The following is a 55,272-nucleotide window of genomic DNA, read 5'->3' as shown; positions in this document are numbered from 1 at the left end:
ATCACGAAGTCCTTATGAAAGCGCATGCGGTAGGCCACCGCGAGCCGGGCAGCGGCGATGCAGGTCTCCGGGTCGTCCGCGTTCACATGCACCACCGGGATCTCGAATCCCTTGGCGAGGTCGCTCGCGTACGTGGTGCTCCGTCCCTCCCGGGGATCCGTGGTATAGCCCAGCTGGTTGTTCGCGATGAGGTGGATCGTACCGCCCGTGGCGTACCCGGGGACCTGGGCGAGGTTCAGGGTCTCCGCCACAACTCCTTGCCCGCAGAAGGCGGCATCCCCGTGGATGAGGACGGGCAGGACCACGTCCGGATCAAACGCCGGGGCCCCGGCACGGCCCGCACGGGTTCCCGCGGCCCGGGCCATCCCCTCGATCACCGGCGTGATCGCCTCCAGGTGGCTGGGATTGGGCGCCAGGAGGACGGCGGCCCCCGGGGCGATGCGCCGGGCACCCTTGTGGTAGGTCACGTCCCCGGTCCACCCGAGGTCGTCCCGGAAGGCGGAGCCGCGGACCGGATCCTTGAACTCCGCGAGGATCGCGCGGTAGGGCTTCCCCAGGACGTGGGCGAGCACGTTGAGCCGGCCGCGGTGCGCCATCCCCAGGAGAACGGTGCGCACGCCTCCCTGTGCGGCCCGCGCGATCACCTCATCCAGCATGGGCACCAGGATGTCGAGCCCCTCCAGGGAGAAGCGGGTCTTCCCGGGAAAGGCACGGTGCAGGAACCGCTCGAAGGTCTCCACTTCCGTGAGGCGCCGCAGGAGCGCCACCTCATCGAGGGAATCTTGGGGAGGCCGGAACCAGCCGCCCTCCACCGCTTCCCGAAGCCAGACCCGTTCCTCGGCCACCCGCAGGTGTTCGAACTCGTAGCCCGCGGTCCCCGAGTAGATGGCCCGCAGATGCTCAAGGGCCTCCAAGGCATCGCGGGCCCGTCCGGCCACCGGCCCCCCCACGAGGTCGGGGGGGAGGCCCCGGAGGTCCTCTTCCGTGATCCCCCAGAACCCGGGAGTCAGGGAAGGGTCTCCCGGGGGAGGCGTTCCTAGGGGATCCAGACGCGCCGCCAGGTGTCCGTACTCCCGGACGGCCTGCGCGAGGCCGATGGCGCCTACAAGGACCCGGACCTCCAGGGCAGGGAATACCTTGTCCGGGCTGGCCGGAAACCGTTCGAAGAACGCCCGGGTCCGTGCGTCCACGGAGGTCGGATCCCGTCGGTACCGCTCGTAGAGCTCAGCCACATACCCGGCGTTCAACGCCGTGAACTGGTGCCACATCCCCTGCTCCTGTGGCCGGGTCTGTGGGACTTCCGGGGACGTCAGGTCTCCCTCTCCCGGTACGCGGCGTCCGTCTTCGCGGCCATGATGAAGTCGTTGCGGTGTAGCCCCCGGATCTTGTGGGTCCACCAGCTCACGGTGACCCGGCCCCACTCCACCAGGAGGGCAGGGTGGTGTCCCTCCTCCTCCGCGAGCTCCCCCACCCGGTTGGCGAACGCCAGGGCCTCCCGGAAGTCGCGAAACTTAAAGGTGCGCTCCAGCCGCTTCACCCCCTCCCGCTCCACCACGTGCCAATCAGGAACCTGGGGGTGGAGTTCCGCGATCTGCGCGTCCGTGAGAGGGGGCTCATCCCCCCGGCAGGCGGTGCACTTCAGCTCCGCGAGCACGCTCATCCCCATCCCCCCTCCAGAGGTCGGCTCACGTCCCCATTGTACCGTCGCCCGGAGCGGGCGCGGCACACACGGGAGAAGCCACGCCGGATCGGAGGACCATTGGTGCCCGGAGGGGGATTCGAACCCCCACGGGTTTCCCCACACGCCCCTCAAACGTGCGCGTCTGCCAGTTCCGCCATCCGGGCACGCAGTGGGCCAACTTCCATTATAGCCTACCGGACGAAGGCAAGGTAGACGGAGCTCAGGGCGAATAGGACCGAGACGATGGCCGTGGTGCGGGTGAAGAAGGTCTCCCGGGGTTTGGGGCCGTGGAACAACCGGGCGCTCCCGCCGATGGCCCCCAGTCCCTCCCCCTTGGGACCCTGCAGGAGCACAAGCCCCACGGCTAGGGCCGCCAAGAGGAAGTGCAGGATCAGGATCGCGGTGTGCATGGTTCCAAATCCACCCACCATCCTAGCAGATGTTTCCGGCCCTAGAGAAGCCCCTGTCCGGGACGGGGCGAGGACGCCGCCCGCACGATCCCCACGAACTCCGCGGGGTCCAGGCTCGCGCCTCCTACGAGCGCTCCGTCCACCTCCGGTTGGGCCAGGAATTCCGCGGCGTTGCTCGCCCGCACGCTGCCTCCGTACTGAATCCGGATCCACCGGGCAGCCTCCCCGAAACGGCGTTCAAGATACCCCCGGAGGATCCCGATGACCCGGTTCGCCTCCTCCCCCGTGGCCGCATGTCCGGTTCCGATGGCCCACACGGGCTCGTAGGCCAGCACCAGCTTCCCGGCCTCCTCCGATGAGAGGTCCGCCACGGCCTCCGTCACCTGCTCCAGCACCCGGGACTCCGTCTGGCCTGCTTGCCGTTCCTCCAACGTCTCCCCCACGCACAGGATGGGCACGAGTCCCGCGTCGAAGGCCGCCCGCACCTTCCGCCGAACCCGCTCGTCCGTCTCCCCGAACCACCGGCGCCTCTCGGAGTGTCCCACGATCACGTAGGTGCAGCCCAGCTCCGCGAGCATGAGGGGGGAGATCTCGCCCGTGAAGGCGCCCTGTCGCTCCCAGTGTAGGTTCTGAGCGCCCAGCCGCACGGGCGTTCCCGCGAGCAGGCGCCCCACGGTCTCCAGGGCCGTGAAGGGCGGGCAGATGGCCACCTCCACACCTTCCACGGCCGCGAGATCCGGGAGCGCAGCCTTCAGGAACTTGACCGCCTCCTGGCGGGTCTTGTACATCTTCCAGTTCGCGGCGATGAGCGGTGTCCGGCTCATGGGTCCAGGAGAGCGGTGACGCCCGGAAGTTCTCGCCCCTCCAGGAACTCCAGGGAGGCGCCGCCGCCCGTGCTCACATGATCGACCCGGTCCGCGAGTCCGAACCGCTCCAGGGCGGCCGCGGTGTCCCCGCCGCCCACCACGGTGGTCCCCGGGCAGGTGGCCACCGCTTCCGCGACCGCCCGGGTGCCCGCGGCGAAGGGGGAGATTTCGAACACCCCCATGGGCCCGTTCCACACCACGGTACGGGCTTGGCGGATCTCCTCCGCGAAGCGTCGAGCCGTCTGGGGTCCGATGTCCACCCCGATCCACCCTTCGGGGATCTCCTGCACGGGGACCACCTTCACCCGCGCGTCCTCCGAAATCCGGTCCGCCACCACCACATCCGTGGGAAGCAGGAAGGCTACGCGTTCCCGTCGGGCCTCCTCCAGGAGTTCGCGGGCCAGGGAAAGCTTTTCCTCCTCCACGAGGGAGGCACCTGTGGCATACCCTTGCGCGCGGAGGAACGTGTAGGCCATGGCGCCTCCGATGAGGAGCGCATCCGCACGGGCGAGCAGATTCCGGATGACGCCGATTTTGTCCGAGACCTTCTTGCCCCCCAGGACGGCCACGAAGGGCCGCTCCGGGGCTTCCAGGACTTGCCCGAGGTAGCGGAGCTCCTTCTCCAGCAACAACCCGGCCACGGCCGGGAGGTACCGGGCCACCCCCACGGTGGAGGCGTGGGCCCGGTGGGCGGTTCCAAAGGCGTCCAGCACGAATACCTCCGCAAGACCCGCGAGGGACCGGGCGAACTCCGGGTCGTTCGCCTCCTCCTCCGGGTGGAACCGGAGGTTCTCCAGGAGGAGGACGCTGCCGGGTGGCGCGTTCCGGACCGCCTCTTCCACCTCAGGTCCCACGCAGTCCTCCAGCACCCGCACCTCCCGGTCCAGGAGCTCCTTCAACCGCTCCCCCACCGGACGCAGACGCAGGGAGGGAATCGCTTTCCCGCCTGGCCGACCCAGGTGCGAGGCCAGGATCACGGTGGCTCCTTGGTCGAGAAGGTACCGGAGGGTAGGAAGGGACTCCCGGATCCGGCGATCATCCGTGATCCGGCCTTCCTCCAGGGGGACGTTGAAGTCCACCCGCACGAGCACCCGTTTTCCGCGGACCTCGATGTCCCGGACCGTCTTCTTCCGCACTAGATCCCCCGCTCCGCCATGAGCTTCGCCAGATCCGCGCACCGGCAGGCATAGCCCCATTCGTTGTCGTACCAGGACACCACCTTCGCGAGGTTCCCGCCCACCACCAGGGTGTCGGGGGCGCTGAAGATGGAGGAACGGGGGTCTCCCTTGAGATCGCTGCTGACCAGGGGCTCCTCCGTGTAGCCCAAGATCTCCGGCATGCGCTCCTCGCTCCAGCGCTTCATGACCGCGTTGATCTCCTCCCGGGTCACATCCCGTCGCAGCAGGACGGTGAAGTCGATGACGGAGACGGTGCTCGTGGGCACACGGAAGGCCATCCCCGTGAATTTCCCTTGGAGATCGGGGATCACGAGCCCCACGGCGCGGGCCGCGCCGGTCTCGCTGGGCACGATGTTCAGGGCCGCGGCCCGGGCGTCCCGCATCTCCCGGGCGGCCACGTCCAGAAGGCGCTGGGTGTTTGTGTACGCGTGCACGGTGGTGAGGATTCCCTTCTCGATGCCGAACTCCTCGTGCAGCACCCGGGCCACGGGGGCAAGCCCGTTCGTGGTGCAGGAAGCGTTGGAAACGATGCGGTGCCGAGCAGGATCGTAACGGTCCTCGTTCACGCCCAGCACGATGGTGATGTCCTCGTTCTTGGCAGGGGCGGAGATGATCACCCGCCTGGCACCCGCCTCCAGGTGGGCCGCGGCCCGCTTCGCGTCCGTAAACAGTCCCGTGCTCTCCAGGACGAGCTCCACCCCCACCTCCCGCCAGGGGATGGCACCGGGTTCCCGCTCCCGGAAAACCCGGATCTCCCGCCCGTCGATCACCAGGTTCCCGTTGCGGACGGCCACGGTGCCGGGATAGACGCCGTAGTTGGAGTCGTACTTGAAGAGATACGCGTTCATCTCCGCGTCTACGAGGTCGTTGATGGCCACCACTTCCAGCACGTCCGCCGCCCGCTGGAGCATGGCCTTCAGGGCCTGGCGCCCGATCCGCCCGAACCCGTTGATCCCCACGCGAACCATGGTGGTCACCTCCTATCCCGATTCGGGTCGTCGCTCCGGATCTTGAGGAACCCACTGCGGGCCTCCGGGGGTCCAGGGCGGGCCCTCCCGCACGAAGGGCCGCAGCAGATCCCGCCGGATCAGGCTCACGTTCTGCAGGATCCTCATGCTGAACACGATCACGGCCCCCAGGTAGATGTCCACGCCCAGCAGGTCCCCGATGGCTGCCAGGAGGGCGGCGACCGAGGCGTTCACCAGGAACCCGCTGGTGAACACCACCAGATCAAACCGCCCTTCCAGCTGCGCCCGAAACCCTCCCAGGAGGGTGTCCAGGGCCGCCAGGACCGCGATGGCCGTGTACTTCACGAACCCCAGGGGGATCTCCACCCGGAGCGCCAGCCCCAGGAGCACCCCCAGCAGCAGGCCGATCAGCGGAACCCACATCCTCATCGCCCCCCCTCCGCCTCCGGCTTCGCGAACCGGAACTGGAAGCTCCCCCGGTAGGCCGGCAGCTCCAGCTGGTTCACCCGGCGCACCGTCACCGGAAACTCGAAGGCCAGCAACAACCCGAGCGGGCTGTCAGGTGCCCGCAGGGCGCTGAGGAGCCGATCGGGATCTCCGATGGCCGCGATGACGTAGGGGGGGGCGATCCGCTTCGTGTTGCACAGGATGGTGGTGCCCACGCAGCTCAGCCCGGTGGTGGGGGCCACCCGCTCGCCGTTCAGGGCCATCGCCTCCGCCCCCGCCGCCCAGAGGGTCGCCATGATCGCGTGGAGGTCCGTGTAGTGGATGAGGGTGAGGTTCGGGTCGTCTCCGGGCTGGAGGGCGCGGGCGCTGTCCCGCACCTCCACCACCACCCCAGGACCGCGGACCGCCCGGACCCCGCTCAGGGCTTGGAGTTCCACAAGCCGTTGGCGCATGGCCGCCAGCACGGCCCGTTCCCTGGACGCGGCGTCCGCGTAGCGCTCCAGCTGCTTGCGCAGCTGGGCGATCTCCGATTCCAGCCGTTCCCGGTGGCGCGCCTGTTCCTGGAGGAGGAACCCGAGCTCCTCCAGCCGCTGGGAGGGGATCCGGAGTCGCTGCCGGATGGCATACTCTGCCCGCAGCTGCCAGGTGACCAGGAACCCCACGGCCAGCAGGACGACCCCCAGGACGGCTTGGAGACTCCTCCCGGACGCACGCACAACCCTAGTATACGTCCGTCTGTCCTCGTCCCGCAGGAGGTCCGTTCAACCCTGCCTGGATTCCAGCTTCTTCTTGATGCGCTTGAGCCGGAAGACGTCCTCCCGGGCCCGCTGCTCCAGGACGTCGTTGATGTACCGGATCTCGGCCCGGATCCGGGGGATCACCACCTGCTCCAGGGCGTTCACCCGGCGGGTGGTCTTCTTGATCTCCTCCCCGATCTTGCGCAGCCGCAGCTCGGTGCTGGCCACCTCCAGAATGGCGTCCAGGACCCGCTCGAAGGCCTCCGTGCTCTCCAGGGTCCGCATGCTCACCGCGGTGGGGCTGAGTCCCCGCTCCAGGAAGGATCGGCGAATCCGCTGTACCCGGACCTCCGGCACCTTGATGCCCCAGATGTTCCGGATCTCGATGTCCACCAGCACCGGACGCCGCTCCACCAGGGCCGCCGCCTCCAGGGCCTGACGTCCTTCCACCGCCTTTGCCAGGCTCAGGATGATGTACGCCCTCTCGCACGCGGCGTTCAGGCGATCCCGGGCCTCCAGGGCCTGTCGGACCACCTGGAAGAACTCCGCCACCAATGCATCCCGCTTGCGCTTGAGGAGATCCACTCCCTGCAGCGCCACCCGCAGCTGGTTCTTGCGCTGCAGGAGGTTCATCCGGGTAGGGCTTACGAGTTCCGGCATCTCCCACGCTCCTCCCGTTCAGGTCCGGCGCCTCGGAAGGCGCCACGCTACAGCCGTTCCTCCTCCTCCCACAGCTGCCGGATCACTTCTCCGAAGTAGTACTTCTCCACGTGATCCTGCTTCACCCGTTTCAGCTCCTCCCGCGGGAACATGGAGAGGAGCTTCCAGCCCAGGTTGAGTGTCTCCGTGATGGAGCGTTCGGTGTTGCCCTGGTTGAGGAACTCCCGCTCGAAGGCCTCCGCGAACCGCAGGTAGAGGCGGTCCCGCTCCGTGAGGGCCTCCTCCCCGATGATGGCCACCAGGCGCCGCAGGTCCACGCCGTTGGCGTACGCGGAGAAGAGCTGGTCCTTGAGCCCCGCGTGGTCCTCCCGGGTCCGGCCGGGACCGATGCCATCGTTCATCAGCCGCGAGAGGCTCGGCAGCGGGTTGATGGGCGGGTAGATGCCCTGACGATGCAGGGCCCGGCTGAGGACGATCTGGCCCTCCGTGATGTATCCCGTGAGGTCCGGAATGGGGTGCGTGATGTCATCGTCCGGCATGGTGAGGATGGGGATCTGGGTCACGGATCCCTTGCGGCCCTGAATGCGGCCCGCGCGTTCGTAGATGGTGGCAAGGTCCGTGTACATGTACCCGGGGTATCCCCGCCGTCCGGGGATCTCCTCCCGCGCGGCCCCGATCTCCCGGAGGGATTCGCAGTAGTTCGTCATGTCCGTGAGGATCACGAGCACGTGCTTGTCGAGTTCGAAGGCGAGATACTCCGCGGTGGTGAGCGCGAGACGTGGGGTCATGAGGCGCTCGATGGTGGGATCGTCCGCTAGGTTCAGGAACACCACGCTGCGGGCCAGCGCCCCGGTGGCCTCGAACTGCTCGATGAAGAAGGCGGCCTCCCGCTGGGTGATCCCCATGGCCGCGAACACCACCGCGAACTCCTCCTCCTCCCCCAGCACCTTGGCCTGCCGGGCGATCTGGGCCGCCAGCTCGTTGTGCGGCAATCCCGCGCCGGAGAAGATGGGAAGCTTCTGTCCGCGCACCAGGGTGTTGAGACCGTCGATGCTGCTGATCCCCGTCTGGATGAACTCCTGGGGCCGCTGCCGTGCCGCGGGATTGATGGGGGAACCGATGATGGGCAGCCGCTTCTCCGGGATGATGGGAGGCAGCCCGTCGATGGGCTCCCCGCGTCCGTTGAACCGCCGGCCGATGATCTCCGGGCTCACCCCGAACCGGGCCACGTCCTCCCGGAGGCTCACGGAGGTATGGGCAACGTCAAGGCCCGTGGTTTCCTCGAACACCTGGATCACCGCGTGCTGCTCGCTGACCTCGATCACCTGTCCGCCCCGCACGCGGCCGTCCGGGAGATGGATGTTCACGATGGCGCCGTAGGCGAGGTCTCTGGCCCCCTCCACGAACAGGAGAGGCCCAGAGATGTAGGAGATGGACTGGTAGCGTTTCGTGGCCAGCTCCATGGTCTCTCCCTCCTAACCCGCCCGCACCGCGGCCCGCAGGTCCTCCCGGAGCCTGCGGAGGAAGTCCTCCGCGTACGCGGGGAACCGGTCCGCGGGCACCTCCTTCATCCGCGCGATCTCCTGGATGTGTGGGAGGTTCAGGATGTCATCCATGGGCACGCCCCGACGCAAGGCCGCCAGCGCCTCGTCGTAGAAGATCAGGATGGACTTCAGGATCCCATAGGACTTGATGGGGGGACAGTAGGCGTCCACATCCGAGAAGGCGGACTGCTGCAGGAAGTCCTCCCGGAGCATCTTGCCCGCCTCGATCACCAGCCGCTGGTCGTCCTGGAGGGCATCGGGACCCACCAACTGTACGATCTCCTGCAACTCCGCCTCCTGCTGCAGGAGGGCGCTCGCCCGGTTGCGCAGGTCCTCGAAATCCTCCGGAAGGTTCTGCCGGTACCACTCCCGGAAGAGGGGGGTGTAGAGGCTGTAGGACCGCAACCAGTGGATGGCGGGGAAGTGCCGCCGGTGGGCCAGGGAGGCGTCCAGGGACCAGAAGGTCCCCACGATGCGCAGGGTGGCCTGGGTCACGGGCTCCGAGAGGTCCCCGCCGGGCGGGGAGACGGCCCCGATCACCGTGATGGCCCCCCACCGCTCCGGTCGGCCCAGGCACACCACCCGGCCCGCCCGTTCGTAGAAGGCCGCCAGGCGGCTGGAGAGATAGGGCGGGTAGCCCTCCTCCGCGGGCATCTCCTCCAGCCGGCTGGAGATCTCCCGCATGGCCTCGGCCCAGCGGCTCGTGGAGTCCGCCATGAGGGCCACCTTGTATCCCTGGTCCCGCCAGTACTCCGCCATGGTGATGCCCGTGTATACGCTGGCCTCCCGGGCGGCCACGGGCATGTTGCTGGTGTTCGCGATGATGATGGTGCGCTCCATGAGCGGCCGGCCCGTGCGGGGATCCTCCAGCTCCGGGAACTCGTCGAGCACGTGGGTCATCTCGTTGCCCCGCTCCCCGCAGCCCACGTAGATGATCACGTCCGCGTCCGCCCACTTGGCCAGGGTCTGCTGCATCACCGTCTTGCCGCTGCCGAAGGGACCCGGGATGGCCGCGGTCCCCCCCATGGCCACGGGGAACAGGACGTCGATGATGCGCTGCCCGGTCACCAGCGGCTCCCGCGGATCCAGCCGGCGCGCCGCGGGTCGGGCCAGGCGCACGGGCCAGGTCTGCATGAGCCGCAGCTCCAGCCCGCTCTCCAGCCGCGCCACCACCTCCGTCACCGTGAACTCGCCCTCGCGGATCTCCGCCACCCGGGAGGGCTTGGCGTCCGGAGGCACCAGGATCCGGTGCACCAATCCGAACTCCTGGACCTCCCCGATCACGTCTCCCGGCCCCACCTCCTCGCCCACGGAGACCCGGGGGCGGAAGGACCACCGGCGGTTCCGGTCGAGGGCGGGGGCCACCGCACCGCGCCGGATGAAGTCTCCCTGCTGCTGCCGCACCTCGGGGAGAGGGCGTTGGATCCCATCGTAGATGTTGCTCAGCAGTCCCGGCCCCAGCTCCACCGCCAGCGGCAGTCCCGTGCTCTCCACGGGCTCCCCCACGTAGAGGCCGCTGGTGTCCTCGTACACCTGGATGAAGGCGGTGTCCCCGCTGAGACGGATGATCTCCCCCACGAGCCTCTCCTTCCCGACCCGGACGAGGTCGTACATCCGGGCCCCCCGCATGCCCCGGGCGATCACCGCAGGCCCTGCGATCTTGATGATCTCTCCCTGGATGGCCACGGCTCTCCCTCCTCACCGCAGCTTCACGTAGAACCCGATGTGCTCCTTCACCAGGCGCGCGATGTACTCCTCCCCGGACTCCAGCCGGGCCCGGGGAGCCGGGAAGGGGACGATCACGGGGAGGTCTCTGCCCCGCATCGCTCTCCGGATCTCCTCCTGGGCCCCTGCGAACAGGTCCTCGTTCACCGCCACGAGGCCGTAGTCTTCCCGGAGCACCTCTCGGAGAGCGCCCATCACCCCCTCGGGGGTCTCGGCCTCGAAGACCTCCGCCCCGGCCAGCCGGAAGCCCGTGGCGGTCTCCGGGTCCGTGATAACGGCCACCCGATACCGCATCTCCCCCTCACACCAGGGCCATCTCCCGCCGGATCAGCTCCCGGGGAATCCCGAGGGCCTTGCTCCGGGCGATGAGACGCAGGTTTCGGATCTCGCTACTCAGCATGGTGAGGAAGCCGATCACCACGTCAATCCCCAGGGGATCCCCGAGGTAGAGCGTGGCCATGCGACGGGTGGCTTCCTCATCCAGGGACCGCTCCACCTCCCCAGGCGTCCGTCCCTCCGGATGGATCCCCCGTCCATGCAGCTCCCGCAGCCCCAGCTCCGCGGTGTTGGGATCTGCCAGGTTCAGGAACACCTCCCGGCTCACCACACCTCCTCCGGGGAGGAAGAAGCGCTCCCGCTCCTCCCGGGAGAGCTCCGAGAGCTGCTGCAGCTTGAAGGCAGTCTTCACGTTCGTGAAGTCGATCTGCATCCGGATTACGTCCCGGACCAGCGTCTCGTTGTGCCCCATGCCCCGAGCCACGCGGAGGGCCCATTCGAAGTACCCCCGGTCCAGGCCCAGCTCCAGGCTCAGGAGGTCCTTCGTGGCCTCGTACTGCCGGATCGCCGCGAGCACGGCCTCGGCCAGCGGGTGCTCCCAGGTGGCCAGGGTGTTGGCCAGGGCCGTGAGGTCTGGCTGCGCCAGCAGTTCCCGGAGCCGGACCTCCGTGAGTTCCCCCGCGGGGATCAGGTTCTGCTCGGTCGCCTCGGGGGAATGCCCCGCGTGCTTGGCCCGGAGGATGGTGCGCAGATTGTGGAGATCCCACTGCAGCAGGAACACCCGGATCAGGGCTTTGGCCTTCCCATCCGAAAACCCCAGGATCTTCTGGGCGACCTTCTGGAAGGCACGCATCAGCGCTTCGTCCACCGCCCGCAGGCCCTGATACCGGGTAAGGGCCTCCTGGAGCTCGGGTCCGTAGGGCGTGTTGCCCAGGGCATGGATGAAGCTTTCCAGGTCCGCAAGCCCCAACAGCTCCTCCAGGCGGCCGGGTGGGAGCAACCGGGACCGCATCCCCTTGATCCGGGCATTGATGTAACCGAAGTCCTCCGGCACCCTGCCCTACCCTCCCCAGAGGATCTCCGCCACCTCCGACAGCAGCACCTGCCGGGCCCGTTCCAGGCGCGAGAGGAGGGTGTTCTCCACCACGAAGCGGCCATCCGCGCTGCGGACCCGCACACCGCCCCACACCTCCGGATTCGGCTGCACCTCCGCCGCCACGCCCAGGGCCTGCACCGTGGCCTGGACGAGGGGGAGGTCCCGCTCCGCGCACTCCACCACCACCTGGCCCGAAAACCCGGAGACCGCCTCCTGGAGGAGAGCCCGCAGGATCGGCTCGTAGCGGGAGGGATCCCGGCTCAGGCGTTCCAGCTCCTGGCGAGCCCGACGGAAGACCTCCGCGATCTGCTCGTCCTTCGCCGCCAGCACCAGGGACGTGGCCCGCAGCTGCGCCACGCCCTGCGCACGGATGCGGGCCGCCTCCACCTCCGCCTCCATCCTCCGACGGTGGGCCTCCAGAAGGTTTTCGGCCTCTGTTTCCGCCTGCTGGAGGAGGGTCCGCGCCCGCTGACGCGCCTCCTCCAGCAGGCGCTCCCGCTCCGCCTGAGCTTCTCGCTCGAGCAGATGGATGAGCTCGGAGGCCATCGCCTAGATGCGCCCGATGAGGAAGAAGGCCACCAGGAACCCGAGGATGATCATGGTCTCGGGCAGGGCCAGGAACACCAGCATGAGGCCTCCGATCTCCGGGCGCTCGGCCATGGCCCCGGCCGCCGCGGCGCCGATCCGGGACTGAGCCCATGCGGTGCCGAGCGCGCCGAAGGCCACCGCCAGGGCCGCGGCAATGCCCAACAGCCCTGCACGGGCCCCGTCTCCTGCGGGGCGGGCCTCCGGAGCCTCCGCGGCCAGGGCCGGCATGGCCATCATCCCCACCAGGGCGAGACCGAGGAGAAGCCAGAGAACCGCGCGCATGCGCATACTCACCTCCCTGTCCGTTGGAATGGCCGGTAGGGCTCACCGGCTTCCTCGTGATACTTCACCTTCGTGAAGAATTCCACCCAGTGCAGACGCGCGGGCTGAATCACGTGCCCCACAATGGTAAACACGAAGAACAGGATCTGGGCAAGAGCAGAGATCAGGGAACCCACCACGGTGCCCACGACCCCGCGAACCCCGAAGGTCTCCGCCATGCTGGGGCCCAACTCGTTGGCGGCGCTCGCGAGGGCTGCGGCCGCGAGGCCGAAGGCCATGAGCCGGGCGTGGGAGAGGATGTGCCCGAAAGCGGTTGCGGATTCCAAGAACCACATGGGGTTGGCGGCCCGGAAGGCCAGGCCGACCGCGAAGGCCACCAGGCCCGCCCAGAGGAAGTACCAGCTGAGGGAGACCGCGGCCGCGGGGAGCAGGCCGGACATGCCGCCCAGGAGCAACAGGACCCAGCTGAGGACCAGGATCATCACCACGCTCTCGAAGATGCCCCGGAGATGCCGGTGCCGGATGGCCATACCCAGGTGTCCCACCAGACCTCCGTAGATCATGAGCATCCCCAGGAGCACGATGAGCTGGAAGTACAGGTCCCGGTGAGCGTAAACCCGATCGAAGATGGGGCGTACATGAAAGAGCAGTTCCGGAAGGTTGCCGAACACCTCCGCGTACAGGGCCCCGAAGACCATGACCCAGAACGCGACCACCCGCACGATCCAGGACACCGCGCCCAGGACCTCGGGGCGCATCCGGAGGTTCAGAAGGGGGATCTCCAAGACTTCCCCTCGACGCGCCCGGTTGCGCAGGGCCCAACCGAGCAGGAAGAACAGGGCCCCGTATCCCACGTCGCCGATCACCAATCCCACGAACAGCGGGAAGGTCAGGGCCAGCAGGGGTGTGGGATCCCAGGTCCCGTATCGGGGAGGCCGGAAGATGGAAAGGAGCAGCTGAAACGGCCGGATGGGCGCTGGATTTTCCAGCGCCACGGGAATGTGGGCCGCCTCCTCCTCATCGTGGGGATCCGCGGGGGTGTCGTAGACCACCACCTGGTCCCCGAAAGCCCGGCGCACGGCGGCCCGAAGCCTCTGCACCTCCCGGGTGGGAACCCACCCGTGCACGATGAAGGCATACCGAGACTGGGCGAAGGCGGGCAGGACCTGAAGCTTGGCGAGCTCATCCCGGAGGTAGGCCTCGATGGCCTGCACCGTCCCCCGGTGCTCCCGGCTGAGGGCTTCCAGATGACCTCTCAGTTCCTCGATCTCCCGGGGGAGCTCCTCCCGCCGCCGTTCCATCTCCTGGATGGCCTGCAGGGCGGGACGGTCCGCGAACCGGGACGGCAGGCGGAGCTCCGTGATGCCTGCCCGCTGGAGAAAGGCGCGCACGGATTCCGCATCCCGCTTGTGGAAGGCCACCACCACGCCCGTGGTCTGCTCGTCGACCTGCCGGGTCACCACCTCCACCCGATCCCCGGTGAGCCGACGCAGCTCCTGCTGGAGCCCTGCCACCACGGGAGCCGCCTTCCCCTTTAGGACAAACCCGTAGGTCTCGAAGTGCCGGCTCCCCTGGAGGGCCCCCAGGAGGGGCGAGAGGACCCGGAGGGCGTTCTCGTAGGCGCGGATGAGCTCCAGCTCCTCCTCCGCCTCCAGCCGCCTGCGGACCAGCTCCCGGGCCTGCTGCTCGATGGGATCCAGGATCGCTTCCAGCTCCTCCAGGGAGCGCGTTCCCAGGTCCGGAATGGGGATGGGCCCTGTCCGGGGGAGCAGGTTCAAGAGGCCCGTGGTCCGGGCGAGCAGGGCCTCCAACCGGCGCTGGCGCTGTTCCTCCTCGCTCCCGGGCTCCACGGGGCGGACCGCGGGGACTTCCTCCGCCTCCACCCGGTCCACATGGACCACCCCCAGGCGCTGCACCACATCCGTAACCTCCCCGAGCAGCCGCTTGGGGCCAAGGAGGAGCACCCGGCTCATCTCGACGATCATCGGCCCTTACCCCCGGAGGATCGCCTCCACCACGCGCCGCACGGCTTCGTCCAGCCGCTGCTGGGCCCGGGCGCGGAGATGCTCCGCCTCCTCCCGGGCCCGTTCCAGGGCCCGTTCTTCCACGGCCCGGGCTTCCGCCGCCGCCCGCTCCCGGGCCTCCTGCTCCAGCCGGACGATCTCCTGCCGGGTCCGTTCCCGGATGCGGGCCGCCTCGGCCTCCGCCTCTGCCAGCATGCGCTCTGCCTCGGCCCGGGCTTCAGCGACCAGACGCTCCAGCTCCTGCTCCTTTTCCGCGATCACCAGCAGGATGTTATCCTGTTTCGCGTCCCGTTCGTGCGCCATGCTCGACCCCGAACCCGAGCGTTTAGACGAGAAGCGGGGTCCGCACCCCCACCGGGCACGCGAACCACCGCTTCGCCTCCCTCATGCTAGCACACCCCGCCCCGGCGGCACGCAAGAATTCCCTTCTCGGGCCTAGAACCCCGCCAGCAGACGCTGGGCGGACTGGATGAGGGTGACGAACGGCTGAGGGACCACCCCGAGCGCCAGGGTCCCCAGGGCCGTGAGGACCAGGGCCCATCCGGTGCCCGGGGGGACCGGAACGGAGACCTCCCGGGCGGGAGGCATCAGGTACAGGGCCCGGATCACGCCCACGTAATAGTACAGGGAGACCACACTGTTCAGGACGCCGACCACCGCGAGCCACAGCAGGCCCGCGTCCACCGCCGCGGAGAAAAGATAGTACTTGCCGAAAAATCCGGCCGTGGGGGGGATGCCCGTGAGGGAGAGCATGAAGAGGGCCATGGCCAGGGCCACCCCCGGTGCCCGCTGGCTGAGCCCCGCGTAATCCGGAATCTCGTCCGAGCCCGTGCTCCAGGAGGCCACCAGGGCCGCGAAGAAGGCTCCCAGGTTCGTGAAGAGGTAGGCCCCCACGTACGCGAGCAGGGCCGGACGGGCCCACGGGGATGGGGCAGCCGCCACCGCCATGAGCATGAACCCCGCGTGAGAGATGCTGGAGTACGCCAACATCCGCTTGATGTTCCGCTGCGGCAGGGCAAGGAGATTGCCCACGGTCATGCTGAGAGCGCTCAGCACCGCCATCAACAGCCGCCAGTCCATGCTCTCCGGCGGCACCGCCACCAGCAGGGTCCGGAGCAACGCCGCGAATCCCGCAGCCTTCGGGCCCACGGAGAGGTACGCGCTGACGGGGGTGGGAGCCCCTTCGTACACGTCCGGCGTCCACTGGTGGAAGGGGACCATGGAGATCTTGAACCCGAATCCCGCCAGCGCCATCCCCACGCCCAGCCCACCCACAGGGCCCAGCTGTCCGAGTTTGCCCGCGATGTCGTAGAGGCTCGTGGAGCCCGTGGCTCCGTACAGGAGGGAGAAGCCGTAGGCCATGACCCCGGTGGTGGCTGCCCCGTACAGGAAGTACTTCACGCCCGCCTCGTTGCTCTTCGGGTTGCCCTTGAGATAGCCCGCCAGGAGGTAGCTGGTGAGGGAGACGAACTCGATGCTCAAGAGCAGCGTGATGAGTTCGCTGCTGGAGGCCATGAGCATGAGGCCCAGGCAGTTGAAGACCAGCATCCCGTAGGCCTCGCCCGCATACGCCGTATACCGGGGGAAGAAGTCCATCCCCACCAGGATCACCAGGGCCGTGGCCACCACGGCCACCAGCTTGAAGTAGACCCCGAAGTGGTCCACCGTGTACGTGTCCCAAAGGATCCGAACCCCCGCCTCCCCGAGTTTCTCCAGATCCCGCAGGAGCAGGGCCGCGCCCACGCCCGCCACCCCCAACCCGAGGATCCCGAGTCCTCCCACCACGGACTTGCGCTCCTGCGGGAGCAGGAGATCCACCACCAGCAGCAACAGGGCGAGGCTTCCGACGAGGATCTCCGGCACGAGCCAGCGGAGGTCTGTCCCGTTCATCGCACCAACCCCACGAGCTGCATCACCTGCGTGGTGCTGAGGTTGATGAACTCCACCAACGGCCGCGGGTACACCCCGAACACGATCATGAGGATCACCAAGGGGATCAGGGACCAGGCCTCCCGACGATCCAGATCCGGCAGGTCTCCCCACCGGGGGTTGGTGGGCCCCAGGAAGATGCGCTGAATGGTCCACAGGAAGAAGGCCGCGGTGACGATGATGCCGATGGCCGCAAGCGCGGTATGCACGGGCAGAATGGCGAAGGAACCCACGAAGATCAGGAACTCCGCCACGAAGCCCATGAGCCCCGGGAGTCCCAGGGAGGCGAACATGGCGGTGATGGTCACGGCCCCGTATTTGGGGAGCACCGCCCACAGCCCGCCGAAGTCCTCTACCCCGCGGGTGTGGGTCCGATAGTCATAGATGACGCCCACGATGAGGAACAGGGCCCCCGTGATGACCCCATGGGCCAGCATCTCCAGCACCGCTCCGTTCAGGGCCGTGGCCGCGGGGCCCATGAGCTCTGGCCTCCCTCGGGCCGCGGCCGCGGCGGCCACCGCCAGCATCACATATCCCATGTGGTTCACGGAGGAGTAGGCCACCAGTTTCTTGAGATCCTGCTGCGCCATGGCCACCAGGGCGCCGTAGATGACCCCGATGACGGCCAGGGTCGCGATGAGGGAGGCATGCTGCTGGAAGATCTCGGGGAAGAGGGGAAGACTGAAGCGCACGAACCCGTAGGTCCCCAGCTTCAGCAGGATGGCGGCCAGGATGACGGAGCCCGCCGTGGGGGCCTCTACGTGGGCGTCCGGCAACCAGGTGTGGAAGGGCCACATGGGCACCTTGATGGCGAAGGACAGAAAGAAGCCCCAGAAGGCGAGCTGCGCCAATAGTCCGGTCCCTGCCAGCGGCCGGGCCTCCAGGATCCGCAGCACGTCGAAGGTCCGCTCCCCGGGCGGCAGGTGGAAGTACAGGAGCAGGATGGCCAGCAGCATGGCCAGCGAACCCACCAGGGTATACAGGAAGAACTTGATGGCCGCGTACTCCCGGCGGGCCCCCCCCCAGATCCCGATGAGGAAGTACATGGGGACCAGGGTGAGCTCCCAGAACACATAGAACAGGAAGAAATCCAGGGCGAAGAACACGCCCAGCATGCCCGTTTCCAGCAGCAGGAACAGCAGGTTGTACTCCTTCACCCGCTCCTCCACCCGCAGGGAATAGATGACGGAGAGGAGCGTGAGAAGGGTGGTGAGGATGGCCAGGGCGAGGCTCATGCTGTCCACCCCCACCTTGTACTGGACGCCGATGGCGGGGATCCACGCCGCCTCCTCCACCAGCTGGATCTCCCGCCGCCCGAAGTCGAAATACGACAAGATGGCGAGGGAGCTGAGGAAGGTGAGCCCTGCGAATGCCAGCGTCACCCTTCGGATGCGGCCCGGATCGTGCGGGGACAGGAACAGCACCACGAGGGCCCCCAGGAGCGGCAGGAAGAGGGTCACGGTGAGAATGGGCATGGTCACAACCTCCACAGGGTCCACACCACGATGAGCACCACGCCCAGGGTGGCGAGGAGGATGTAGTTATAGGCGCGACCCGTCTGGACGTAGCGCAGGATCCCGCCCAGCCACCGTGTGAGGATGCCCACCAGGTTCACGATCCCGTCCACCACGTACGTGTCGAACAGGCGATCCAGCCGGGCCACCAGCACCAACAGGTAGCCCACCGCGTTCACGATCCCGTCCACCACGTAGGTATCGAAGGCCCGTAACAGCCGGGCCAGGGCCAACCCTCCCCGCACGAAAAGCCAGCCGTAGAACGCATCGAAGTACATCCGGCTCCGCAGGAAGGTCACCAGCCAAGGCACCCATCGCCGCACCTGCTCGCTGCGGATCACCCCTGCCCCATACATCACCCAGGCCGCCAGGATGCCCGCCAGGGCCACCCCGAGCCCCCGCAGGGCTACGGCCCAGGAGAAGTCCGGCGCGTGGATGCCCGCTTCCCTGAACCCCTCGAACTCGATGAAGTGGTGGAGCCAGGATCCGCCCTCGGGTCCCGTGCCGGGAACTCCCACTCCCCCCACCACCGCGGAGAAGACCGCGAGCACCACCAGGGGGACGGTCATCACGGGCGGGCTCTCGTGCGGGACGGTGGCATGCGAACCCTGTCCGTGGGATCCGTGGTGGGCCTCCCGGATCCCCGCCCGCGCGTAGTCCTCCGGGAGCCACGGATCCGGCTCCGGGTGTGCAGGTCCCCGGTAGGATCCGAAGAAGGCATAGGCCACAAGCCGGGTCATGTAAAAGGCGGTGAGGAAGGAGGCCACGGTGAGCACCCAGTACACCGCGGGATTGTGGTGGTACGCCTCCAACAGGATCTCATCCTTGCTCCAGAAGCCCGCGAGCGGGAAGATCCCGGCCAGCGCCAGATATCCCACGAGGAACGTCCCGAAGGTGACGGGCATGCTCTTCCACAACCCGCCCATCTCCTTGATGTTGTTCGTGCGCACCGCGTGAATCACGCTTCCCGCTCCCAGGAACAGCAGTGCCTTGAAGAAGGCGTGGGTGAGGAGGTGGAAGAAGCCCGCGGTGTACCCCAGGACTCCCAGCCCCGCCATCATGAAGCCCAGCTGGCTGATGGTGGAGTACGCGAGGATGCGCTTGATGTCGTCCTGGGCCACCGCCATGAGGGCCGCCAGAAGCGCCGTGGCCGCCCCGACCCAAGCCACCGCCTCCAGGGCCACATGGTTCGGCGTGTAGAAAAAGAGGGGGTAGGTGCGGGCCACCAGGTACACGCCCGCGGCCACCATGGTGGCCGCGTGGATGAGGGCGGAAACCGGGGTGGGCCCCTCCATGGCGTCCGGTAGCCACACGTGAAGGGGCACCTGACCGCTCTTGCCCACGGGCCCTCCGAAGACCAGGAGTGCGGCCAGGACCGCAAGGGGCACGGGCATGCCGAACAGGGGAACCGCGGCGGGAGACCAGGTCTTGCCGTGGGCCAACGCCTCGAAGATCTCGTGGTAATCTACGGTACCGAACTGCCAAAACAGCAGCATGATCCCCACCAGCATGAAGGTGTCCCCCACCCGGGTGGTGAGGAAGGCCTTCATCTGCGCCATGTTGGCGGAACGCCGCCGGAAGTAGAAGCCGATGAGGAGATACGAGCACAGCCCGATGATCTCCCAACCCAGCAGGAGCACCACGAAGCTGTTGGCGAGGACCGTGGTGAGCATCCCTGCGCAGAAGAGGCTGAGGAAGGCGAAGAACCGACTGTAGTAGGGATCTCCCCGCATGTAGCCCACGGAGTACACGAAGATGAGGGTGCCCACCACGGTGACCATGAGGGCCATGGTGGCGGACAGGCGATCCACGGTGTATCCCGCGGTGATCTCCCGGTCCCCCCCCACGGCCCAGACCGTCCGCCACACATACGGCTCCGCCCCTCGGAGCTGCTCCCCGAACACCAGCAGGGCCGTCAGGGTCGCCAGGAACATGGCGCCCAGCGCCACCCAAGGCGACCGATCCCCGAGCCTCCTGCCCCAGGCGATGAGAACCCCGTATCCGAGGAGGGGAAAGAGCGGGATGAGCCAGGCCCAGGCGCTCATGGTCCTCCTACCACTTCATAAGGTTGATCTCGTCCACCTGCACGGTCTCCAGGTGTCGGTAGGCGCTGATCACGAGCGCCAGTCCCACCGCGGCCTCGCACGCGGCCAGGGTGATGACGACGAGGGCCGCGATGTGCCCCCGCACCAATTCCGGGGAGACGAACTTGGTGAAGGCCACGAAATTGATGTTGGCCGCGTTCAGCATGAGCTCGATGCCCATGAGGATGGCCACCGCGCTGCGCCGGGTGAGCACCGCGAAGAGACCCACGGCGAACAAGAGGGCACCGGAGACGAGGTAGTGTCCGAGTCCGATCATGCCTCCCTGCGCGCCACCACGATGGCCCCCACCAGACACGCCACGATCAGCAGGGACGTGACCTCAAAGGGCAGCACGTACGCGGTGAGAAAACTCTGACCCACGGCCCCCGGATTGTAGTCGGGAAGGGTGCCCTGGGCCTGAGGCCAGGGGGTCCGGGTGAGAACCGCGATGAGCAGGACCGCCAGGGCCAAGCAGACGAGGGCCCCCAGGGGCACCTGCTCGTTCCGGGGCCGGACCCGTACGCCCGTGGCGCCCTCCGTGAGGAGGATCACGAACAGGATGAGCACGGTGATGGCCCCCGCGTAGATGAGGATCTGGATGGCGGCCACGAATTCCGCACCCAGCAGCACGTAGTAGCCCGCCACCGCCAGGAGCACGGGGATCAGGGACACCGCGGCGTGCACCATGTTCCGGGAGAGCACCACCACGAGGGCGGCCCCCAGGGCCACCGCGGTCAGTCCGTAGAAGGCCACGGCCTCCGCCATCTCACCCGCTCCACGTCACCAGCAATCCCGCCAGGAGGAGGTTCGCAAGGCTCAGGGGCAACAGGAGCTTCCACGAGACGTTCAGCAGCTGGTCGATCCGGAAGCGCGGATACGTCCACCGCACCCACATGAAGAAGAACACCACCGCGTAGGTCTTCAGCAGAAACCAGAAGATGCCGTCCACCACGGGCCCCACGAGAGGGATCTCGAACGGGCCCCGCCAGCCCCCCAGGAACAGGGTCACGAAGAGGGCCGAGGTGGCGAACAGGGATCCGTACTCCCCGAGCTGGAACAGGGCAAACCTGAGGGGGGAATACTCGGAGAAATACCCGGCCACCAGCTCCGACTCCGCCTCCGGGAGGTCGAAGGGGATCCGGTTGCTTTCCGCGGTGGCCGCCACCAAGAACACGAGGCCCGCCAGGAGGACGGAGGGATACGTGTACCAGGGATAGGGTTGGGCCTCCACGATACGGACCGTGGAGAGGGTCCCCGCGATGGTGGCCACCGTGAGGATGGAAAACCCCAGAGGAAGTTCATAGGAAACCATCTGGGCGGCGGATCGCAACCCCCCGAGGAGTGCGTACTTGTTATTGGAAGCCCATCCCGCGGTGAGGATCCCCACCACTTCCAGGGAGAGGACCGCGGCGAAGTACAGGACCCCGACCCCGAGGTCCCGTACGATGACGCCCGGCCCCCAGGGGAGCACCACATAGCTCATGAGGGCGGCCACCGCCACCACCACGGGTGCGACGCCGAACATCAGGCGATCCGCGCCCGCGGGCAGGATGTGCTCCTTCTGCAGGAGCTTCAGGAGATCCGCCAGGGTCTGCAGGGTCCCGTAGGGTCCCACATGGCGAGGTCCGATGCGGGCCTGGACCCACGCGCTCACCTTCCGCTCCATCAGCACCAGGAAGAGCGCCACCCCAACCGCCACGAAGGTGAACACGATCACCACGGAGAGGACCATGCGGATCGCCTCCGCCATCACGTCCACTCCAGCCCTCCCTTCCGCCACGCGTATGCGAGGCCCACCGCGAGAACGACGATGAAGACCAGCATCTCCACGAAGGCGAGGGGCCCCAGCTGCCGGAGGACCACGGTCCACGGATAGATGAAGATCACCTCGATATCGAAGAGGAGAAACACCAAACTGTAGAGGTAGTAACGCACGTGGAACTGGGCCCATGCCTCCCCGAAGGGGATCACACCGGACTCGTAGGTCAACCGCTTTTGGGAATACGAACTTCGGGGGGCCAGCAACCAGACCACGGCGAACGGCAATGCCGCCAGGAGGCTACCCAGCAGCGCGAAGGCCGCCACGTATGCCCAGTCGAACGGCACCTCCCTCACCTCGGATCTCTCCGTCCGGCAAGACAGAGGACCTGTCCCGCCATGGCCTCCGGAGCGTCGGTTTACCCCCTCGAACGGAACCCTTTACACCGCGGCAGCGGATGCCGGAACCATCATCCGGTGGGCAATCCGGTCCTGACGGTCCAGGCGCATCATAGGGCTCCCCTTCTCCTCATGTCAAGCAAACAAAACCAGCTACGGATTGATCACGCTCACCCGCACCGGACGCCGGCGGTGGAGGAGGCGCTCGAAGATCTCCAGGACCGCCTGGGCCAGACGGGCCGGGTCGTGACGCAAGAGGTCCGTCTCGCTCATCAGGGGGCGTCCCACCGCCTCCACGCCCAGATGCCGGATCCGCTCCAGGTCGGGCTCCACGGGGAAGGCACCCTGTTCCCGGTAGCGTTCCAGCACGGCCCGGTTGCGGGGCATCTGGGTATTGACCAGGGCCACATCCACCACCCCGGTCCCGAGGTGCTCCACCACCGTCCGCACGTGATCGGAGGCCCGGAACCCGTCCGTCTCCCCGGGCTGGGTCATGACGTTCACGATGTACACCACGGGCGCGGAGGCCCTCCGGAGGGCCTCCGCGATGCCCGGAACCAGAAGGTTGGGGAGCACGGAGGTGAAGAGGCTCCCGGGGCCCAGCAGGATGAGGTCTGCCTGGACCAGGGCCTCCAGGACCTCGGGAACCGCACGCACGTTCGGGGGATTCAGGTAGACCCGGCGGATGGGCTTGCGGAGCTGCGGGATGGTGGATTCTCCTTCCACCACGGTCCCGTCCGCGAACTCCGCCCCCAGCACCGCGTGATCCGCGGTGGCCGGAAGGACCTGTCCCCGGATGGCGAGCACGCGACTCGCCAGCCGCACCGCGGACACGAGGTCCCCCCCTACCCCCACCATGCTGGCCAGGAACAGATTGCCGAAGGAGTGACCCGCCAGGTCCCCTCGGTCGAAGCGGTACTGGAACAGGCGGGTCATCACGGGCTCCACCTCTGCCAAGGCCACCAGGCAGTCGTTGATGTCCCCCGGGGGGAGGATTCCCAGTTCCCGCCGGAGGCGTCCCGAACTCCCCCCGTCATCGGTGACCGTCACCACCGCGGTGAGGTGGGCGGCATAGGCCTTGAGGCCCCGCAGGAGGGTCGAAAGTCCGGTCCCGCCTCCGATGGCCACGATGCGGGGACCTCGGGGAACAGCTCGGTGCTGGACCAGCAGCTCCACGAGTCGGTGGTCCCCCCGGGGCAGGAAGACGCCGGCCACGGATCGGATGGTGGCCCGCACTCCGAGGAAGACTCCATAGAGGCCCAGGACGACCAGGGCCGTGCCCGAGCCCAGGACCGCTCCGTCCGGGAGCGCACCGATCCGCTCCAGTAGACTCCTCCGAAGAGGGAGACGGCTTAGGAGGAGCAAGGTCCCCCCGGTCACCAGAAGGACGCCCAACAGCACCAGGGCCAGGAACCGCTTGACGCGGATTCCCGGAACCAGCCACTTGGCGAACTGGCGCACCCGAAGCGGAAGGCGCACCCGGATCACCGCCTGCCTCATGCCTCACTCCCGATCCAGGTCCCGGTGCCGGATCCGAACCGCATAGCCCAATTCCCGGAGGTGGCTTCCCAGCTCCTCCGCGAAGACCACGGACCGGTGCCGTCCCCCCGTGCACCCGATGGCGATCACCAGGTGCGACTTCCCCTCCCGGATGAAGTGCGGGAGCAGGAAGGAGACCATCTCCAGCATCTGCCCCCGGAAGGTCTGGGCCTCCGGGGAGGCGAGCACGTAGGCCCGCACCTCCGGATGGGTTCCCGGGTGAGGACGTAGCTCGGGCACGTAGTGGGGATTGGGGAGAAAGCGCACGTCGAAGACCAGGTCCGCGTCCATGGGCAGTCCGTGCTTATACCCGAAGGAGAGCACGGTGATGGTGAGGGCCCGCTCCGAAGTCGGCCCGAACTCTGCCTGGAGCTCCGTCCGCAGGGCCTGAGGGGTAAGGGTGCTGGTGTCCACGATCTTGTGGGCCCGCTCCCGTAGGGTCTCCAGGCGCCTCCGCTCCGCTTGAATTCCCTCCAGCACGGACCCGCTCGGGGCGAGGGGATGCTTGCGACGGGTCTCCTTGAACCGGCGGACCAGGACCTCGTCCGAAGCGTCCAGGAAGAGGACGCGATAGGGGAGTCGACGCTCGTCCAGGGCTCGGAGGGCGTCCTCGATCTCATCGAAGAACTCTCCGCTGCGGATGTCCATCACCACCGCCACCCGGTCCACCCGCCCGTGGGACCGACTCACCAGCTCCGCAAACCGGGGCACCAGGACAGGCGGCAGGTTGTCCACGCAGAAGTACCCCATGTCCTCGAAGACGTGCACCGCGGTGGACTTGCCCGCTCCGGAAAGCCCCGTGATGATCACGAACTGCATGGGTCTAGGGCCCCATCACCGCGGCCAAAAGCACACCCAGGACGGAGAGGAAGAGGGAAACCGCAAAGAGGGCCACGATCCCACCGTGCGGGATCCCGAGGGACCAGACCACGAGGTACAGCAGGAGGGTGTTCACCCCGAGCGTGGCGAGCCCCAGGGTGAGGAGATTCAGGGGGAGGGCGATGAGAAGCAGCACGGGACGGAGGGTAACGTTGACCACCGCCAGCAAGAGGGCCGCGCCCACGAGGGTCCGCCCGTCCTCCACCCCCAGTGCCCCGGGGAAGATCCGGGGAGCAAGCCCCAGCCCCACGACGTTCACCAGAACCCGGATGAGAAACCCCACCTCACTCCACGGGCCGTCCGTTCAGGACCCGGGCCACCAGGGAAGCGACCTGGGTGGGCAGCTCCGCCACCGCCACCCCCGCGGCCTGCAGAGCCTCGATCTTCGCCTGGGCGGTTCCCTCGCTGCCGGAGATCACGGCCCCCGCATGCCCCATGCGCTTGCCGGGAGGAGCGGTCCGGCCTGCCACGTACGCCACCACGGGCTTGCGCACGCGATCCCGGATGTAGGCCGCAGCCTCCTCCTCCGCGGTCCCCCCGATCTCACCCACGAGCACCACCACCTCCGTCTGAGGATCCTGTTCGAAGGCTCCCAGGAGTTCCACGAAGCTCGTGCCGATCACCGGATCCCCACCCATGCCCACCGCGGTGGACTGTCCGATCCCCGCCCGGGTGAGGGAGGCCACGATCTCGTAGGTGAGGGTTCCCGAGCGGGAGGCGAGGCCCACGGGTCCCGGCCGGAAGAGGTTGTTCGGCATGATCCCGATCTTGCATTTGCCCGCGGAGGTGACCCCGGGGCCGTTGGGACCGATGATGCGGATCCCCCGGCGCCGAGCCGCCTCCACCATCCGGATGGTGTCGTGCACCGGGATGTGCTCCGTGATCACCACGATGGGATCCAGGCCGGCCTCCACCGCTTCCAGCACGGCATCGCAAGCGAACCGGGCAGGCACGAACACGCAGCTGGCGGTCGCCCCCGTGGCCCGGACCGCCTCCTCCACGGTGTCGAAGACGGGGACCCCGTGCACCCGCTCCCCCCCTTTTCCGGGCGTGACGCCCGCCACCACCCGGGTCCCGAACTCCAGCATGCGGGCCGTGTGGAAGGCGCCCTGGTACCCCGTGATCCCCTGCACCAGGACCCGGGTGGTCTCGTCCACAAGAATGCTCATCTACGGCCTCCCCACCGAAGCCACCGCGTGGCGGGCCGCCTCCTCGGGGTCCGTAAAGGCCGCCATCCCCGCCTCTTCCAGGATCCGGCGACCCTCCCCTTCATTGGTGCCCACGAGCCGGATGGTGGTGGGAACCGTGGGGCGGGCGGCCACGATCCCGCGGGCGATGTCGTCGCACCGGGTGATGCCCCCGAAGATGTTGATGAACAGGACCCGCACCCCCGGCTTCCGGAGCACGATGTCCACCGCGTGCCGCATGGCCTCGCTGCTGGCCCCTCCGCCCACGTCCAGGAAGTTCGCGGGCCGGCCGCCGAAGTGAGCCACCATGTCCAGGGTGGACATCACGAGTCCGGCCCCGTTCCCGATGACGGCGATGTCCCCATCCAGCTCCACATAGGAGAGATCGTATCGCCGAGCCAGACGCTCCAGGTCCGTGGCCTCCTCGTCCTCTGGGAGATCGGGGTGCCGGAAGCGGGCGTTGTCGTCCACCACCACCTTGGCATCCACCGCCAGCAGGCGCCCCTCCGCCCGCGCGAGGGGGTTGATCTCCGCGAGCTCCGCGTCCAGGTCCACGCACACGCGGTAAAGGGCGTGGGCGATCTGGGCGAACTGGACGAGAGAATCCCCGCGGAAGCCCATGCGCTGCGCCACCTGCCGCGCGTGGAACGGCAGGAACCCCTCCAGGGGATCGATGGCCACCTTGTGGATCCGATCAGGATGGGTGCGGGCGATCTCCTCGATGTCCACCCCTCCCATGCTCGAGGCCACGAAGGCGAGGCGCCGCGCGGAACGATCCACGGTGAAGGCGAGGTAGTGCTCCTCCTCGATGTCCACGGCCTCCGCCACCAGGATCCTGCGGACCCGCTCCCCCCGGATCTCCATGCCGAGAAGGGTCCGGGCCCGTTCGATCGCCTCCTCCGGGGTCCGGGCCAGCTGGATCCCTCCCGCCTTGCCACGGCCACCCACCAGGACCTGGGCCTTCAGCACCAGGGGATAGCGCAGGGACAACCCCGGGATCTCCTCGGGGCGCTCGATCACCGCATCCCGCTGAACGGGGATGCCGTAGCTTCGGAACAGCTGCTTGGCCTGGTACTCGTGGAGCTTCATACCTGCACGGCTCCCAGAAGTTCTCGCACCGCGGCGCAGCTCGCCCGAAACAGCCCCCACTCTTCCTCGGAAAGGGGGAGCTCCACGATGCGCTCCACCCCGCGGGCCCCGAGGATCACCGGGACGCCCACGCACACGTCCCGCTCCCCGTACTCCCCCTCCAGGTACACGGAGCACGGGAGGAGACGCTTGCGATCCCGGAGGATGGCCTCCACCATCTCGCAGATGGCGGCCCCGGGAGCCGCAAAGGCGCTCTGCTTCATGAGCTCCGTGATCTCCGCCCCGGCCCGTCGGGTGCGGGCCACCACCGCCTCCAGCCGTTCCCGAGGCAGAAGGCGCGTGACCGGGATCCCCCGTACGTTCGCGAGGGAGGCCACGGGCACCATGTCCTTATCCGTGTGGGCCCCGATCACCAGGGCCTGGACGTCCTGTACGGACACGCCCAACTCCGCCGCGAGGAAGGCCCGAAACCGGGTGGTGTCCAGGGCCCCGCTCTGTCCGATGACCCGTTCCCGGGGAAGCCCGGAGGTGCGGTAGGCGATGTACGTCATGGCATCCAGGGGATTCGTGACGATCACGTACACCGCCTCTGGCGAGCGGGGAACCACCTCCTGCATGATCCCGCGCACGATCCCCGCGTTCGTGTCCACCAGCTGCTCCCGGGTCATCCCGGGTTTGCGGGGAACCCCCGCGGTGACCACCACCACGTCCGAACCCGCGGTGGCCGCGTAGTCGTTGGAGCCCGTGACCCGCACGTCAAACCCCGCGATGGGACCCGCGTGCTGGAGGTCCAGGGCCCTGCCTTGTGGCAATCCCTCGATGATGTCCACGAGGACGATGTCCCCCAGCTCCCGGCCGGCCATCCATTGGGCCGCAGCCGTGCCCACCGCCCCGGCCCCCACGATGGAGATCTTGGGCCGCCCCCGCGCCATGATCCGCCTCCTAGAGGTTGTTGATCACTTCCGTGGCGAACTCGCTGGTGCGGACCTCCCGGGCCCCCTCCATGAGACGTGCGAGGTCATAGGTCACCACCTTCTTCCGGAAAGTCGCTTCCAGTCCCCGGATGATGAGGTCCGCGGCTTCCTGCCAGCCTATGTACTCCAGCATCATGACCGCGGAGAGCAGGAGGGAGGTGGGGTTCACCTTGTCCTGTCCCGCGTACTTGGGAGCGGTGCCATGGGTTGCCTCGAACACCGCATGGAAGTCCCCGATGTTGGCCCCGGGCGCCATCCCGATCCCCCCCACCAGGGCTGCGATGGCGTCCGAGAGGTAATCCCCGTTCAGGTTCCCCGTGGCGATGACATCGATGTCCTGAGGCCGGATGACGATGTGTTGAAAGGTGATGTCCGCCATGAAGTCCTGGATCAGGAGCTTGCCCTCGGGAACCTTCCCGCCGTAGCGGGTCTGCACCTCCTCCCAGGTGACCGTTTGATCCCCGAACTCCTCCTTGGCCACCTGGTAGCCCCACTCCCGGAACCCGCCCTCCGTGTACTTCATGATGTTTCCCTTATGGACGAGGGTGACGTTCCGGCGCTTGCGATCCAGAGCGTACCGGATGGCCTTCCGCACCAGGCGCTTGCTGCCAAACGGGCTCATGGGTTTGACGCCGATGGCCGAGCCCGGCCGGATCTCCGCGCCGAACTCCCTCCGCAGCCACTCGATGATCCGGTTCGCCTCCGGGGAACCCGCGGGCCACTCGATCCCGGTGTACAGGTCCTCGGTGTTCTCCCGGAACACCACCATGTTCACCCGTTCAGGGTGCCGGATGGGGGCGGGAACGCCCTCGAACCACCGCACGGGGCGCACGCAGGCGTACAGATCCAGCAACTGCCGGAGGGCGACGTTGAGGGACCGGTACCCACCGCCCACGGGGGTGGTGAGGGGACCCTTGATCCCCACGTAGTAGTACTCGAAGGCCCGGAGGGTATCCGCGGGAAGCCAGTCCCCGAACTCCCGGTAGGCCTTCTCTCCCGCATACACCTCATACCAGACGATCCGGCGGCGTCCCTCGTACGCCTTCTCCACCGCCGCGTCCACCACGCGCCGGGTGGCCCGCCAGATATCGGGGCCGATCCCATCCCCCTCGATGAAGGGGATGATGGGAACATCGGGGACCACGAGACGTCCATCCTGAACCTGGATGCGCTGGCCTTCCTTTGGCAGGGAGAACCGTTCCAGCTGCAGCATCCCCTAACCTCTGTGATTCTAGATGCCGTGAGGGGCCGTTGACGGAGGCCCGCCTTGAGAATACCATAAGGGTTGGTCAGACCACTAGGCCACCAGACCATGAACCGCGCATCCCTCTTCCAGCCCATCCGCCCCCGGCGTCTCTACGAGGCGATCGTGCACCAGATCCAGGAGCTGGTGGCCGAACGGCACCTCCAGCCGGGGGACCGGCTCCCCAGCGAGCGGGAGTTGGCGGAGCTGTTGAACGTGAGCCGGGCCTCCGTGCGGGAGGCCCTGCGGGTGCTGGCCGCCCTGGGGCTGGTGGAGGTCCGACCCGGAGACGGCACCTTCGTCCGGGAGCCCCCCACTCCCGTGGATCCCGCGGTCTGGAGCCGCCTCTCCGAGCGCACGTTCCTCTTGGACCTCTTGGAGGCCAGGCGGATCGTGGAGCGGGAGGTGGTGGTTCTGGCGGTCCGGAGGGCGACCGCGGAGGACGTGGAGCAGCTGCAGGAGCTGGTGGAGCGTCGGGCCGCGGAACTGGCTGGTGGCCGCCGAGACCTGGAAGGGGACCTCCGGTTCCACGAGCAGCTGGCGGAAGCCACCCGCAATCCCGTGCTCGCCTCCCTGGTGCGCACCCTCACGGAGATGTGGCTGCTGAGCCGGGAGGCCGCGGGTCGGGCGCCCACGAGTCCCCAAAAGGCTCAACGGTTCCACGAGACCATCCTGGAGGCTCTCCAGCGGCGCGACGAGCAGGCCGCGTGGGAGGCCATGGAGTGCCACATGGACGACATGCGCCGGGAGATCGAGCAAGGGACCTAGGAGGTGGGGGAATGTATCGAGGCGGACCCGGGATGCTGGCTTGGGCCCTGCACCGGATCACGGGCGTGGCGGTGCTCGCGTTCCTGCTGCTTCACATCATCGAGACCTCCATGCTCCTGTACGGTCCGGAGGCCTACAATCACGCCCTCGCCCTTTACAAGCAGCCTTGGTTCAAGCCCCTGGAGTTCCTCCTGGTGGCCGCGGTGGTGTACCACGCGGGCAACGGAATCCTGGTGATGATCCTGGACCTCTTTCCCCGAGCCACCCGGTCCTACCGCCGCATGTTCTGGGTGGGGGCGGCCCTGTACGCGGTGGTGATGCTGCCCGTGGCGGTGCTCATGCTCCGGCCGATCTTCCCGTAGGAGGGGACCATGACGGGCGCGCGTGCGAACGGCTGGGCGTGGCTGGGGTGGCTCTATCTGCGGATCTCCGCGGTGCTCCTCCTGGGCCTCGTGTTGGGCCATCTCTACATCATGCACGTGCTCAACAGTACGGACCGGATCGACTTCGCCTTCGTGGCCCAGCGGTTCAGCACCCCCTTCTGGCGGGTGTATGACCTCCTTATCCTCCTCCTGGCCCTCACCCACGGGCTCGTGGGGGTTCGAGGGATCGTTTACGATTACACACGGTCCGCCGGCTGGCGGCTTGTGTGGAACGTCGTCCTCTGGTCCGTGGGTCTGGTATTCACCATCCTGGGGTCTCTCGTGCTCTTCAGCTTCCAGCCCGGAACCCTCATAGGGCGGTAAAAAGGGGGGAGACGCGATGGCGGTGCACGAGTTTGACGCGGTGATCGTGGGGGCGGGCGGAGCCGGGCTCTATGCGGCCATGGAGCTGAGTCGCCAAGCGGACCTGCGGGTGGCGGTGATCTCGAAGCTGTACCCCACCCGTTCCCATACGGGGGCCGCCCAAGGCGGGATCGGGGCCGCGCTGGGGAACATGGAGGAGGACCACTGGGAATGGCACATGTTCGATACCGTGAAGGGCGGGGATTATCTCGTGGACCAGGACGCGGCGGAGATCCTGGCCCGGGAGGCCATCGAGACCGTCTACGACCTGGAGCACCTGGGGCTGCCTTTCGATCGCACCCCGGACGGCCGCATCGCCCAGCGCCGGTTCGGGGGCCATACCCACCACTTTGGACAGGGCCCCGTGCGTCGGGCCTGCCACGCGGCGGATCGGACCGGCCACATGATCCTGCAGACCCTGTACCAGCAGTGCCTGCGGCAGAACGTGCGTTTCTTTAACGAGTTCCAGGTGCTGGATCTCCTCGTGGAGGACGGGGCCGCCTGCGGGGTGGTGGCCTGGGAGATCCTGACCGGGGAGCTGCACACCTTCCACGCCCGGGCAGTCATGTTCGCCACGGGCGGATGGGGCCGGATCTACAAGGTCACCAGCAACGCCCACACCCTCACGGGTGACGGGGCCGCCATCTGCTGGCGCCGGGGGATCCCGCTGGAGGACATGGAGTTCTACCAGTTCCATCCCACGGGGATCTACCGCTTGGGCATCCTCATGTCGGAGGCCGCGCGCGGCGAGGGAGCGGTGCTGCGCAACCGGTACGGGGAACGGTTCATGGAGCGCTACTCCCCCACCCTCCTGGACCTGGCCCCCCGGGACATCATCGCCCGGGCCATGATCACGGAGATCCGGGAGGGCCGGGGCATCGACGGAAAGGACTACCTCCACCTGGACTTCACCCACCTGCCTCGCCAGCTCCTCGAGGAGAAGCTTCCGGACATCACCAGCTTCGCCCGGATCTACCTGGGGATCGATCCTGCCACGCAGCCCGTCCCCGTACAGCCCACCGCCCACTACGCCATGGGCGGCATCCCCACGGACGTGTGGGGTCGGGTGGTCCTGGACGAGAAGAATACGGTTCTCCCCGGGCTGTATGCGGCCGGAGAGTGCGCCTGCGTGTCCGTGCATGGGGCCAATCGCCTGGGCACCAACTCCCTGGTGGACATCCTGGTGTTCGGCCGTCGGGCGGGGCGGGACATGGTCCGCTACCTCCGGGAGGCGGAGCGGGTCCCGCTGCGCCATAACCCCGACAGCGACGCCCGGGAACAGATGGAGCGGCTGCTCCGCAGCGAGGGGAAGGAGAAGGTGGCCGTCCTCCGGCAGGAGCTGGCGGAGAACATGATGGAGTACTGCGGCATCTTCCGCGACGAGGCGGGCCTTCGGAAGATGCTGGAGATCCTCGGGGATCTGCGGGAGCGGTACCGCCGAATCCGTCTGGACGACCGGGGCCGGATCTTCAACCAGGATCTGCTGGAGGCGTGGGAGCTGGGGTGCCTGTTGGACGTGGCGGAGGCCACGGTTCGCTCCGCCCTCCACCGCACCGAGAGCCGGGGGGCCCACATGCGGGAGGACTATCCCAAGCGGGACGACGAGAACTGGCTCAAGCACACCCTGCTCTACCGCAAGCCGGATGGCACCTTCGAGTTCCGCTATAAGCCCGTGGTGATCACCCGGTTCCAGCCGCAGGCACGGACCTACTGACCCGGAGGTTCCCATGAAGGCGACCATCCGCATCAAGCGGTTCAACCCGGAAGTGGACCGGCGGCCCTACTGGGCGGAGTACGAGGTCCCCGTGGATCCCTTCGATCGGGTGCTGGACGCCCTCCACTACATCAAGGCGAACCTCGACGGTTCCCTGGCCCTGCGTCGCTCCTGTGCCCACGGGATCTGCGGATCCGACGCCATGCTCATCAACGGCCGCAACCGGCTCGCTTGCAAGGTCCTCATCAAGGACCTGGGACCCCGGATCACCGTGGAGCCCCTCCGGGGGCTTCGGGTCATCAAGGATCTCGTGGTGGACATGGAGCCCTTCTTCGAGAAGTACCGCCAGGTTATGCCGTGGCTCATCACCGACGAACCACCGCCGCCCCAGGAACGCCGGCAGACCCCGGAGGAGCGCGCCCGGTACGAGGACACCACCAAGTGCATCCTGTGCGCGGTATGTACCACCGCCTGCCCCATTTTCTGGGGCACCGGGGAGTTCCTCGGCCCCGCGGCCCTGGTGGCCGCACACCGGTTCATCTTCGACAGCCGCGACCAGGCCGCGCAGCAGCGACTGCAGATCCTCGCGGACCGCAGCGGGGTTTTCAAGTGCCGCACGGTGTTCAACTGCACGGAGGCATGCCCGCAGGGGATTGAGATCACCAAGGCCATCCAGGAACTCAAACAGGCCATCATCCTGAGCCGGACCTAGCCTGCGGAGCCGCATCCCCAGGGGGACGAAAGGCCGCCGGACGCCGCAGGGCGTGTCCGTCCAGGCGGACAAGGTCCGGGACCAGTGCCGCGCATACCCCGGCGCTGAGCGCCACCAGGGCGCCGTTCAGGGCGAGGCTCGCGGGAACGCCCACCAGGTCCGCCAGGGACCCCGCCACCAGGCTTCCCGGCGGGCCGCTGCCGATGAGGGCCAAGGTGTAGAGGCTCATCACCCGGCCCCGGTACCGATCCTCCACCAGGGACTGGATGGTGGAGTTCGTGGCGGACATGAAGGAGGTCAGGAAGAACCCCGTGAGGCTCAGGCAGGCCAGAGCGGGCAGGAGATGGCGGGTCATCGAGAAGGCCAAGAGCGCCATCCCGGTGGCCGCCGCGCTCGTGAGCACGAACCGCCCAGGCCGATGGGACGCTCCTCCTCCTGCCACCCGGAGGGCTCCGAACGTGCTGCCCATCCCCACCGCGGTGAGGAGGTAACCGTTTTCCAGGGCGCCCCCGTGCAGGACCCGGACGGTAAAGGCCGGGCTGAGCACCGACCACGTAAAACCGAACATCCCCACCGCCGCCAGGAGCAGGAGCAGGGACCGCACCACCCGCTGCCCATGGACATATCGGAGCCCGCCCAGGAGGTGATCCAGCAAAGGGGATCCGCGGTCCACCTGGGAATCCACCCGGATCCGGGCCATGGGGAGGATCACCGCCAGGTAGGAGAGGGCGTTGAGGAGGAAGCACCATCCGGGCCCGCCCGCCTGGTAGACGAAGCCCGCCAATGTGGGACCGAAGATCCGGGATCCGTTGAACATGGCCGCGTTGAGCCCGATGGCGTTCTGCAGGTCCTCGCGGCTGACCAGGGCGGGGAGGATGGCCTGCCGGACGGGCGCATCCATGGCCATGAGGAAACCGTTTACGAACGCGAAGACCATGAGGTGCCAGACCTCCACCCACCCTCCGAAGGTCAGACCCGCCAGCAGGCCCGCGGAGAGGAGGAATCCCGTCTGGGTGAGGAGCAGCAGGCGCCGCCGGTCGTACCGGTCCGCCACCGCTCCCCCGAACAGGGAGAAGAGCAGGGAGGGGAGCGTGAAGGCGAAGGTCACCACCCCGGTCTGCAGGGCCGACCCCGTCCGCTCGTACACGAAGAAGGCCTGGGCCGTGGCCTGCATCCACGTTCCCACCTGGGAAACGGCCATCCCCAACCAGTACGTGCGATACGCGCGATGGCGAAACGCCCGGAACATGGCCCTCAGGAGGGAACTCCGGCTTGCCCGGAAGGGGACCGGAGGAACGCCCGCAGGTGGATGAGGGCGGATTCCAGGGCCTCCGGGTGGAGGGTGTACCAGCGGGTCTGCTGGCGCTCCACCACCCGGATGAGCCGTGCGGCCCGCAGGACGGCTAGGTGGTGGAGTACGGTGACATGGCTGGTCCCCAGGGCCTCGGCGATCTGCTGGGTGTACATGGCCCGCTCCGCCAGCAGGCGCAGGATCCGAAGGCGGGATTCATCCGCGAGGGCCCTCGCCACTCGCCGGACCGTCTCCAGGGCGTCCGGGGTCGCCTCCGCCCCGAGGGGAGTGATGTACGTGCGGATCCCCCCGTGATCCACCACGAGGTTGTAGGGCCGCACGAAATAGGAGGGAGCCACGATCACCTCGGAGGCCGCCGCGGGATCCAGAACGAGCCCTCCCGTGGCCTCCTCCACGAAACTCTGGAGGGGAAGGCGCCGGGCGCGCTCCCGCTTGCGCGCCGCGTCCTGCTGCAACAGGGGAAGGATCCGGTCTTCCTCCGGGGCGTAGACGGCCTGGTAGAAGCGCCGCAGGAGCCGCACCATCCCTTCCTGCACTTCCCGGGGATCCCGGCTCGCCAGGGCCACCGCCTCCCGCCGTCCCAGTTCCCTGGGATAGGCCTGCCCGAACCGCCGCAGGGCGGCACGGGCCGGGCCGGGCCGGGTCCTCAGCACCTCACACAGGTGCGGCCTCGCGGGCCGAGCCGCGGGGGGGCTCGTGAGGAGCAGGAGCACGAGCTCCTCCGCGGGCAGCCGGGCCACCTGATCCACGAAGGCCGGCACGCTGGCCTCCGCCACCTGCCGGTCCAAAAGGGTCACCAGGGAGAGGAAGAAGGCCCGCGGGCCCGCAAACCGTGCCAGGTCCCGGCGCAGGCGAGGGCCAAGGGCGCGGCGGGCCCGCCGGATCCACTCCTCCGGAACGTCGAACTCCAGGGACCGCCCGTGGTGGTGAACCACGAAGAGGGCGGCCAGGAAATCGTACACGGAGGACGCCTCCACCCGGAGGTGCGGCTCCGTACGAGGCGGCGAGAGCAGGATCTCCCGGCCCATGGCGGATGTAGATTCCTTGCTACGCCTATGTAAATTGTCCTCTACTTCCGCCGGAGAGACAATCCCGGGTCAGGGCCGGGGCTCGGGGGGCCAGGGGGATTCCGGGACGCCTGCCCGGAAGTTCACCCACCGGGCGGCCACGAACAGGAAATCGCTCAGCCGGTTCAGGTAGCGGAGGACCTCCGGGTTCAAGGGCTCTTGACGGGCCAGGGTCACCAGCCGCCGCTCCGCCCGCCGGGCCACCGCCCGGGCCAGGTGCAGCCACGCGCCTGCCTCCGTCCCGCCGGGGAGGAGGAAGGACCGGAGAGAAGGGAGGTCCGCGCTCAGCCGATCAATCCAGTGCTCCAGCTCCTCCACGGATTCCCCGGTCAGGCGGGGGATCCGCCCTTTCTCCGGACGGGGCGCCGCCAGTTCCGCACCGATGCAGAAGAGGGTCTCCTGGATCCGCCCGAACCACCGCGGGAGATCCTCCCCGGGCAGCAACCTGCGCACCACGCCGAGGACGCTGCACAGCTCATCCACGGTCCCGTACGCCTCCACCCGGGGATGGTCCTTCCACACGCGCTCGCCTCCCCACAGGGCCGTCTGCCCTCCATCCCCCGTGCGGGTATAGATCCGCATCCTAGCGTCCCTCCGCCAGACGTGCCCACAGGGGCCGGGGGAGCTCCGCGGCCCGCATCTTCCGCTGCACCGCCTCGATGGGATACACAAGTCGCCGGAGCTCCACCGTCCGGGCCTCCGCGTCGTAGATGAGGTAGGCGGCTCTGGGGTCTCCGTCCCTGGGTTGCCCCACGCTCCCCACGTTCACCAGGTGCCGCGTGCCCTCCTCCAGACGCACGGGGGCGTTCGAGGGGAGCGGCCGCACGGAGGTGTGAACGCCGTTGTGGAGGAACCACACGGGCAGGTGGGAGTGCCCGAAAAAGCAAATGGAAAAGGGCTCGGACCGGAAGTTCTCGTCCGCGGTGAGGGGATCCAGGATGTACTCCTCCACGGGGTCCCGGGGACTCCCGTGGACGAACAGGATGCCCTCTTCCTCCGCCCGGGGCAGGAGGGAGGCCAGGTAGGCGCGGACAGACGGCGAGAGCCGCTGGCGGGTCCACTCGATGGCCATGCGGGCGAAGAGGTTGAACCGCTCGGGGTTCAGACGTCCGAGGGCCGCGAGGTCGTGGTTGCCCACCAGCGCCAGGTGCAACACGGGCCGGAGACGCTCCACGCACTCGTTGGGTTCGGGCCCGTAGCCCACGAAGTCCCCCAAGCACATCACCCGGTCCACCCCCTGCCCCTGGAGATCCTGCAAAACCGTCTCCAGGGCGTCCAGGTTCGCGTGGATGTCCGAGAGGATGGCGTACCGCATGCCTCCCCAGGCGCTACGGGCCCGAACGGGCTCTCCGCCGGCGGCCCAGCTGGTCCAGCACCTCCTCCCACGTGGCGCCGCTCCGCTGGAGGAGGACCAGCAGGTGGTAGAGAAGGTCTGCGGCCTCCTCCGTGAGACGCTCCCGGCCCTCCTCCCGGGCGGCCCGGGCCACCTCCGCGGCCTCCTCGTAGATCTTCTCCCGCAACCGCGCGGGGTGGTCCTGGAGGAGGTCGGAGGTGTATGAGCCCTCCACCGGGTGCGCGGCCCGGTGGGCGATGAGGGCGGCGAGGTCCGAGAGGATCCCGAAAGAGGAGCGGTCCCGCTCTCCCTCCAGGGTCCGGTGGAAGCAGGTGGGTTCCCCCAGGTGACACGCGGGACCCTCCGGCTCCACCACGTACAGGAGGGCATCCGCGTCGCAGTCCACGAGGATCCGCACCACCCGGAGCCGGTTCCCCGAGGTCTCCCCCTTCATCCACAGGGCATTCCGGGCACGGGACCAGAAGTGGGCGAAGCCCGTGGTCCGGGTGCGCTCCACGGCTTCCGCATTCGCGTAGGCCAGCATGAGCACTTCCCCGGTCCGACGGTCCTGGACCACCACGGGGACGAGGCCCCGATCGTCGTAGGCGAGTGCCTGCGGCTCCACCGCCCTCAATCCACGCGAACCGGAATCCCCGCGGCCGAAAGTGCCTCCTTCACCTCGCGGATCCGCACCCGCCCGAAGTGAAAGATGGAAGCCGCGAGGGCCGCATCGGCCTTTCCCTCCGTGAGCACCTCCACGAAGTGCGCGGGATTTCCCGCCCCGCCCGAGGCGATCACGGGAATCCCCACCGCCTCGCTCACGGACCGGGTCAGCTCGAGATCGAACCCTTCCGTGGTGCCGTCCCGGTCCATGCTGGTCAGCAGGATCTCTCCCGCGCCCAACCGCTCCACCTCCCGGGCCCAGGCGACCACGTCCAGGCCCGTGGGCACACGGCCCCCGTGGGTATAGACCTCCCATCGCCCGGGCGCCCGGCGCCGGGCGTCGATGGCCACCACCACGCACTGCGATCCGAAGATGCGGGCGGCCTCCCGCACGAGCGCCGGTTGCTGCACGGCCGCGGTGTTCATCGCCACCTTGTCCGCCCCTGCCCGCAGCATGCGGCGCACGTCCTCCACGGAACGGATGCCGCCGCCGACGGTGAGGGGGATGAACACCTCCCCCGCGGTCCTGCGCACCACCTCCTCCAGGATCGGACGTCCCTCCGCGGAGGCGGTGATGTCCAGGAACACGAGCTCATCCGCCCCCTCCCGGTCGTAGAGGGCCGCGAGCTCCACGGGATCCCCCGCGTCCTGGAGATCCACGAACCGCACGCCCTTCACCACGCGGCCCGCATCCACATCCAGACAGGGGATCACGCGCTTGGCCAGCATCCCGTTCTACTCCCGGGCCGCCTGCAACGCCTCGGAGACCGAAAGGGTGCCTTCATAGATGGCCCGACCCACGATCGCCCCCTCCACGCCGAGCCTCCGCAAGGCCCGGAGGTCCTCCAGGTTCCGAATGCCGCCCGAGGCCAGGACGGGGACTCCCAAGGCCATCGCCTCGCGGAAGAGTTCCAGGTTGGGCCCCGCGAGCATCCCGTCCGTCCCCACGTCCGTGACCACGAGCCGCCGCGCCCCCGCCTCCAGGCACCGCACGGCGGCCTCCCGGAAGGGCAACCGCGCTTCTTCTTGCCATCCCTCCACCATTACCCGATCCCCCCGCACGTCCAGGGCCACCGCGATCCGGTCCCCGAACCGGGCGGTCATCTGCTCCAACCAACGGAGGTCCCGCAGGGCCGCGGTGCCCAGCACCGCCCGGGCCACGCCCGCTTCAAAGGCCCGCACGAGGTCCTCCTCGCGCCGCAGCCCTCCCCCGAACTGCACCCGCACGCCCTCCGCGGCGATGCGGGCCACCACGGCGAGGTGCCGGGGCCTCCCCCCTCGGGCCCCGTCCAGATCCACCACGTGCAGCCACTCTGCCCCCTCCGCCCGCCACCGCCGGGCGACGTCCACGGGATCCTCCCCATACACCGTGGCCTGTCGGTAGTCCCCCTGTCGCAGCCGCACCACGCGGCCCTCCAGAAGATCCACGGCAGGCAGGATCACCATGTGCCAACCAGGTCCCGCAGGCTCCGGAGCAGGGCGAGCCCCACCCGGCTGCTCTTCTCCGGGTGGAACTGAAACCCCACCACCCGGTCGAGGGCCACGATGGCCGGGATCCGAACTCCGTATTCGGTCCAGGCCACCACCTGGGAGGGCTCCGCGAGGACGTAATAGGAGTGCACGAAGTACACATGGGATCCGGGCCGGATCGCGGCCGTGAAGGGGGAGGGACGCTCGAACTCCAGGGTGTTCCACCCCATGTGCGGGATCTTCCGCCCCTCCGGGAGCCGCACCACGCGGCCCCGCAAGAGCTTCAATCCCTCGTGCCTGCCCTCCTCCTCGCTCTCCTCGAACAGGAGCTGCATCCCCAGGCAAAGGCCCACCAGCCACCGGCCTCTTTTCACCTCCGCGCGCAGCGCATCCATGAACCCCGTCTTCCGCAAACGGTCCGCTGCGGGGCCGAAGGCCCCCACGCCCGGCAGGACGATCACGTCCTCGTCCCGCAGTGCCTCCGGGCGGTCCACCCGACGTGTCTGGAAGCCCACGCACTGGAAGGCGCGCTCCACGCTCCGCAAATTGCCCGCGCCGTAGTCCACCACCGCGGCTCGCATTACAGGACCCCCTTGGTGGAGGGGATGTCGCCTCCCACCACCCGCACCGCCTGTCCCAACACCACCCCGCACCCCTTGAACAGGGCCTCCGCGATGTGGTGGGCATTGCGGCCGTGCAAGAGCACGAGATGCAAGGTGATCCGGGCATGGGAAACGAACGCCCGCCAGAACTCCTCCACCAGCTCGGTCGGAAAGCTTCCCACGTGAGAGGCCGGGAAAGGGACGTCGTAGTGCAGGTAGCCGCGCCCGCTCACGTCCACCGCACACAGCACCAGGGCGTCGTCCATGGCCGCGTGGAGGCTGCTGAACCGCGCGATTCCCGCCCCGTCCCCCAGGGCCTGCCGGAAGGTTTCCCCGAGCACGATCCCTACATCCTCCACCGTGTGGTGCGCGTCCACTTCCAGGTCCCCGGTGGCCTCCACCGTCAGGTCGAACCGGCCATGCCGCGCCCACTGGGCGAGGAGGTGATCCAGGAAGGGCACGTGCGTGCGGATCCGGTGTTCCCCGACCCCGTCGAGCCGGAGGTGGACTCGCACCTGGGTCTCTGATGTGGCCCGCGTTGCCCCTGCTTCCCTTACCATCCTCACACCTCCGGGCACGTCCGGAGGGCGGTGAGGAACCTCTCGTTCTCCTCCGGGGTCCCGATGGTGACCCGGAGACATCCCTCCAGCTGCGGGTAATGGGAAACGTCCCGCACCAGAACTCCTTGTGCAGCCAGGTGCTCGAAGACCACGGCGGCGTCCCTGCACCGGAACAGGAGGAAGTTGGCGTCGCTGGGGTAGACCCGCACCCCCATGGTCCGGAGCTCCGTGAACACCCTTTCCCGCTCCGCCACGACCCGCGCGACGCGGGACCGGACGAGATCGGGACGCCGGACCACCGCCTCCACCGCGAGCTGGGCGAACGCATCCAGGTTGTACGGTGGGAGGGTCCGGAGGAGGGCAGAGATGATCTCCCGGCTCCCCATCACCCATCCCACCCGGGCGCCCGCGAGTCCGAAGGCCTTCGAGGCCGTGCGCACCACCGCCAGATTGGGGAATTCTCCCAGCAACCCCACCGCGGTGTGACGCTCGTACTCGGGCGTTCCCACCAGGTTGCGGGCGTGGTCCGGGAAGAAGCCCCAGTATGCCTCGTCCACCACCACCAGGGCCTCGGTACGTGCCGCGATCCAGGCGATCTCCTCCCGGGGAACGGCCCGTCCCGTGGGGTTATTGGGAGACGCGAGGAAGATCATGCGGGCGTCACGGGCCGCCGTAACGACCGCCTCGGGGTCCAGGGTGAGGTCCGGCCGAAGCGGGATCTCCCGCACCTCCGCCCCCGCCACCACCGCGAGAGGGCGAGCCATGGAATAGCCTGGCTGCGGCAGCACCACCACGCCGGGCGCCGCGAAGGCCTGGAGCAGGGCCAGAAGGGCCTCGTTGGAGCCGTTCGCGAGGACGATCTGGTCCTCCCTGAGACCGCTCGTGGCCGCCAGGAGCTCCCGCAGCCGTTCCGCCCGCATGGGGGGATAGCGGTTCCACGGCCGCTGGACCAAGGCCTCCACCACCTCCCGCTTGATCTCCTCCGGGAGGTCGTAGGGCAGCTCGTTCTGGTTGAGCTTCACCTCGCCCTGCCGCCCCCGGAGCCGGTACTCGGGCAGGGCCTGGATCTCGGGGCGGGCGCGGACTCCCCTCACGGCTCAAGACCTCCCCGTTCTTGCACGCTCATCACGTGGGCGGGGAACCCCTCGTAGTGCCCCAGGCGCTCCACCACCGGCCGCAGCCGCGCCAGGGCTTTCCCGTCCAGCTGGGCCACGGAGGAGATCTTCAGGTACGTCCACACGGTGACCGCGGAGGTGAACCGGGCGGCGCCGCCCGTGGGCAGGGCCGCGGGGACCCCGATGGCGTAGTTGGCGGCACTCGGCGGCGTGTGGGGTCCCAGGAGGATCTCCCCCGCATGCCGCACCCCGCGCAGCAGCTCCCACGCCTCCCGGGCATGGATCACCAGGTGCTCGGGAGCGTAGAGGTTCACGAAGGCCACCGCCTCCTCCAGGTCCCGGGTGACGAGAATCCCCCCGAGATCGGAGAGGGCATCCCGGGCGTAGGTACGGCGGGGTTCCGGGAGGCGTTCCACCAGGGTCTGCAGGCGCGCGTGGACCTCCTGGGCGAGTTGCTCGGAGGGCGTGATGAGGAGGGCCGCGGAGTCGCTTCCGTGCTCGGCCTCGTTGAGGAGGTCCAGGGCCACCAGCCGCGGATCCGCCTCGTGGTCCGCCAACACCGCGATCTCGGTAGGGCCCAACGGCGCCAGCATCCGCACGCCCAGGGTCTGCACCAGCATCTGCATGGCGACCACGTACGGGTTCCCGGGTCCCACCACCGCCTCCACCTTGGGGATGGTGGCGGTCCCTACCGCCAGGGCCGCGATGCCCGCGGGTCCATTGGCCCGATGGATCCGCTCGATGCCCAAAAGGTCCGCGGCCACCAGGGTTGCGGGATCCACGGACCCTCCCGGACGGGGCGGCACGAGGAGCACGATCTCCTCCACGCCCGCCACCACCGCGGGACCGAGCATGGTCACCACCGTGGAGGGGAAGCTGCCCTTCCCCGAGGGGATGTATGCCCCCACGGAGGCCAGGGGGGTGATGCGCACCCCGACCCGCAGACCCGGCTCCAGCTCCTCCACCTGCTCCTGGGGAGGCCGCAGCCACTCGCTAAACCGACGCACCCGGGCGATGGCGGCCTCCAGGGCAGCCCGCACGCCCGCATCCACCTGTTCGTAGGCCGCCCGAATCTCCGAGCGGTCCACCCATAGGCGCTCCCGGGAGAGTTCCACCCCGTCGAAACGGCGGGTGGCCTCGAGGACCGCCTCGTCCCCCCGGGACAGGACGTCTTCCAGGATGGCCCGGACCTGGCGGGTGACCTCCTCGGAGAGCACCCGACCCTGGGATCGGCTCAGTAGGCGGCGCAGTTCCGCGGGCGGGACCTCCCACAGGCGCAGGATTCGCATCAGGGATGCTCCACGAAAACGCCCTTGCTCCCCCGGAGCCGCTCTAATAGCTCCTGGATCCGGCCCGCCTTGGCCCGAAGGGCCACCCGGTTCACCACCAGCCGGGCGGTGCTGGTAAACACCTCCTCCGCCTCCACGAGCCCGTTTGCCCGCAGGGTTCGTCCCGTCATCACCAGATCCAGGATGCCGTCGCTGAGCCCTACCCGGGGGGCCAGCTCCACGGATCCCCACAGGTGGATGATGTCCACCGCCCGATTTCGCTCCCAGAAGAAGCGCTCTGCGATGCGCGGGTATTTGGTGGCGATGCGCAGCGCCCGGGTGGGCCGGGTCCACTCGGGGAGGACCTCCGGAGGGAAGGCCACCACCCCCCGACACCGGCCGAACCCCAGATCCAGGAGTTCGTACACCTCGTGGTTCTGCTCCAGGAGGATGTCCTTGCCCACGATGCCGCAGTCCGCGGCTCCCCGTTCCACGTAGGTCACCAGATCCACGGGCTTCGCCACCAGGACCCGGGTTCCCAGCTCCGGCCAGCTCAGCAGCAAGTTCCGATCCCCAGGAACCGTGGGTCGAGCAAGTCCTGCGGCTTCGAGCCGGCGGAGGCTCGGCTCGAACAGCCGACCCGAGGGAATGGCCACCGTCAGGATTTCCACGCCTCGATTGCCTCCTGGACCAGCAGGCCGAGTTCCGGGAACACCACGCGCTCCCGGCCCTCCCGAGAGCACACACGGGCCTGCTCGTCTTCCAACATGATACACGGTACGCGGACCTCCGGCGGCGGCCACGGATCCGTGAGCGCAGGGATCCCCTCCCTCCGGAGCGCGAGCGCAAGCCGGACCGCGAGATCTCGGAACCGGGGGACGTACACGATGGAGAGCACCGCGGAGGGTGCGGAAGGCGGAAGCGCGGGAAGCAGCCGATCCAGGTGCAGGGCGAAACCGACCGCGGGGCGATCCGCTCCGAACCTTGCCAGCAGGCCGTCGTAGCGTCCCCCGCCCAACACGGGGCGACCCAAGCCCTGTGCGTACCCCTCGAACACGATCCCCGTGTAGTACTCGAAGTCCCGGATGAGCCCCAGATCCACCTCCACCTCTCCGACCACCCCGTATGGCCGGAGGGCCTCCAGTAGGCGCTCCACCTCCTCCAGCGCCTCCGCGGCGACGCCGAGCCGGGCCGCGCGTTCCAGGGCGTCCGGGCCGCGCCAGGACGGAAGGTGCAGGACGGCCTCCCGGATGGCCGGAGGCGCACCCTCCAGCAGGCCCTGGAGGCTCACGAAGTCCCGGCGGTAGAGGAGGAGTTGCGCCGCGTGCTGGTCCTCTGGATCCAGTCCCGCGGCCTCCAGCAGCCCCCGCAGGAACCCCGCGTGGCCCAGTCCGATCCGGAACCCCTCCACTCCCACCTCCCGCAGGGCCCAGACCGCGAGGGCGACCACCTCCGCGTCCGCATCCGGACCCCGGTCCCCGATCCGCTCCACCCCCGCCTGCACGAATTCCCGCTCCTCCCCCCGGGAGACATCCCGCACCCGGAACACCTCCGCCACATATGCCAGGCGGGCCCGGCCCTTCCCATGGGTCGCCACCAAGCGGGCGATGGGCACGGTCATCTCCGGCCGCAGGGCCAACAACTCCCCCGTCCGGTCCACCAGCACGAACAGGGCGTTCGGCCCCTCAACCCCGACTCCCCGTTCCACGGTGCTCAGGAACTCCAGCACGGGCGTCCGTACCTCGCGATAGCCCCACCGGGCGAAGAGCCCGAGCAAACGGTGCTCCAGCCGGCGGAGCACCTCCGCTTCCTCAGGCAGCACATCCCGGGTCCCCGCGGGGATCCGGAGCCAGAGGGGAGGCCACCGCCTCGGCCGCATGCTTCCTCCTCAACGGCGCTGGTGCGAGGCCAGGGAACGGATCCGCACCACTAGTCCTCCGAACAGCACCGCGGCGCAGAGCAGGGTGACCCCCGCAACCCGAGCAGGGCCTTCCAGGAAACGGAGACCGAGGTCCAGGAGCAAGCGACCTCCCACGGCCACCACGACGCCCTCGACCCACCGTCCCTCCGCCATCAGGCCTCCGCTGAGTCCCGTGACCGCGCTCCCGGCGGCCAGCCGGCCGAGGGAGCCGAGGAAGGCCCAACCCACCCCCGGGCCTCCGGGAAGGCCCAGCTCCGCGACCTCGTAGGCTCCCCGAAGGATCCCGAACTCCGAGGCGAGGCCGAACCCGGCTCCCACCGCCGTACCCGCCCCTTCGACCCCACCGGCTCCCGGCCGTCCGACACCGCCGAGGGCCAGAGCCGCCGTGGTCTGGAGGAGTTGGGCGAGCAGGCCGTTCAGGACCACGAAAACCCATGTGGGAAGCTCCTTGTGCGCTCCCCACACCACGGATGCGAGGGCGACCACGGCTCGGCTCACGCCAGGAATCACGAGGAACAGTCCTGCGCCGACTCCAAACCCCACGATGAGACGCGCGTCGAACCGGAACCGGTTCGCCACCGCCGCGGTGCCCAGGCCGAGGGTGAGCAGCAGGAGGGTGGACGTCCACGCCATCCGTGGTCCTCCCTGGCCCCTCTGCCCCCACCTCACGCGGGCGGGGATTCCGCGGAGGGCTCCGGAGAACGCTCCGCCACTTCCTCAGGGCTCTCCTCCGAGGGGATCTCCGGAACGGGCGGGGCACCCAGGGCGGAGAAGAGATGTTCCCGGATCCGGTCCCCGTCACAGGCGCGCACCAAGCGCACGTTGGCCGGCTGGCGGCTTAAGCCTGCGGGATCGGCAACCACGGCCCCCCGGGTAAGCTCCCCGTGCGCTTCCACGTCCAACCGAATCTGGATCTCCTCCAGGACCACCGCAGGGTCCACTGCCACGGCCATGGCCACCACCGCCCCGGGTACGGACCCCGCCAGGCGCAGGGTGCGGCGGCAATACTCCGCCATGGGACGGGTGGCGTCCAGGAAGAACCTGCCTTCCCGGGTCCCCCCCGCCCGGATCCGGTGGATGTCCTGGGGCCGCATGGTGAGGGCCGCCCGGGCGGTGTCCCAAGGGATCAAGGTCAGGGGAAGGCCGCTTCGAAGCACCAGGGCCGCGGCTTCCGGGTCCGCGTAGAAGTTGTACTCCGCCGCGGGGGTCACGTTCCCCTCCCGGAGGGTTCCCCCGTACACGTACACCTGACCGAGGACCTCTCCGAGCCGAGGGAACTGGATGAGGGCGGCCGCGAGGTTCGTGAGGGGCCCAAGGCACACCACGTGGAGGTCGCGGCGGTAGTGCCGTGCCAGGGACAGGATGGCGTCCACCGCATGGGGGCTCTCCGGCCGCCCCTTCGACTTCGGGGGCGTAAAGGTTCCCAGACCCGTCCGACCATACATGGCGTCAAACGGCACCGCAGGTCGGACGAGCGGCCCCTCGCAGCCGGAGTAGACCGCGGTCCGGTCGAGCCCCGCGAGCTCCGAGCCGTAAAGCAGGTTCTCCGTGGCCTGGGACACCCGGACGGCGCCCGCCACGGCGGTGATCGCCACCACGTCCACCTCGGGAGTCCGTGCCGCGATGAGCAGGGCGAGGAGATCGTCTGCGGTTCCATCGCTGTCCACCAGTAGGCGACGCATGAACTCACCTCAAGGCCAGGAGAAGACCGCGAACGTCCGCTGCGGCCTGCTGGGCTGTGACCGAGACTCCTCCAATCGGTGTCGTGCATCCCGGCTGGCAGCCGGCGCTTTCACCATTCTAGACCTGGGTCCGCGCATGACAAGGGGACCCACTGGATCGCAGGAGCTCAGGGAGAACCCTTTTCAGGGTGGGCCCACCGCTCCCCGCGCCACCTCCACTCCGCTGCTGGTACCGATGCGGTCGGCGCCCGCGGCCAGCATCCGGCAAGCGGTGGCGTAGTCCCGGATGCCCCCCGCGGCCTTGACCCCCACGTGCGGGCCGACCGCGGCCCGCACGCGGCGAACCGCCTCCTCCGTGGCACCGGGCACGCCAAACCCCGTGGAGGTCTTGACGAAGTGTGCGCCCGCCTCCACCGCCAGGCGGCAGGAACGGACGATCTCCTCGGGGGTCAGGAGGGCGGTCTCCAGGATCACCTTCACCAGAGCGCCCGCCTGACGGGCGGGCTCCACTACCGCCCGCAGCTGCTCCAGGACCAGGTCGTCCAGACCGGCCTTGAGGAGGCCCACGGGCTGGACCACATCCAGCTCCCGCGCCCCTGCGGCCAGCGCATGCTCCGCCTGGGCCCGCCGGTCCTCCCGTGCCCCGGCACCCAGAGGAAAATCGATCACCGCGCAGGGAGCCACCTCGGATCCCGCCAGGGACCGGACCACCTGTGGGAGGTGGAAGGGATTGACCACCACGGCGGCGAAGCGCCACTCCAGGGCTTCCCGGCACACCCGCTCCACGTCCGCGGGCGTGGCATCAGGCCTCAGCAGCGTGTGGTCGATGCGTCGCGCGAGCTCGGTACCGGACGGTCCGCCCACCGCGTTTCCTCCGAGCCCATTCTCGGCCCCGCGCCGGTCCGGGTCAATCCGCGGGGGCGTGGCCCTCGCGGCAGGATGCCCCGGCCCGGACGCCGTAGCTCTTGGAGGACGGCCTGCGGGCCGGCATCACGCGGGAGGGAGGGGAACATGTGGTCCAGGATCGCATTGGCGCTGGCGGTGGCAGCGGTTCTGCTGGTCCCTGGCGCCAGTACGGACGCAGCTCCGGGGCCCTTTAAGATTGCGGTGGTTTCGGACGTAGGTGGCCGCGGGGATCTGAGCTTCAACGACATGGCCTTCAAAGGAGGCGAGGACGCGGAGCGGGACCTCGGGGTGCGCATGGTGGAACTGGTGAGCAAGGTGGAGGCGGACTACGTCCCGAACCTCACCCGGGCGGCCCGGGATCCGGACGTGCGGCTCATCGTGGGGGTGGGCTTCCTCCTGAGCGACGCCCTGGCCCAGGTGGCCCGCCGGTTCCCGGACAAGAACTTCGTGGGGATCGACACCTTCGCCCAGTCCATCGTGAAGCAGAAGTTCCCCGCCCAATACCCGCTGCCGAACCTCATGGACGTGGTGTACGAGGAGCACAAGGGGAGCGCCCTGGTGGGCGCCCTCGGGGCGCTCCTGGCAGCCCAGTACGCCAAGCCGCACATCGGCGGCGTGTTTGGGATCGAGATCCCGGTCCTGTGGAAGTTCGAGATCGGGTACAAGTGGGGGGCCCGCTGGGCCACGGAGTGGCTGGCGAAGAACCGGCCGGACAAGGCTTTCACCTATCGCAGGGACTTCGTGCTGTGGACCTACACGGGGACCTTCAGCGACATCCCCAAGGGTTACGCCGCCGCAAAAGCCATGTACGCGAAGAACGCGGTGGCGGTTTTCAACATCGCGGGACCTCTAGGGCTCGGCATCAACCAGGCGGTCCAGGAGATCGCGCAGGCCCAGAGGCTGCGCATGGGTCCTCCCTTCTGGATCGGGGTAGACGCCAACCAGGACTGGATCAACCCGGGCTTCGTGATCGCCAGCATGATGAAGCGGGTGGACCGCGGGGTGTACTACACCACCCGATGGGTCCGGGACGGGCAGTTCCGGAATCTGGTCCGGCGGATGCAGGGAGTGGTGACCCTCGGGATCGGGACCCGCATCGGGGGCCAGCTCGTAGAGGGGGTCTCCGTGAGCACCCTGGACGACCTGGACGAGTTCATCCGCATGGGACTCCAGGCAGAGCGGCTGACTCGCAAGAAGGTGCTCCCGGCCTCGCCCGCGGAGATCAAGTCCAAGGTGAAGACCATGCGGGACGCCCAGCCAAAGTGGGTGTGGGACGCGGTGGCCGAGCTAGAGAAGAAGATCCGGGAAGGCCAAGTCACCGTCCCCCTGGTGGTCACCAAGCCGGACATCGAGCGCTGGCGGAGTGAGCTCGGCTCCGGGCCCCGCGCGCTTCCCGCGGCCGCCCTGCAGATGCCCCAGCGCTAGGATCGCGTCCGTGTCGCACGCGGACGAGGCCGCCGTGAGGGAGCAGACCCCGCGGGTGCAGATGCGGGGAATCCATAAGATCTATCCCGACGGCACCGTGGCCCTGCGGGGCGTGGATTTCCAGCTCCATCCGGGCGAGATCGTGGGCCTTCTGGGCGAGAACGGAGCGGGCAAGACCACCCTCATGAAAATCCTCTCGGGGCTTCTGCGGCCGACCCGTGGGGAAATCCGGGTGGACGGCCGGGCCATGCAGTTCCGCAATCCCAGGGACGCCCTCCGGTACGGCATCGGCATGGTGCATCAGGTGTTCACCCTGGTCCCCCCCTTCACCGCTTTGCAGAACGTCCTGCTGGGCCAGGAGGAAGCGGGGATCCTGTGCCCGCTGCCCGAGGACGCGGCCCGGGAACGGTTGGAGCGGTTGCTGGAGGAAACCGGCTTGAGCGTTCCCCTGGACGTCCCCGTGGAGTCTCTCCCCGTGGGCGTACAGCAGCGGGTGGAGATCTGCAAGACCCTGTACCGCGGCACCTCGGTCCTCATCCTGGACGAACCCACCTCCGCCCTCACGCCCGGGGAGGCGGACGAGCTCTTCCGGTTCCTGCGCAGGCTGCGGGAAAGGGGGACGGCCATCGTGCTCATCACCCACAAGCTGCGGGAGGTGCTGGAGATCACCGACCGGGTGGTGGTGCTCCGCCAAGGGGTGGTGGCCGGAGAACTCCCCACCCGTGGGGCCACCCCGGAGAGGCTGGCGGAGCTGATGGTGGGTCAACCGACCACCTTCCGGGTGCGACGCACGCCCAGAGCTCCGGGAAGGCCCGTGCTCACGGTCAGGGGACTGCGGGTCCGCGACGACCAGGGCCGGGTGGCGGTGCACGATCTGTCCTTTGAGGTACGGGAGGGTGAGATCTTCGGCATCGCGGGGGTAGAAGGAAACGGCCAGAGCGAGCTGGTGCAGGCCCTCACTGGGCTGCGACCTCCCGAAGCCGGGGAGATCCGTTTCGGAGACGAGGAGATGCCTCGCCAGGACCCCCTCGCCCTGTACCGCCGGGGGCTCGCGCACGTGCCGGAGGACCGGGTGCGGTTCGGGCTCGCCTTGGGATTCGATCTCGTGGAGAACAGCATCCTGGGACGGCAGCGGGAGCCCCGGTTCGTGGGCTCCCTGGGCCGGCTGAATCGTCCGGCCATCCTCCGTTACGCGCAGGAACTCGTGCGTCGTTTCCATGTGGTGGCCCCGGACCTCACCACCCCGGTCCGCAGCCTGAGCGGGGGCAACCAACAGCGCCTGCTGGTGGGACGGGAGATCAGCAAGGAGCCCAAGCTGGTGGTGGCCATGCACCCGACCCGGGGTCTGGATGTGGCGTCCACCGTGTACATCCGGGAGCTGCTGGTCCAGATACGGGACGCAGGCCGAGCGGTGCTGCTGGTGTCCGCGGACCTGGACGAGGTCTTGGAGCTCAGCGACCGGCTCGCGGTGATGTACGAAGGGAAGTTTCTCGGCCTGGGGCCTGTGGAAGCCTTCCCGCGGGAGGCCATCGGACTCCTGATGGGAGGAGTCGTACGGGCGGGTACCGATGCGGGCGCCGCGCACTCTCCGTCCCCTTCTTGAATCCGTAGCCGCGGTCTCCGTGGGACTCTTGGCAGGGGGGGTTCTCATTTGGGCATTCGGGCACTCCCCCCTTGCCGCCTACCGGGCTTTGCTGATGGGCGCCTTCGGAAGCCGGGAGGACCTCCTGGAGACCCTGGCCTTCGCAACGCCCCTCCTGCTCACGGCCCTCACCTTCGCGGTGGGGGTACGCGCGGGGCTGTTCAACATCGGAGCGGAGGGACAGGTGTACCTGGGCGCGGTGGGAGCCGCCTCCGTGGCCGGCCTTCTGCCCCTGCCGCCCGGCGTGCACCTGCTGGCGGCCACCCTGGCGGGCATGACCGCGGGCGCCCTGTGGGCCTTGGTTCCCGCGATGCTCAAGGCGTGGCGGGGAGTCCACGAGGTGATCTCCACCATCATGTGCAACTGGATCGCCCTGCACCTCTCCATGTACCTGGCCATCACCTTCCTCGCGGAACCTGGCCGCGCGGAGCGGACCATCCCCGCGCTCCCCACCGCCCGTTACCCCGTACTGAGCGAGGAGAGCACCCTCACCGCGGTGCTGTTCGTGGCCGTGGGCCTCGCTCTGGGGGTGTACGCGTACCTCTGGGGAACCCGGGCCGGCTACGAGCTCAGGCTGGCGGGTGAAAACCCAGACGCCGCGCGGTACGCGGGTGTGCGACCCGAGCGGGTGGTGGTGCTGAGCTTTGTCCTCGGGGGAATGGCCGCGGGCTTCGCAGGCGCAAGCCAAGTCATCGGCAGACCCCCCGCGTGGTCCCTGTACGCCACCCTGGGAAACGTCACCACCCTGGGCTTCGACGGCATCGGGGTCGCGCTGGTGGGCCGCAACCACCCCCTGGGCTCGGTGCTGGCCGCGGTCCTGTTCGGCGCCCTGGTTCAAGGGGGCCGCCTCATGGAGTACGAGGTGGGGGTGCTGAGCGAGCTGGTGCGGGCCCTGAACGGCATCGTCGTGCTCGCCATGGCCGTCCCGGAGCTGTGGAGTCTGCTGCGCGGGAGGCTCGTCCGGTGAGGGGCCGTACCTGGCTTCCGTGGGCCGCGGGGGGCGTGTTGGTGGTGGCCGCGGGGCGCCTGCTGGAGTGGGCGGGCCTCCCTCCGGTTTCTCTGCTGGAGACGGGGCTGCTGGCGATGACGCCTCTGGCCCTGGCCGCGGTGGGGGAGTGCCTCAACGAGAAGGCGGGCCTCGTGAACATCGGATTGGAGGCCATCTTCCTCCTCACCGCCACGGTCGGAGTCTGGTTCGCAGAGCTCGGCCGGAGTGGGTACGTAGGCCTGCTGGGGGGCGCGATGACTGGGGGACTGTTGGGTCTGGGGCTGGGGGCGGTGAGCGTGTACGGGAGGGCGGATCAGATCATCGCGGGGATCGGGCTCAACGTGTTCGCCCTGGGCTTCGTACCGTTTCTGCTCATCAGCCTATGGGCGTTTCCCGGGATCCATGTGTTTCCCAACGAGCTCATGGTGTCGCGGCTGCGCACGCCCATCGGCCAGGTGAGCCCCGTGACCTTGGGAGCGGTGGGGGCCGCGGTCCTGGCACATCTGCTGCTGCACCGTACCGTGCTGGGCTTTCGCCTCCGCGCGGTGGGAGAACGGCCCGAGGCGGTGGACGTGGCCGGCCTGCGGGTGGACCGTCTGCGGCTCCTGACCGCCACCATAGGAGGAACCCTGGCGGGGCTGGGTGGAGCCTTCCTGCCCCTCGGCTGGTTCGGGGCGCTGGTGAAGGAGATTTCCGCGGGCAGAGGCTTCATCGCGCTCGCATGCGTGGTGTTCGCGGGGCTGGAGCCGCTTCTGGCCCTCGGTGCGGCGCTGCTCTTCGGGCTTGCGGACGGCTTCGCGTCCGCGGTGGCGGTGACCCCGGGGGTGAAGGAGCGGGTGCCGTTTTACTTCGTGGCCATGATCCCCTACGCCCTGACCCTGGCGGTGGTGGCCGTGGTCATCGGCCGCAGGCGCTTCCCCAGCACCGTGGGCCGGCCTTACGTCCGGGAGTGAGCAGCCCTGGTGGGCGGGGTGGGATTCGAACCCACAAGGACCCTCCGGTCCAGCGGATTTTAAGTCCGCCGCGTTTTCCGGTTTCGCCACCCGCCCCCCCTGTCACCCTACCGTTGCGAGGGCGTGGAGGGCAACCCTATAATGGGGGGTGCGAGGGGCGCGGGTGTAGCTCAGCGGTAGAGCGTCGGCTTGCCATGCCGAAGGTCGCGGGTTCAAATCCCGTCGCCCGCTCCAGCGCTGAGGCGACGTAGCCAAGAGGCAAGGCAGGGGTCTGCAAAACCCCGACCGCCGGTTCGAATCCGGCCGTCGCCTCCACGGCGCCTACTTACCTCCCTGTCGGAGCAGCCACAGGAAGAACGGGACCCCGAGGAAGGCCGTAACCACGCCCACGGGGATCTCCATGGGCGGCGCGACGGTGCGCGCCACCAGATCCGCGTCCACCATCAGCGCGGCTCCGGCCAGGGCCGAGCCCGGGAGCACGAGCCGGTGGTCCGGACCCAACAGGCGCCGCACCAGATGCGGAACCACGAGCCCTACGAACCCGATGAGGCCCGCCACCGATACCGCGGCCGCGCTCATGAGGGTCGCGCCTCCCACCAGCCACCGCCGGGCGCGGACCACATCCACGCCCAACGACCACGCCTCGTCCTCCGAGAGGAGCAGGAGGTTCAGCTCCCGCCAACGGACCTGCACCAGAACGTACCCCATGGCCACGTAGGGGAGGGCGTACGCCACGTGGAACCAGCCCCGTCCCCCGAACCCGCCCAGAAGCCAGGTCAGGGCCTGCTGGAGCGTTCCGGAAGAGAGCACGAGGAGGAGGGAAGTGGCCGCGGTCAGGAGAGCGCTGAGGGCCAGGCCTGCCAGCAACAGGTCCGCCATCCGGATCCCTCCGTCGCGGCGGGCGATGCGGAAAGCCATGGTAACCGTAGCGATGGCGCACAGGAACGCGGCAACCGGCACGGAGGGCCCACCCGCTCCCAGGGAGAGGGCGGCGACGGCCCCCAGGGCGGCTCCCGCGGAGACTCCGATCACGTAGGGATCCGCTAGGTCGTTGCGGAAAAGGGCCTGATAGGTGACGCCGCTGGAAGCCAGGGCCGCCCCCACCGCCGCCGCCAGCAGAACCCGGGGCGCCCGCAGCTCCACCACGATGGCGTACGCCTCGGGAGCGACACCCTCCGGACCCCGAAGGAGAGCCCGCACCGCGGTCCCGAAGGGCACCCGAACGGAGCCCAGGATGATCCCGGCACCAAGGCTCAGCCCCAAGGAGGCGGCTAGGGCTCCGAGCGCGAGGTGCCTACGCCCCATGCGCCCTACGACCACACGTCACTCCGCGGCGGGGGCGTCCATCTGGGCAGCCTGATTGAGGTCCAGGAGCGCCTCCATGGTCCGGGCGACCCGGACCATGAACCGCACGTCGTGCGCCCGGATCATCCGGGCCCCCCGCTCGATCCCCAGGACCACCGCGGCCGCGGTGGCCTCGAGGAGCTCTTCGGGGGGAAGCCCCAGAAGGTCTCGCAGGTAGTTCTTCCGGGAAGTGGCCAGGTAAATGGGATATCCCAGCTCGAGGAGTTCGGAAAGACGTAGCAGGAGGGCTACGTCGTGGCGGGGCTGCTTGTCGAAGCTGAGGCCCGGATCCAGGAGGATCCTGTCGCGGGAAACTCCCCGTGCGCGCGCTAGCTCCGCTTTCCGCGCAAGAAATCCCCGGACCTCCTCCACCACGTCCCCGTACCGCAGGTCCGGGTAGGGGATCTTGTGGGGTCCACGCCGGTGCATGATCACCAGCCCCGCCCCGAACTCCCCGGCGAGCTCGGCCAACCGGGGATCCGCCAGGCCGCTCACGTCGTTGATGGCCACCGCTCCCGCCCCGAGGGCCTCCCGGGCCACCTCGAATTTCGTGGTCTCCACGATCACGGGAAGCCCCACCTCCTCCCGGATGCGCAATATGGCGGGAACGACCCGCCGGATCTCCTCGGAGGCGGGAACGGGCTCCCCGGGGCGCGCGGATTCCCCGCCCACCTCGATGAGGTCCGCACCCTCTTCCGCCATCTCATGGGCACGGGCCAGGGCGGCTCCGAGTTCCGGGTGACGCGCTCTGGCGTAGAAGGAGTCCGTGGTCAGGTTGAGAATCCCAACCACGTGGACCCGTCGTCCGAGGTCGAGCGTGATCTCCCGCAGCCGGAGCACAGATCCCATCGCCCCCCATTTTACGCACCGTAGGGCCTGCCTCCCCGGTCCGGCGAGGTGCCATGCGGTTCTCCGTGGCATCCCGTGAGGTGTTCTGGCGGTGGGTCGGCCGTGTCCAACTCGCGGACGGGCCCACCCTGCTCCTCTCCGGAGACGTGGCACGATGGATCCTGTCCGGGGAGGTCGTGGAGGTGGAGACCGAGGGGACGACCGACATACTGAAGTTTGAGGGTTTCGCCCTTCGTCGGAAAGGGGTGGTGCTCTGGCCTCCGTGGCGGGACGAGGTGAGCCATCCCCGCATGAGCTGGTCCGGGAAGACCCTGTACGCGTACCGGCTTGTGGTCCGGGAGGCCATGTACGAGCGGGACTTCGAGGCCATCGCGGAACTGGAGCAGTTCCACTACGCCAGCGAGCACGAGGTGGTGGCCCTGTGGCGGTGTGTTCTGCGGACGCGTGCAGGGCGCGAACCGCAAACCCTCCTGCCCGTGTGGGGGAGAGACACGGTTGGTGGAGATCAAAGGGTCCACGCCCGCAAGCCGGTTTCTGGTACTGGAGCAAGAGGAGCGCCTGCCGTTTGAGCCCCGTATCCTCGGCTACCTCCGCGTGGACCCACCGATTCCCCGCATGCACCGCCGCACCCAGAAGGGCATCGAGACCAACATCCGCGAGCGGGTGTTCCCCGCCTCCTGGTTCTGCCCCACCTTCCGCCTGGAGGAGGCCCTACACGAGGCCCCGGAAGAACTGGCGGAGGCGGACTGGCGCACTCTCACGGAGGTGGCCCTAGAACGGGTGAACACCGCGGCGGCCCGCATCGCCCGTGTGGTGGTTCATCCGGATTACCGGGCGGACGGTCTGGGGGCCCTTCTGGTGCGGCGGGCGCTCCGGTGGATCGCAGAGCGCCGGATTCCGGAGATGCGGCGGAAAAAGCACCTGGTGGAAACCGTGGCTCAGATGAGCCGCTACCATCCCTTCTTCGAGCGGGTGGGCTTCCGGTATGTGTGGGAGACCGCCTCCGGACGGCCCGTGCTGCTCTATCCCCTCACGGAGACGGCCCAAAAGCGGCTGGAGGAATTCCTCACCTTGGATCCGGAAGCCCGGCCGTACCGGGGCCGCCTTTACCGGCCC

Annotated in this window: 60 protein-coding genes and 4 tRNA genes (1 of these 64 only partly in view); 13 read left to right on the top strand and 51 right to left on the bottom strand. The window is 68.7% G+C overall.

Features of this window, described 5'->3' with window-relative positions; all coding sequences use genetic code 11:
- From QN206_09110 to icd, 32 genes are all read right to left on the bottom strand, one after another.
- Nucleotides 1-1,268 carry the beginning of a 2-oxoglutarate dehydrogenase E1 component gene (locus QN206_09110; GenBank protein ID MDR7614963.1) on the bottom strand. 1,462 nt of this gene lie to the left of the window's left edge, so only the first 1,268 of its 2,730 coding nucleotides appear in the window; it begins with the start codon at nt 1,266-1,268; its stop codon lies off the left edge, out of view.
- 41 nt (nt 1,269-1,309) lie between these two features.
- Complete coding sequence (locus QN206_09105; protein MDR7614962.1) at nt 1,310-1,660, bottom strand: 4a-hydroxytetrahydrobiopterin dehydratase; 351 nt, start codon at nt 1,658-1,660, stop codon at nt 1,310-1,312.
- A 100-nt stretch (nt 1,661-1,760) separates the two neighbouring features.
- Nucleotides 1,761-1,845 (bottom strand) — tRNA-Leu (locus QN206_09100).
- Nucleotides 1,846-1,872: 27 nt separating this feature from the next.
- Nucleotides 1,873-2,091, bottom strand: coding sequence for a preprotein translocase subunit SecG (secG, locus tag QN206_09095; GenBank protein ID MDR7614961.1), 219 nt, complete (start codon nt 2,089-2,091; stop codon nt 1,873-1,875).
- A 41-nt stretch (nt 2,092-2,132) separates the two neighbouring features.
- Complete coding sequence (tpiA, locus tag QN206_09090) at nt 2,133-2,915, bottom strand: triose-phosphate isomerase (protein MDR7614960.1); 783 nt, start codon at nt 2,913-2,915, stop codon at nt 2,133-2,135.
- Nucleotides 2,912-4,093, bottom strand: a complete 1,182-nt coding sequence (locus tag QN206_09085) for a phosphoglycerate kinase (GenBank protein ID MDR7614959.1) — start codon at nt 4,091-4,093, stop codon at nt 2,912-2,914. The genes tpiA and QN206_09085 overlap by 4 nt, the downstream gene beginning before the upstream one ends.
- Nucleotides 4,093-5,103 (bottom strand): type I glyceraldehyde-3-phosphate dehydrogenase, encoded by a 1,011-nt coding sequence (gene gap / locus QN206_09080; GenBank protein ID MDR7614958.1) that lies wholly within the window; start codon nt 5,101-5,103, stop codon nt 4,093-4,095. The genes QN206_09085 and gap overlap by 1 nt, the downstream gene beginning before the upstream one ends.
- A gap of 12 nt (nt 5,104-5,115) precedes the next feature.
- A complete protein-coding gene (locus QN206_09075) occupies nt 5,116-5,532 on the bottom strand; it encodes a small basic family protein (GenBank protein ID MDR7614957.1) in 417 nt (138 codons plus the stop codon).
- Nucleotides 5,529-6,266, bottom strand: a complete 738-nt coding sequence (locus QN206_09070; GenBank protein MDR7614956.1) for a DUF881 domain-containing protein — start codon at nt 6,264-6,266, stop codon at nt 5,529-5,531. The genes QN206_09075 and QN206_09070 overlap by 4 nt, the downstream gene beginning before the upstream one ends.
- Before the next feature lie 45 nt (nt 6,267-6,311).
- Nucleotides 6,312-6,947, bottom strand: a complete 636-nt coding sequence (locus tag QN206_09065; GenBank protein MDR7614955.1) for a V-type ATP synthase subunit D — start codon at nt 6,945-6,947, stop codon at nt 6,312-6,314.
- Between the two features lie 47 nt (nt 6,948-6,994).
- Nucleotides 6,995-8,410, bottom strand: a complete 1,416-nt coding sequence (locus QN206_09060) for a V-type ATP synthase subunit B (GenBank protein ID MDR7614954.1) — start codon at nt 8,408-8,410, stop codon at nt 6,995-6,997.
- A 12-nt stretch (nt 8,411-8,422) separates the two neighbouring features.
- Entirely contained in the window at nt 8,423-10,171 is a 1,749-nt protein-coding gene (locus tag QN206_09055; protein MDR7614953.1) for a V-type ATP synthase subunit A, read from the bottom strand.
- Between the two features lie 18 nt (nt 10,172-10,189).
- Nucleotides 10,190-10,510 (bottom strand): V-type ATP synthase subunit F, encoded by a 321-nt coding sequence (locus QN206_09050; protein ID MDR7614952.1) that lies wholly within the window; start codon nt 10,508-10,510, stop codon nt 10,190-10,192.
- A 7-nt stretch (nt 10,511-10,517) separates the two neighbouring features.
- Nucleotides 10,518-11,546: a V-type ATPase subunit gene (locus tag QN206_09045; protein ID MDR7614951.1), complete on the bottom strand. Its 1,029-nt coding sequence runs from the start codon at nt 11,544-11,546 to the stop codon at nt 10,518-10,520.
- 6 nt (nt 11,547-11,552) lie between these two features.
- Nucleotides 11,553-12,134 carry a V-type ATP synthase subunit E family protein gene (locus QN206_09040; protein MDR7614950.1) on the bottom strand — a complete coding sequence of 194 codons (582 nt, stop codon included), beginning with the start codon at nt 12,132-12,134 and terminating at the stop codon, nt 11,553-11,555.
- Between the two features lie 3 nt (nt 12,135-12,137).
- Entirely contained in the window at nt 12,138-12,464 is a 327-nt protein-coding gene (locus tag QN206_09035; GenBank protein ID MDR7614949.1) for a F0F1 ATP synthase subunit C, read from the bottom strand.
- Between the two features lie 2 nt (nt 12,465-12,466).
- Nucleotides 12,467-14,443, bottom strand: coding sequence for a V-type ATPase 116kDa subunit family protein (locus QN206_09030; GenBank protein ID MDR7614948.1), 1,977 nt, complete (start codon nt 14,441-14,443; stop codon nt 12,467-12,469).
- A 6-nt stretch (nt 14,444-14,449) separates the two neighbouring features.
- Nucleotides 14,450-14,785, bottom strand: coding sequence for a V-type ATPase subunit subunit G family protein (locus QN206_09025; GenBank protein ID MDR7614947.1), 336 nt, complete (start codon nt 14,783-14,785; stop codon nt 14,450-14,452).
- 132 nt (nt 14,786-14,917) lie between these two features.
- Nucleotides 14,918-16,372, bottom strand: a complete 1,455-nt coding sequence (locus QN206_09020) for an NADH-quinone oxidoreductase subunit N (protein ID MDR7614946.1) — start codon at nt 16,370-16,372, stop codon at nt 14,918-14,920.
- The gene (locus tag QN206_09015) at nt 16,369-17,886 is read right to left on the bottom strand and encodes an NADH-quinone oxidoreductase subunit M (GenBank protein MDR7614945.1); all 1,518 of its coding nucleotides are present in this window, start codon (nt 17,884-17,886) and stop codon (nt 16,369-16,371) included. Before QN206_09015 ends, QN206_09020 begins: the two co-directional genes overlap by 4 nt.
- A gap of 2 nt (nt 17,887-17,888) precedes the next feature.
- The gene (nuoL, locus tag QN206_09010; GenBank protein ID MDR7614944.1) at nt 17,889-19,970 is read right to left on the bottom strand and encodes an NADH-quinone oxidoreductase subunit L; all 2,082 of its coding nucleotides are present in this window, start codon (nt 19,968-19,970) and stop codon (nt 17,889-17,891) included.
- A 7-nt stretch (nt 19,971-19,977) separates the two neighbouring features.
- A complete protein-coding gene (nuoK, locus tag QN206_09005) occupies nt 19,978-20,286 on the bottom strand; it encodes an NADH-quinone oxidoreductase subunit NuoK (GenBank protein MDR7614943.1) in 309 nt (102 codons plus the stop codon).
- Nucleotides 20,283-20,774 carry an NADH-quinone oxidoreductase subunit J gene (locus QN206_09000; protein MDR7614942.1) on the bottom strand — a complete coding sequence of 164 codons (492 nt, stop codon included), beginning with the start codon at nt 20,772-20,774 and terminating at the stop codon, nt 20,283-20,285. The genes nuoK and QN206_09000 overlap by 4 nt, the downstream gene beginning before the upstream one ends.
- 1 nt (nt 20,775) lies before the next feature.
- Complete coding sequence (nuoH, locus tag QN206_08995; protein ID MDR7614941.1) at nt 20,776-21,759, bottom strand: NADH-quinone oxidoreductase subunit NuoH; 984 nt, start codon at nt 21,757-21,759, stop codon at nt 20,776-20,778.
- Complete coding sequence (locus tag QN206_08990; GenBank protein MDR7614940.1) at nt 21,759-22,094, bottom strand: NADH-quinone oxidoreductase subunit A; 336 nt, start codon at nt 22,092-22,094, stop codon at nt 21,759-21,761. The genes nuoH and QN206_08990 overlap by 1 nt, the downstream gene beginning before the upstream one ends.
- A gap of 225 nt (nt 22,095-22,319) precedes the next feature.
- Nucleotides 22,320-23,666, bottom strand: coding sequence for a YvcK family protein (locus tag QN206_08985; protein MDR7614939.1), 1,347 nt, complete (start codon nt 23,664-23,666; stop codon nt 22,320-22,322).
- A 3-nt stretch (nt 23,667-23,669) separates the two neighbouring features.
- Nucleotides 23,670-24,524, bottom strand: coding sequence for an RNase adapter RapZ (gene rapZ, locus QN206_08980; protein MDR7614938.1), 855 nt, complete (start codon nt 24,522-24,524; stop codon nt 23,670-23,672).
- A 4-nt stretch (nt 24,525-24,528) separates the two neighbouring features.
- On the bottom strand, nt 24,529-24,867 hold the full coding sequence (locus QN206_08975) for a phage holin family protein (protein ID MDR7614937.1): 339 nt from the start codon (nt 24,865-24,867) through the stop codon (nt 24,529-24,531).
- Between the two features lies 1 nt (nt 24,868).
- Nucleotides 24,869-25,753, bottom strand: a complete 885-nt coding sequence (gene sucD / locus QN206_08970; protein MDR7614936.1) for a succinate--CoA ligase subunit alpha — start codon at nt 25,751-25,753, stop codon at nt 24,869-24,871.
- Nucleotides 25,754-26,860, bottom strand: a complete 1,107-nt coding sequence (gene sucC / locus QN206_08965) for an ADP-forming succinate--CoA ligase subunit beta (protein ID MDR7614935.1) — start codon at nt 26,858-26,860, stop codon at nt 25,754-25,756.
- Nucleotides 26,857-27,792 carry a malate dehydrogenase gene (mdh, locus tag QN206_08960; GenBank protein ID MDR7614934.1) on the bottom strand — a complete coding sequence of 312 codons (936 nt, stop codon included), beginning with the start codon at nt 27,790-27,792 and terminating at the stop codon, nt 26,857-26,859. The genes sucC and mdh overlap by 4 nt, the downstream gene beginning before the upstream one ends.
- A 10-nt stretch (nt 27,793-27,802) precedes the next feature.
- Nucleotides 27,803-29,047: an isocitrate dehydrogenase (NADP(+)) gene (gene icd, locus QN206_08955; protein MDR7614933.1), complete on the bottom strand. Its 1,245-nt coding sequence runs from the start codon at nt 29,045-29,047 to the stop codon at nt 27,803-27,805.
- A 99-nt stretch (nt 29,048-29,146) separates the two neighbouring features.
- On the opposite strand from icd, the gene QN206_08950 reads away from it, so the two are divergent.
- Genes QN206_08950 through QN206_08930 form a run of 5 tightly spaced genes read left to right on the top strand, consistent with a single transcriptional unit; the run spans nt 29,147 to nt 33,056 of the window.
- Nucleotides 29,147-29,845 (top strand): FadR/GntR family transcriptional regulator, encoded by a 699-nt coding sequence (locus QN206_08950; GenBank protein ID MDR7614932.1) that lies wholly within the window; start codon nt 29,147-29,149, stop codon nt 29,843-29,845.
- Between the two features lie 11 nt (nt 29,846-29,856).
- Nucleotides 29,857-30,207, top strand: coding sequence for a succinate dehydrogenase, cytochrome b556 subunit (sdhC, locus tag QN206_08945; protein ID MDR7614931.1), 351 nt, complete (start codon nt 29,857-29,859; stop codon nt 30,205-30,207).
- A gap of 9 nt (nt 30,208-30,216) precedes the next feature.
- Entirely contained in the window at nt 30,217-30,591 is a 375-nt protein-coding gene (gene sdhD, locus QN206_08940; GenBank protein MDR7614930.1) for a succinate dehydrogenase, hydrophobic membrane anchor protein, read from the top strand.
- 16 nt (nt 30,592-30,607) lie between these two features.
- Nucleotides 30,608-32,344, top strand: coding sequence for a succinate dehydrogenase flavoprotein subunit (sdhA, locus tag QN206_08935; GenBank protein MDR7614929.1), 1,737 nt, complete (start codon nt 30,608-30,610; stop codon nt 32,342-32,344).
- 13 nt (nt 32,345-32,357) lie between these two features.
- Nucleotides 32,358-33,056: a succinate dehydrogenase iron-sulfur subunit gene (locus tag QN206_08930; GenBank protein MDR7614928.1), complete on the top strand. Its 699-nt coding sequence runs from the start codon at nt 32,358-32,360 to the stop codon at nt 33,054-33,056.
- Here QN206_08930 and QN206_08925 read toward each other — a convergent pair.
- The 16 genes from QN206_08925 to deoC all read right to left on the bottom strand — a co-directional run bounded on the left by QN206_08925 (nt 33,037) and on the right by deoC (nt 46,913).
- Nucleotides 33,037-34,305, bottom strand: coding sequence for an MFS transporter (locus QN206_08925; protein ID MDR7614927.1), 1,269 nt, complete (start codon nt 34,303-34,305; stop codon nt 33,037-33,039). The two genes, QN206_08930 and QN206_08925, sit on opposite strands and share 20 nt — an antisense overlap.
- A gap of 5 nt (nt 34,306-34,310) precedes the next feature.
- Nucleotides 34,311-35,396, bottom strand: coding sequence for a metalloregulator ArsR/SmtB family transcription factor (locus tag QN206_08920; GenBank protein MDR7614926.1), 1,086 nt, complete (start codon nt 35,394-35,396; stop codon nt 34,311-34,313).
- A 69-nt stretch (nt 35,397-35,465) separates the two neighbouring features.
- The gene (locus QN206_08915) at nt 35,466-36,017 is read right to left on the bottom strand and encodes a cob(I)yrinic acid a,c-diamide adenosyltransferase (GenBank protein ID MDR7614925.1); all 552 of its coding nucleotides are present in this window, start codon (nt 36,015-36,017) and stop codon (nt 35,466-35,468) included.
- 1 nt (nt 36,018) lies between these two features.
- Nucleotides 36,019-36,750 carry a metallophosphoesterase family protein gene (locus QN206_08910; GenBank protein MDR7614924.1) on the bottom strand — a complete coding sequence of 244 codons (732 nt, stop codon included), beginning with the start codon at nt 36,748-36,750 and terminating at the stop codon, nt 36,019-36,021.
- 13 nt (nt 36,751-36,763) lie between these two features.
- Entirely contained in the window at nt 36,764-37,393 is a 630-nt protein-coding gene (hisIE, locus tag QN206_08905) for a bifunctional phosphoribosyl-AMP cyclohydrolase/phosphoribosyl-ATP diphosphatase HisIE (GenBank protein MDR7614923.1), read from the bottom strand.
- A gap of 5 nt (nt 37,394-37,398) precedes the next feature.
- Nucleotides 37,399-38,160, bottom strand: coding sequence for an imidazole glycerol phosphate synthase subunit HisF (hisF, locus tag QN206_08900; GenBank protein MDR7614922.1), 762 nt, complete (start codon nt 38,158-38,160; stop codon nt 37,399-37,401).
- A 6-nt stretch (nt 38,161-38,166) separates the two neighbouring features.
- Nucleotides 38,167-38,877 (bottom strand): 1-(5-phosphoribosyl)-5-[(5-phosphoribosylamino)methylideneamino]imidazole-4-carboxamide isomerase, encoded by a 711-nt coding sequence (hisA, locus tag QN206_08895; GenBank protein MDR7614921.1) that lies wholly within the window; start codon nt 38,875-38,877, stop codon nt 38,167-38,169.
- Nucleotides 38,871-39,482, bottom strand: coding sequence for an imidazole glycerol phosphate synthase subunit HisH (gene hisH / locus QN206_08890; GenBank protein ID MDR7614920.1), 612 nt, complete (start codon nt 39,480-39,482; stop codon nt 38,871-38,873). The genes hisA and hisH overlap by 7 nt, the downstream gene beginning before the upstream one ends.
- Nucleotides 39,482-40,063, bottom strand: a complete 582-nt coding sequence (gene hisB / locus QN206_08885; GenBank protein MDR7614919.1) for an imidazoleglycerol-phosphate dehydratase HisB — start codon at nt 40,061-40,063, stop codon at nt 39,482-39,484. Before hisB ends, hisH begins: the two co-directional genes overlap by 1 nt.
- A 2-nt stretch (nt 40,064-40,065) precedes the next feature.
- On the bottom strand, nt 40,066-41,157 hold the full coding sequence (gene hisC, locus QN206_08880) for a histidinol-phosphate transaminase (GenBank protein MDR7614918.1): 1,092 nt from the start codon (nt 41,155-41,157) through the stop codon (nt 40,066-40,068).
- Complete coding sequence (gene hisD / locus QN206_08875; protein MDR7614917.1) at nt 41,154-42,467, bottom strand: histidinol dehydrogenase; 1,314 nt, start codon at nt 42,465-42,467, stop codon at nt 41,154-41,156. Before hisD ends, hisC begins: the two co-directional genes overlap by 4 nt.
- Nucleotides 42,467-43,117 carry an ATP phosphoribosyltransferase gene (gene hisG, locus QN206_08870; protein MDR7614916.1) on the bottom strand — a complete coding sequence of 217 codons (651 nt, stop codon included), beginning with the start codon at nt 43,115-43,117 and terminating at the stop codon, nt 42,467-42,469. Before hisG ends, hisD begins: the two co-directional genes overlap by 1 nt.
- Nucleotides 43,105-44,325 carry an ATP phosphoribosyltransferase regulatory subunit gene (gene hisZ / locus QN206_08865; protein ID MDR7614915.1) on the bottom strand — a complete coding sequence of 407 codons (1,221 nt, stop codon included), beginning with the start codon at nt 44,323-44,325 and terminating at the stop codon, nt 43,105-43,107. The genes hisG and hisZ overlap by 13 nt, the downstream gene beginning before the upstream one ends.
- A gap of 9 nt (nt 44,326-44,334) precedes the next feature.
- Nucleotides 44,335-45,000, bottom strand: coding sequence for a hypothetical protein (locus QN206_08860; GenBank protein ID MDR7614914.1), 666 nt, complete (start codon nt 44,998-45,000; stop codon nt 44,335-44,337).
- Nucleotides 45,001-45,032: 32 nt separating this feature from the next.
- Entirely contained in the window at nt 45,033-46,049 is a 1,017-nt protein-coding gene (locus tag QN206_08855) for a nucleoside hydrolase (GenBank protein MDR7614913.1), read from the bottom strand.
- Nucleotides 46,050-46,232: 183 nt separating this feature from the next.
- Nucleotides 46,233-46,913, bottom strand: coding sequence for a deoxyribose-phosphate aldolase (deoC, locus tag QN206_08850; protein MDR7614912.1), 681 nt, complete (start codon nt 46,911-46,913; stop codon nt 46,233-46,235).
- Between the two features lie 147 nt (nt 46,914-47,060).
- Between deoC and QN206_08845 the strand changes: the two genes are divergently transcribed.
- The 4 genes from QN206_08845 to QN206_08830 are packed head-to-tail and all read left to right on the top strand — an operon-like array spanning nt 47,061 to nt 51,963.
- Nucleotides 47,061-48,380 carry a BMP family ABC transporter substrate-binding protein gene (locus QN206_08845; protein ID MDR7614911.1) on the top strand — a complete coding sequence of 440 codons (1,320 nt, stop codon included), beginning with the start codon at nt 47,061-47,063 and terminating at the stop codon, nt 48,378-48,380.
- A 34-nt stretch (nt 48,381-48,414) separates the two neighbouring features.
- Complete coding sequence (locus QN206_08840; protein MDR7614910.1) at nt 48,415-49,983, top strand: ABC transporter ATP-binding protein; 1,569 nt, start codon at nt 48,415-48,417, stop codon at nt 49,981-49,983.
- Nucleotides 49,949-50,989 carry an ABC transporter permease gene (locus QN206_08835; protein MDR7614909.1) on the top strand — a complete coding sequence of 347 codons (1,041 nt, stop codon included), beginning with the start codon at nt 49,949-49,951 and terminating at the stop codon, nt 50,987-50,989. Before QN206_08840 ends, QN206_08835 begins: the two co-directional genes overlap by 35 nt.
- A complete protein-coding gene (locus QN206_08830) occupies nt 50,986-51,963 on the top strand; it encodes an ABC transporter permease (GenBank protein ID MDR7614908.1) in 978 nt (325 codons plus the stop codon). The genes QN206_08835 and QN206_08830 overlap by 4 nt, the downstream gene beginning before the upstream one ends.
- 7 nt (nt 51,964-51,970) lie before the next feature.
- Here the strand turns inward: QN206_08830 and QN206_08825 are convergent.
- Nucleotides 51,971-52,059: transfer RNA gene (locus tag QN206_08825), tRNA-Leu, on the bottom strand.
- 63 nt (nt 52,060-52,122) lie between these two features.
- Between QN206_08825 and QN206_08820 the strand changes: the two genes are divergently transcribed.
- Nucleotides 52,123-52,197 (top strand) — tRNA-Gly (locus tag QN206_08820).
- A gap of 7 nt (nt 52,198-52,204) precedes the next feature.
- Nucleotides 52,205-52,278, top strand: a tRNA-Cys gene (locus tag QN206_08815).
- A gap of 6 nt (nt 52,279-52,284) precedes the next feature.
- On the opposite strand, the gene QN206_08810 is transcribed toward QN206_08815, so the two are convergent.
- A complete protein-coding gene (locus QN206_08810; GenBank protein ID MDR7614907.1) occupies nt 52,285-53,268 on the bottom strand; it encodes an iron ABC transporter permease in 984 nt (327 codons plus the stop codon).
- 18 nt (nt 53,269-53,286) lie between these two features.
- Nucleotides 53,287-54,156 carry a dihydropteroate synthase gene (gene folP / locus QN206_08805; GenBank protein MDR7614906.1) on the bottom strand — a complete coding sequence of 290 codons (870 nt, stop codon included), beginning with the start codon at nt 54,154-54,156 and terminating at the stop codon, nt 53,287-53,289.
- A gap of 53 nt (nt 54,157-54,209) precedes the next feature.
- Between folP and QN206_08800 the strand changes: the two genes are divergently transcribed.
- Complete coding sequence (locus tag QN206_08800; protein ID MDR7614905.1) at nt 54,210-54,725, top strand: hypothetical protein; 516 nt, start codon at nt 54,210-54,212, stop codon at nt 54,723-54,725.
- The coding region (locus tag QN206_08795) for a GNAT family N-acetyltransferase (protein MDR7614904.1) at nt 54,655-55,272 on the top strand (618 nt) is incomplete at its 3' end. The genes QN206_08800 and QN206_08795, both read left to right, overlap by 71 nt.

It is taken from the genome of Armatimonadota bacterium, from assembly GCA_031460175.1.
GTDB lineage: Bacteria > Sysuimicrobiota > Sysuimicrobiia > Sysuimicrobiales > Sysuimicrobiaceae > Sysuimicrobium > Sysuimicrobium tengchongense.
Note: the sequence above shows the minus strand (reverse complement) of the source record. Positions and strands in the feature narration are given on the sequence as shown.

Excerpts from the sequence above, each read along its gene's own strand:
- QN206_09105 (MDR7614962.1), bottom strand. The coding sequence starts at position 1,660 with ATGAGCGTGCTCGCGGAGCTGAAGTGCACCGCCTGCCGGGGGGATGAG.
- secG (MDR7614961.1), bottom strand. The coding sequence starts at position 2,091 with ATGCACACCGCGATCCTGATCCTGCACTTCCTCTTGGCGGCCCTAGCC.
- tpiA (MDR7614960.1), bottom strand. The coding sequence starts at position 2,915 with ATGAGCCGGACACCGCTCATCGCCGCGAACTGGAAGATGTACAAGACC.
- gap (MDR7614958.1), bottom strand. The coding sequence starts at position 5,103 with ATGGTTCGCGTGGGGATCAACGGGTTCGGGCGGATCGGGCGCCAGGCC.
- QN206_09075 (MDR7614957.1), bottom strand. The coding sequence starts at position 5,532 with ATGAGGATGTGGGTTCCGCTGATCGGCCTGCTGCTGGGGGTGCTCCTG.
- QN206_09065 (MDR7614955.1), bottom strand. The coding sequence starts at position 6,947 with ATGCCGGAACTCGTAAGCCCTACCCGGATGAACCTCCTGCAGCGCAAG.
- QN206_09060 (MDR7614954.1), bottom strand. The coding sequence starts at position 8,410 with ATGGAGCTGGCCACGAAACGCTACCAGTCCATCTCCTACATCTCTGGG.
- QN206_09050 (MDR7614952.1), bottom strand. The coding sequence starts at position 10,510 with ATGCGGTATCGGGTGGCCGTTATCACGGACCCGGAGACCGCCACGGGC.
- QN206_09040 (MDR7614950.1), bottom strand. The coding sequence starts at position 12,134 with ATGGCCTCCGAGCTCATCCATCTGCTCGAGCGAGAAGCTCAGGCGGAG.
- QN206_09035 (MDR7614949.1), bottom strand. The coding sequence starts at position 12,464 with ATGCGCATGCGCGCGGTTCTCTGGCTTCTCCTCGGTCTCGCCCTGGTG.
- QN206_09030 (MDR7614948.1), bottom strand. The coding sequence starts at position 14,443 with ATGATCGTCGAGATGAGCCGGGTGCTCCTCCTTGGCCCCAAGCGGCTG.
- QN206_09025 (MDR7614947.1), bottom strand. The coding sequence starts at position 14,785 with ATGGCGCACGAACGGGACGCGAAACAGGATAACATCCTGCTGGTGATC.
- QN206_09020 (MDR7614946.1), bottom strand. The coding sequence starts at position 16,372 with ATGAACGGGACAGACCTCCGCTGGCTCGTGCCGGAGATCCTCGTCGGA.
- QN206_09015 (MDR7614945.1), bottom strand. The coding sequence starts at position 17,886 with ATGCCCATTCTCACCGTGACCCTCTTCCTGCCGCTCCTGGGGGCCCTC.
- nuoL (MDR7614944.1), bottom strand. The coding sequence starts at position 19,970 with ATGAGCGCCTGGGCCTGGCTCATCCCGCTCTTTCCCCTCCTCGGATAC.
- nuoK (MDR7614943.1), bottom strand. The coding sequence starts at position 20,286 with ATGATCGGACTCGGACACTACCTCGTCTCCGGTGCCCTCTTGTTCGCC.
- QN206_09000 (MDR7614942.1), bottom strand. The coding sequence starts at position 20,774 with ATGGCGGAGGCCGTGGCCTTCTACGGACTGACCGCGGTGGCCCTGGGG.
- nuoH (MDR7614941.1), bottom strand. The coding sequence starts at position 21,759 with ATGGCGGAGGCGATCCGCATGGTCCTCTCCGTGGTGATCGTGTTCACC.
- QN206_08985 (MDR7614939.1), bottom strand. The coding sequence starts at position 23,666 with ATGAGGCAGGCGGTGATCCGGGTGCGCCTTCCGCTTCGGGTGCGCCAG.
- rapZ (MDR7614938.1), bottom strand. The coding sequence starts at position 24,524 with ATGCAGTTCGTGATCATCACGGGGCTTTCCGGAGCGGGCAAGTCCACC.
- sucD (MDR7614936.1), bottom strand. The coding sequence starts at position 25,753 with ATGAGCATTCTTGTGGACGAGACCACCCGGGTCCTGGTGCAGGGGATC.
- sucC (MDR7614935.1), bottom strand. The coding sequence starts at position 26,860 with ATGAAGCTCCACGAGTACCAGGCCAAGCAGCTGTTCCGAAGCTACGGC.
- mdh (MDR7614934.1), bottom strand. The coding sequence starts at position 27,792 with ATGGCGCGGGGGCGGCCCAAGATCTCCATCGTGGGGGCCGGGGCGGTG.
- icd (MDR7614933.1), bottom strand. The coding sequence starts at position 29,047 with ATGCTGCAGCTGGAACGGTTCTCCCTGCCAAAGGAAGGCCAGCGCATC.
- QN206_08950 (MDR7614932.1), top strand. The coding sequence starts at position 29,147 with ATGAACCGCGCATCCCTCTTCCAGCCCATCCGCCCCCGGCGTCTCTAC.
- sdhC (MDR7614931.1), top strand. The coding sequence starts at position 29,857 with ATGTATCGAGGCGGACCCGGGATGCTGGCTTGGGCCCTGCACCGGATC.
- sdhD (MDR7614930.1), top strand. The coding sequence starts at position 30,217 with ATGACGGGCGCGCGTGCGAACGGCTGGGCGTGGCTGGGGTGGCTCTAT.
- sdhA (MDR7614929.1), top strand. The coding sequence starts at position 30,608 with ATGGCGGTGCACGAGTTTGACGCGGTGATCGTGGGGGCGGGCGGAGCC.
- QN206_08930 (MDR7614928.1), top strand. The coding sequence starts at position 32,358 with ATGAAGGCGACCATCCGCATCAAGCGGTTCAACCCGGAAGTGGACCGG.
- QN206_08925 (MDR7614927.1), bottom strand. The coding sequence starts at position 34,305 with ATGTTCCGGGCGTTTCGCCATCGCGCGTATCGCACGTACTGGTTGGGG.
- QN206_08920 (MDR7614926.1), bottom strand. The coding sequence starts at position 35,396 with ATGGGCCGGGAGATCCTGCTCTCGCCGCCTCGTACGGAGCCGCACCTC.
- QN206_08915 (MDR7614925.1), bottom strand. The coding sequence starts at position 36,017 with ATGCGGATCTATACCCGCACGGGGGATGGAGGGCAGACGGCCCTGTGG.
- QN206_08910 (MDR7614924.1), bottom strand. The coding sequence starts at position 36,750 with ATGCGGTACGCCATCCTCTCGGACATCCACGCGAACCTGGACGCCCTG.
- hisF (MDR7614922.1), bottom strand. The coding sequence starts at position 38,160 with ATGCTGGCCAAGCGCGTGATCCCCTGTCTGGATGTGGATGCGGGCCGC.
- hisA (MDR7614921.1), bottom strand. The coding sequence starts at position 38,877 with ATGGTGATCCTGCCTGCCGTGGATCTTCTGGAGGGCCGCGTGGTGCGG.
- hisH (MDR7614920.1), bottom strand. The coding sequence starts at position 39,482 with ATGCGAGCCGCGGTGGTGGACTACGGCGCGGGCAATTTGCGGAGCGTG.
- hisB (MDR7614919.1), bottom strand. The coding sequence starts at position 40,063 with ATGGTAAGGGAAGCAGGGGCAACGCGGGCCACATCAGAGACCCAGGTG.
- hisD (MDR7614917.1), bottom strand. The coding sequence starts at position 42,467 with ATGCGAATCCTGCGCCTGTGGGAGGTCCCGCCCGCGGAACTGCGCCGC.
- hisZ (MDR7614915.1), bottom strand. The coding sequence starts at position 44,325 with ATGCGGCCGAGGCGGTGGCCTCCCCTCTGGCTCCGGATCCCCGCGGGG.
- QN206_08860 (MDR7614914.1), bottom strand. The coding sequence starts at position 45,000 with ATGGCGTGGACGTCCACCCTCCTGCTGCTCACCCTCGGCCTGGGCACC.
- QN206_08855 (MDR7614913.1), bottom strand. The coding sequence starts at position 46,049 with ATGCGTCGCCTACTGGTGGACAGCGATGGAACCGCAGACGATCTCCTC.
- QN206_08845 (MDR7614911.1), top strand. The coding sequence starts at position 47,061 with ATGTGGTCCAGGATCGCATTGGCGCTGGCGGTGGCAGCGGTTCTGCTG.
- QN206_08835 (MDR7614909.1), top strand. The coding sequence starts at position 49,949 with ATGCGGGCGCCGCGCACTCTCCGTCCCCTTCTTGAATCCGTAGCCGCG.
- QN206_08810 (MDR7614907.1), bottom strand. The coding sequence starts at position 53,268 with ATGGGGCGTAGGCACCTCGCGCTCGGAGCCCTAGCCGCCTCCTTGGGG.
- folP (MDR7614906.1), bottom strand. The coding sequence starts at position 54,156 with ATGGGATCTGTGCTCCGGCTGCGGGAGATCACGCTCGACCTCGGACGA.
- QN206_08800 (MDR7614905.1), top strand. The coding sequence starts at position 54,210 with ATGCGGTTCTCCGTGGCATCCCGTGAGGTGTTCTGGCGGTGGGTCGGC.